Raw genomic sequence first — 57,671 nt, 5'->3', positions numbered from 1 at the left:
CACGTTCATTCCAACTATGAAATCGACCTGTTCACCAATCTGTTGAGTGCATCGGCTGCGGCCATTGGCTGCGCCAATGAAGGCCAGTCTTCGCTCAAGGTCGTATCGGACCACATCCGCTCCTGCGGTTTCCTGATTGCCGACGGGGTGCTGCCGTCCAACGAAGGCCGTGGCTATGTGCTGCGCCGGATTATCCGTCGCGCCTGCCGTCACGGTAACAAACTGGGCGCTACCGGCAGCTTCTTCTACAAGATCGTGGCTGCCCTGGTGGCCGAGATGGGCGATGCCTTCCCGGAACTGAAGCAGCAACAAGCCAATATCGAGCGGGTGCTCAAGGCTGAGGAAGAGCAGTTCTCCAAGACCCTGGAGCACGGCCTGAAAATTCTCGAGCAGGACCTGGCTGAACTCAAAGGCACCGTGGTGCCGGGCGATGTGGTGTTCAAGCTCTACGACACCTATGGCTTCCCGATGGACCTGACCGCCGACATCGCCCGTGAGCGTGAGCTGACCGTCGATGAGGCCGGTTTCGAGCGTGAGATGGAAGCCCAGCGTGTGCGTGCGCGTTCCGCCAGCTCGTTTGGCCTGGACTACAACACCCTGGTCAAGGTTGATGTGCCTACCGCGTTCATCGGCTACAAGGCTACCGCCGGCGCGGCCAAAATCGTTGCCATTTATAAAGACGGCAAGTCAGTCGATGTGCTGAACGAGGGCGATGAAGCGGTGGTGGTCCTGGACCAGACGCCGTTCTACGCGGAGTCGGGCGGGCAAATCGGTGACTGTGGTTTCCTCAGTTCGACGTCCGGTCGTTTCGACGTGCGCGACACCACCAAGACCGGTGGTGCGTTCCTGCACCATGGTGTGTTGGTACTGGGCAACCTGGTCGTCGGCGCGCCAGTCGACACGCAAGTTGATGCCGACGTAAGGCATGCAACGGCGCTGAATCACTCGGCCACTCACTTGCTGCACGCTGCGTTGCGTCAGGTGTTGGGCGAGCATGTCCAGCAAAAGGGCTCGTTGGTCAACAGCCAGCGCCTGCGTTTCGACTTCAGCCACTTCGAAGCGATCAAGCCTGATCAGATCAAGGCGCTGGAAGATATCGTCAACGCCGAAATCCGTAAGAACACCCCGGTTGAAACCGAGGAAACGGATATCGAAACCGCCAGGAACAAGGGCGCCATGGCGCTGTTTGGCGAGAAGTATGGCGATGAAGTGCGCGTACTGAGCATGGGCGGCAGTTTCTCGGTGGAACTGTGTGGCGGTATCCACGCCAACCGCACCGGTGACATTGGCCTGTTGAAAATCATCAGCGAAGGCGGTGTGGCCTCCGGTGTGCGTCGTATCGAGGCAGTCACCGGTGCCGCGGCGCTGGCCTACCTCAATGCAGCCGAAGAACAACTCAAGGAAGCGGCCGGCCTGGTCAAGGGTAGCCGCGACAATCTGATCGACAAGCTGTCCGCCGTGCTTGAGCGCAACCGTGCGCTGGAGAAACAGCTGGAGCAGTTGCAAGCCAAGGCGGCCAGTGCTGCGGGCGACGATCTGTCGGCCTCCGCGGTTGACGTCAAGGACGTAAAAGTCCTGGCGGCGCGCCTGGACGGGCAGGACGGCAAGGCGTTACTGGCCTTGGTCGATCAGTTGAAGAACAAGCTCGGCCGCGCAGTGATCCTGCTCGGCAGTGTCCATGAGGATAAGGTCGTGCTGGTTGCCGGTGTAACCAAGGACCTGACTGGCCAACTTAAAGCCGGTGATTTGATGAAGCAAGCCGCTGCGGCAGTGGGCGGCAAGGGCGGTGGTCGTCCGGACATGGCGCAAGGTGGCGGTGTAGATGCCGGCTCCCTGGACGCGGCCCTGGCCTTGACCGTGCCGTTTGTCGAGGCAGGTATTTAAGGCGCTGTTAATGAGCCCATGGTCTAGTCGTGGGCTCGCTCGGTTGCTGGAAGATTCGTTTATTGGGCGCCCCTTTACGGGCTGAGGCGGCTTAGAAATGGCTTTGATCGTACAGAAATTCGGAGGCACCTCGGTCGGTTCTGTCGAAAGAATCGAGCAGGTGGCCGACAAGGTTAAGAAGTTCCGTGATGCCGGCGACGACCTGGTGGTGGTGCTGTCGGCCATGAGCGGCGAGACCAATCGCCTGATCGACCTGGCCAAGGCCATCAGCGGTGATCAACAACCGCTCCCGCGTGAGCTGGACGTGATTGTGTCCACTGGTGAGCAGGTAACCATTGCGCTGCTGGCCATGGCCCTGAACAAGCGTGGTGTGCCAGCGGTGTCCTACACTGGGAGTCAGGTGCGCATCCTTACCGACAGCGCACATACCAAGGCGCGCATCCTGCAGATCGACGATCAGAAGATTCGTGCTGATCTGAAGGCTGGGCGCGTGGTCGTGGTAGCGGGTTTCCAGGGTGTTGACGAGCAGGGCAATATCACCACGCTTGGGCGTGGCGGTTCGGACACCACGGGCGTGGCACTGGCAGCGGCTCTCAAGGCTGACGAATGCCAGATCTATACCGATGTCGATGGCGTCTACACCACCGACCCGCGCGTCGTGTCCGTGGCCCAGCGCCTGGACAAGATCACCTTTGAAGAGATGCTGGAAATGGCCAGCCTCGGTTCCAAGGTGCTGCAGATTCGTGCGGTGGAATTCGCCGGCAAGTACAACGTTCCGCTGCGCGTATTGCACAGCTTCAAAGAGGGTCCGGGCACCCTCATTACTATTGATGAAGAGGAATCCATGGAACAGCCGATCATTTCCGGCATCGCTTTCAACCGCGATGAAGCCAAGCTGACGATCCGTGGCGTGCCAGACACCCCGGGTGTGGCCTTCAAGATCCTCGGTCCTATCAGCGGCGCGAATATCGAAGTCGACATGATCGTGCAGAACGTTTCGCACGATAACACCACCGATTTCACCTTCACCGTGCACCGCAACGAGTACGATGCGGCCGAGCGTATCCTGCAGAACACTGCAAGCGAGATCGGCGCCCGTGAAGTGATCGGCGACACCAAGATTGCCAAGGTGTCGATCGTGGGTGTGGGCATGCGCTCCCATGCCGGTGTTGCCAGTCGCATGTTCGAAGCGCTGGCCAAGGAAAGCATCAACATCCAGATGATCTCCACGTCGGAAATCAAAGTCTCGGTAGTGATTGAAGAAAAATACCTGGAACTGGCCGTGCGCGCGCTGCATACCGCTTTTGAGCTGGACGCTCCGGCCCGACAGGGCGAGTGATGCGATGCCAGGAAGGCGCGGCTTACCGCGCCTTTCATTTTTTTGTAGGGCGCATGTTCTTTTGCGTGGGCTCGACAATACTTAGGCGGTAGGGCTACGGCCTTTTGGTTGTAGGTCGAATGCCTTTTTTTTGCAGACTGTTGTTCCTGAAATGAATTGCGTGAGGTGAAAGGTATGTTGATTCTGACTCGTCGTTGCGCAGAAAGCCTGATTATCGGTGATGGCGAAATCACCGTGACCGTGCTCGGCGTCAAAGGCAATCAAGTGCGTATCGGGGTTAACGCTCCGAAAGAGGTAGCGGTCCATCGCGAGGAAATCTACCTGCGGATCAAGAAAGAGAAGGACGAAGAACCAAGCCTTTAATTTTTATCGTTTTTTATGTTTGCAAACGGGGAGGAACGTGGTTAATATACGCCCCGTGTTGCGGAGAGCTGGCCGAGTGGCCGAAGGCGCTCCCCTGCTAAGGGAGTACACCTCAAAAGGGTGTCGGGGGTTCGAATCCCCCGTTCTCCGCCATTATTTGCTTAGTACGTTGCAATCTGGTTTTTTCGGTAAGTTGTTGAAATTGATCGAAAAAATAGCTTTACATAGAGATTGAACGGCCTATAATGCGCGGCAACAAATGCACTCGTAGCTCAGCTGGATAGAGTACTCGGCTACGAACCGAGCGGTCACAGGTTCGAATCCTGTCGAGTGCACCATTTAAGAGTCAATTGCAGCAATGCAGATGGCTTGGTTTCAACCAGTTGTGATCTGGTCTAAAAAACACACTCTGCACTCGTAGCTCAGCTGGATAGAGTACTCGGCTACGAACCGAGCGGTCACAGGTTCGAATCCTGTCGAGTGCACCATACAAACAAAAAGCCCGCCTAGTGCGGGCTTTTTGCCGTCTGGGGTTTGTGTAGGCTTTATCCTGGCGTACGTCTTTTTCTGTTTCCCTTGTGTTTTCCCTTCCCGCTGCGTCGTCGCAGTTCATAGATGTAGCCAGCACTCAGCTTTGGCTTGCAAGCGCTTGTTCTTTCCAGTTTTTTTTTGACGTTAAAAGCGGCCGAGCGGTGTATCATGCGCCGGTCAGCCCCGCCGGGGCTTGTGGAATGCCTCCATGGACTTACCCAGTAGTTACTCAGTATCCCGCTTTACCAATCATGAATTGACTGATTGATCCTTCCGGCGCGCTCCGCTGCTGGGAGTGGAGTTCGCCTATGACCGAAGTAGAAGTAAAGAAAACACAAGAAAGCCTGCAGGATCGCCTGGCTCAAGTTATCGAGCTGCTGCAGCGCCAGCGCGTGGTCGAAGACCTCACGCACCGCCAGGAAGGACCGCACCACGACCGCGTCGAAAACCTGGTTCACCGGCAAAATCTCGTCGAGCTGCAACGCAAACTCGATGACCTGCACTCCGCCGACGTTGCTTATATTCTCGAAGCCTTGCCGCTGGATGATCGCCTGACGCTCTGGCAGTTGGTCAAGGCTGATCGCGACGGCGACATTCTCCTTGAAGTATCTGATTCGGTCCGTGAAACCCTGATCGCCGACATGGACGATCATGAGCTCCTGGCTGCGGCCAAGGAGATGGATGCGGACGAGCTGGCCGACCTGGCGCCTGAATTGCCGCGCGATGTTGTTCATGAGCTGATGGAGGCGTTGGACACTCAGCAGCGTGAGCGTGTGCGTTCCGCACTGTCTTATGATGAAGACCAGGTCGGCGCGCTGATGGACTTCGAGATGGTCACCATCCGCGAAGACGTCAGCCTGGAAGTGGTACTGCGCTACCTGCGCCGTCTCAAAGAGCTGCCGGGGCATACCGACAAGCTGTTTGTGGTCGACTATGAAGGCATTCTCAAGGGCGTATTGCCCATCAAGCGCCTGCTGGTAAATGATCCGGAGAAGAGAGTTGCTGACCTGATGGCCAGCGATACCGTGAGCTTTCACCCGGATGAAGATGCCTACGACGCAGCCCAGGCTTTTGAGCGTTACGACTTGATCTCTGCCCCGGTGGTGGACAAGAACGGCAAGTTGATCGGCCGTTTGACGATTGACGAAATCGTTGACCTTATTCGCGAAGAGAGTGAAACCGAAGTCCTCAACATGGCGGGTTTGCGTGAAGAGGAAGATATTTTCGCGTCAGTCTGGCGGTCGCTGCACAACCGTTGGGCTTGGTTGGCCGTTAACCTGATTACTGCATTTATCGCCTCCCGCGTGATCGGGCTGTTCGAGGGCTCCATCGAAAAGTTGGTGGCCCTGGCGGCGTTGATGCCGATTGTGGCCGGCATCGGCGGTAACTCCGGTAACCAGACCATCACCATGATCGTACGCGCCATGGCGCTGGATCAGGTCAGTACCGCCAACTCTTCGCGTCTGCTGCGCAAGGAGCTGGCCGTGGGGCTCATCAACGGCCTGGTGTGGGGAGGGGTAATCGGCGTGGTGGCTTACTTGCTATATGGCAGTTGGTCGCTGGGTGTGGTGATGACCGCTGCAATGACCCTCAATTTGCTTCTGGCTGCCCTCATGGGGGTTTTGATCCCTATGACCCTGGCGCGTCTGGGGCGCGATCCTGCCATGGGGGCCAGCGTGATGATCACGGCCATGACTGACAGTGGTGGCTTCTTCATCTTCCTGGGCTTGGCTACGATCTTCCTGCTCTGACCTTTCCTGCGGGGGCAAATCTGCCCTCGCATTGCTTTCTTGCTCAACTCCCACGCAAAAAAAAGCCAGCACATGGCTGGCTTCGGCTTTCAGCTGCAAATCAATTGGCTTCTGCGGCCGCCTCTACGTCGTGCGCGATCAGCGAGACGAGAGCATTTTGCTGGCGGTGGGAAAGCTGACGAAAACGCTGCAGCAGTTCGCGTTCGTGCAGTGACAGCTCTGGGCTGTCCAGGCGCATGCTCAACTCTTCACCCAAGGCACCTTCCTGAATAAGGCTCTGTTCCAGGCGAGCGATGATTTCGGAGTTCATGCTGCGATGATGATTGCGAGCCACCTCGGCAATGCGTTCCCGCATTCCGTCTGGCAGACGTACGACGAACTTGTCAGCCGTACGGCTGGAATAAATTGCCTGTTTCAATGGGCGCATATATTTAACCGGTTAGTTCAGGGGAGCGGTTTTTGGAATTGGCCGCAAGATGAGTGTTAAGACAAGGCTCACGACCAAAGTTCAACCCGAATTGCAAAGAGGCCGCATCATGCCTCAGATTTGACATTTCCTTGGCGTCAATTCTGTGACAAATATTGAACCGCCTAAAGGCTTTATGCCAGCACTGATTTGCATTTTTGCGGACTGGTTGGAAAAGTTTTCGCGTTGGGTCGGGTATTCCTGATCTTCGCGCAAGCCTTATCCGAAATCGGGTTGAAGAGCGCACACCCAAGCAACATGGCCTTTTGCCCTCATCTGTAAGGGTAGTGGCAGTTTGCTGATTTGCTAGCGCAAAGCGACATAAGGTCGGGCTGGAGGGGGATTAGCGCAGTATGGGGTCGAATTTTATCCGCCGCCCGAGGGCGAGCGTCAGGATCAGGAGGCATCCAAAAACAGCACTGGCGATGAACGCCAGGGTGCGAGTGTTTTGCATAGCATTACTTAAGCCCAGTAGGGGGGTTGCGAGCGTCAGGCACAAAAAAAACCATGCAGATTTGGACATGAGTAGCGCTCTCAGAAAACCCAGTGTTCGGATGTTGGGGTGGCTTGGGTGCCTTGGGTTAAGCGAATAGGGGATTGAGGGTCGGCTGTCATCACCGCCAGCTGTGGTCTTTGCTGCAGGTGGTGCGGTACGGCCTGGGTGATTTGAGCCGGGTCTTGCAATTTGGCTGGGAAGAAATGAAAAGTTACCAGCGCAGCCAGTGCCATTGCGTTGAGGGCGAGTAATAGGGCGCTGTTCATAGTCTTCTTCTCCGTATGCCTTGGCCAAATGGGTTTATGGGAGAAGTGTTGCAGGTCGCGTGCCAACTGATTTATTCAGTATAATCAATGGGTTATCTTGGTTTATGGGGAGTCGTATAGTGCAATTTGCAATGATGGCACTTTGGGGGAGTGCATTTTGCACGACGGCATAGGCCGCCCGGATTGTATTGGGCTGCGCTACCGCATGCTTGCAAGCGTTGGCTTACGATCAAAAAGCCAAGGGATGACATGACAAAAACTACCTTGCCCGTTAACATGCACGCCGTCCGTCGTTGAGCCTTTGGCTTGTCGATTGCGATTTGTCCCAGTAGCTCAATTGGATAGAGCATCCCCCTCCTAAGGGGAAGGTTGGCCGTTCGAACCGGCCCTGGGACACCATCCCTCAGTTGTTGTCTTGTTGCGTTCGTCAATATCAAATCAATCGCTTCCTTAGCTTCCTGACTGTAGCCGTGAGAAGTGCGGCGGTATTCAGTTGCTGGTCGGTGGGCAATCGAATCGCGATGGTCCCTGGGTCGTCCTTTTGTTTCCTCTATATAGAAGGGCGGTGGGATGGAAAAGAATTCTCAGGTTTTCGATTTAACTGCTTGACGCTCCTGCTTAAAGCTGTAGAATTCGCCTCCCGCTTACGAGAGATCGCAAGCGCAAGTGGTTGAAGTTGTTGAAGAATTCTTCGAAAACTTCTGAAAATAACCGCTTGACAGCAAGTGAGGCTGCTGTAGAATGCGCGCCTCGGTTGAGACGAATAGCTCTTAACCAACCGCTCTTTAACAACTGAATCAAGCAATTCGTGTGGGTGCTTGTGGAGTCAGACTGATAGTCAACAAGATTATCAGCATCACAAGTTACTCCGCGAGAAATCAAAGATGTAACCAACGATTGCTGAGCCAAGTTTAGGGTTTCTTAAAAACCCAAAGATGTTTGAACTGAAGAGTTTGATCATGGCTCAGATTGAACGCTGGCGGCAGGCCTAACACATGCAAGTCGAGCGGTAGAGAGAAGCTTGCTTCTCTTGAGAGCGGCGGACGGGTGAGTAATGCCTAGGAATCTGCCTGGTAGTGGGGGATAACGTTCGGAAACGGACGCTAATACCGCATACGTCCTACGGGAGAAAGCAGGGGACCTTCGGGCCTTGCGCTATCAGATGAGCCTAGGTCGGATTAGCTAGTTGGTGAGGTAATGGCTCACCAAGGCGACGATCCGTAACTGGTCTGAGAGGATGATCAGTCACACTGGAACTGAGACACGGTCCAGACTCCTACGGGAGGCAGCAGTGGGGAATATTGGACAATGGGCGAAAGCCTGATCCAGCCATGCCGCGTGTGTGAAGAAGGTCTTCGGATTGTAAAGCACTTTAAGTTGGGAGGAAGGGCAGTTACCTAATACGTGATTGTTTTGACGTTACCGACAGAATAAGCACCGGCTAACTCTGTGCCAGCAGCCGCGGTAATACAGAGGGTGCAAGCGTTAATCGGAATTACTGGGCGTAAAGCGCGCGTAGGTGGTTTGTTAAGTTGGATGTGAAATCCCCGGGCTCAACCTGGGAACTGCATTCAAAACTGACTGACTAGAGTGTGGTAGAGGGTGGTGGAATTTCCTGTGTAGCGGTGAAATGCGTAGATATAGGAAGGAACACCAGTGGCGAAGGCGACCACCTGGACCAACACTGACACTGAGGTGCGAAAGCGTGGGGAGCAAACAGGATTAGATACCCTGGTAGTCCACGCCGTAAACGATGTCAACTAGCCGTTGGGAGCCTTGAGCTCTTAGTGGCGCAGCTAACGCATTAAGTTGACCGCCTGGGGAGTACGGCCGCAAGGTTAAAACTCAAATGAATTGACGGGGGCCCGCACAAGCGGTGGAGCATGTGGTTTAATTCGAAGCAACGCGAAGAACCTTACCAGGCCTTGACATCCAATGAACTTTCCAGAGATGGATTGGTGCCTTCGGGAACATTGAGACAGGTGCTGCATGGCTGTCGTCAGCTCGTGTCGTGAGATGTTGGGTTAAGTCCCGTAACGAGCGCAACCCTTGTCCTTAGTTACCAGCACGTTATGGTGGGCACTCTAAGGAGACTGCCGGTGACAAACCGGAGGAAGGTGGGGATGACGTCAAGTCATCATGGCCCTTACGGCCTGGGCTACACACGTGCTACAATGGTCGGTACAGAGGGTTGCCAAGCCGCGAGGTGGAGCTAATCCCAGAAAACCGATCGTAGTCCGGATCGCAGTCTGCAACTCGACTGCGTGAAGTCGGAATCGCTAGTAATCGCGAATCAGAATGTCGCGGTGAATACGTTCCCGGGCCTTGTACACACCGCCCGTCACACCATGGGAGTGGGTTGCACCAGAAGTAGCTAGTCTAACCTTCGGGAGGACGGTTACCACGGTGTGATTCATGACTGGGGTGAAGTCGTAACAAGGTAGCCGTAGGGGAACCTGCGGCTGGATCACCTCCTTAATCGACGACATCAGCTGCTCCATAAGTTCCCACACGAATTGCTTGATTCATTGAAGAAGACGAAAAGAAGCAGCCCGAAATTGGGTCTGTAGCTCAGTTGGTTAGAGCGCACCCCTGATAAGGGTGAGGTCGGCAGTTCGAATCTGCCCAGACCCACCAATTTTGTGTGGGAAACGCCTGTAGAAATACGGGGCCATAGCTCAGCTGGGAGAGCGCCTGCCTTGCACGCAGGAGGTCAACGGTTCGATCCCGTTTGGCTCCACCACTACTGCTTCTGTTTGTAGAAAGCTTAGAAATGAGCATTCCATCGTTGTGATGGTGAATGTTGATTTCTAGTCTTTGACTAGTTCGTTCTTTAAAAATTTGGGTATGTGATAGAAAGATAGACTGGACGTTACTTTCACTGGTAACGGCTCAGGCTAAGGTAAAATTTGTGAGTCGCTCTTAATTGAGTATGATCGAATTTTCGGCGAATGTTGTCTTCACAGTATAACCAGATTGCTTGGGGTTATATGGTCAAGTGAAGAAGCGCATACGGTGGATGCCTTGGCAGTCAGAGGCGATGAAAGACGTGGTAGCCTGCGAAAAGCTTCGGGGAGTCGGCAAACAGACTTTGATCCGGAGATGTCTGAATGGGGGAACCCAGCCATCATAAGATGGTTACCTTACACTGAATACATAGGTGTATGGAGCGAACCAGGGGAACTGAAACATCTAAGTACCCTGAGGAAAAGAAATCAACCGAGATTCCCTTAGTAGTGGCGAGCGAACGGGGACTAGCCCTTAAGTGGCTTTGAGATTAGCGGAACGCTCTGGAAAGTGCGGCCATAGTGGGTGATAGCCCTGTACGCGAAAATCTCTTAGTCATGAAATCGAGTAGGACGGAGCACGAGAAACTTTGTCTGAATATGGGGGGACCATCCTCCAAGGCTAAATACTACTGACTGACCGATAGTGAACTAGTACCGTGAGGGAAAGGCGAAAAGAACCCCGGAGAGGGGAGTGAAATAGATCCTGAAACCGTATGCGTACAAGCAGTGGGAGCCCACTTTGTTGGGTGACTGCGTACCTTTTGTATAATGGGTCAGCGACTTATTTTCAGTGGCGAGCTTAACCGAATAGGGGAGGCGTAGCGAAAGCGAGTCTTAATAGGGCGTCTAGTCGCTGGGAATAGACCCGAAACCGGGCGATCTATCCATGGGCAGGTTGAAGGTTGGGTAACACTAACTGGAGGACCGAACCGACTACCGTTGAAAAGTTAGCGGATGACCTGTGGATCGGAGTGAAAGGCTAATCAAGCTCGGAGATAGCTGGTTCTCCTCGAAAGCTATTTAGGTAGCGCCTCATGTATCACTGTAGGGGGTAGAGCACTGTTTCGGCTAGGGGGTCATCCCGACTTACCAAACCGATGCAAACTCCGAATACCTACAAGTGCCGAGCATGGGAGACACACGGCGGGTGCTAACGTCCGTCGTGAAAAGGGAAACAACCCAGACCGTCAGCTAAGGTCCCCAAGTTATGGTTAAGTGGGAAACGATGTGGGAAGGCTTAGACAGCTAGGAGGTTGGCTTAGAAGCAGCCACCCTTTAAAGAAAGCGTAATAGCTCACTAGTCGAGTCGGCCTGCGCGGAAGATGTAACGGGGCTCAAACCATACACCGAAGCTACGGGTATCACGTAAGTGATGCGGTAGAGGAGCGTTCTGTAAGCCTGTGAAGGTGAGTTGAGAAGCTTGCTGGAGGTATCAGAAGTGCGAATGCTGACATGAGTAACGACAATGGGTGTGAAAAACACCCACGCCGAAAGACCAAGGTTTCCTGCGCAACGTTAATCGACGCAGGGTTAGTCGGTCCCTAAGGCGAGGCTGAAAAGCGTAGTCGATGGAAAACAGGTTAATATTCCTGTACTTCTGGTTATTGCGATGGAGGGACGGAGAAGGCTAGGCCAGCTTGGCGTTGGTTGTCCAAGTTTAAGGTGGTAGGCTGGAATCTTAGGTAAATCCGGGATTCTAAGGCCGAGAGCTGATGACGAGTTGTCTTTTAGACGACGAAGTGGTTGATGCCATGCTTCCAAGAAAAGCTTCTAAGCTTCAGGTAACCAGGAACCGTACCCCAAACCGACACAGGTGGTTGGGTAGAGAATACCAAGGCGCTTGAGAGAACTCGGGTGAAGGAACTAGGCAAAATGGCACCGTAACTTCGGGAGAAGGTGCGCCGGTGAGGGTGAAGGACTTGCTCCGTAAGCTCATGCCGGTCGAAGATACCAGGCCGCTGCGACTGTTTATTAAAAACACAGCACTCTGCAAACACGAAAGTGGACGTATAGGGTGTGACGCCTGCCCGGTGCCGGAAGGTTAATTGATGGGGTTAGCTAACGCGAAGCTCTTGATCGAAGCCCCGGTAAACGGCGGCCGTAACTATAACGGTCCTAAGGTAGCGAAATTCCTTGTCGGGTAAGTTCCGACCTGCACGAATGGCGTAACGATGGCGGCGCTGTCTCCACCCGAGACTCAGTGAAATTGAAATCGCTGTGAAGATGCAGTGTATCCGCGGCTAGACGGAAAGACCCCGTGAACCTTTACTATAGCTTTGCACTGGACTTTGAATTTGCTTGTGTAGGATAGGTGGGAGGCTTTGAAGCGTGGACGCCAGTTCGCGTGGAGCCAACCTTGAAATACCACCCTGGCAACTTTGAGGTTCTAACTCAGGTCCGTTATCCGGATCGAGGACAGTGTATGGTGGGTAGTTTGACTGGGGCGGTCTCCTCCTAAAGAGTAACGGAGGAGTACGAAGGTGCGCTCAGACCGGTCGGAAATCGGTCGTAGAGTATAAAGGCAAAAGCGCGCTTGACTGCGAGACAGACACGTCGAGCAGGTACGAAAGTAGGTCTTAGTGATCCGGTGGTTCTGTATGGAAGGGCCATCGCTCAACGGATAAAAGGTACTCCGGGGATAACAGGCTGATACCGCCCAAGAGTTCATATCGACGGCGGTGTTTGGCACCTCGATGTCGGCTCATCACATCCTGGGGCTGAAGCCGGTCCCAAGGGTATGGCTGTTCGCCATTTAAAGTGGTACGCGAGCTGGGTTTAGAACGTCGTGAGACAGTTCGGTCCCTATCTGCCGTGGACGTTTGAGATTTGAGAGGGGCTGCTCCTAGTACGAGAGGACCGGAGTGGACGAACCTCTGGTGTTCCGGTTGTCACGCCAGTGGCATTGCCGGGTAGCTATGTTCGGAATAGATAACCGCTGAAAGCATCTAAGCGGGAAACTAGCCTCAAGATGAGATCTCACTGGGACCTTGAGTCCCCTGAAGGGCCGTCGAAGACTACGACGTTGATAGGTTGGGTGTGTAAGCGCTGTGAGGCGTTGAGCTAACCAATACTAATTGCCCGTGAGGCTTGACCATATAACACCCAAGCAATTTGTTGCTCCTAGTTGAAAGACGAAAGAGGCCAGATTGCGGTGTGTGAAGACGCAATGAACCGAAAGTTCGATGCTCACAAAACACTGACTTCTATCCCATACCCAATTTGCTGAAGCGAGGCCACATGGTCACGACTCAGTACCCGAATTTCTTGACGACCATAGAGCATTGGAACCACCTGATCCCATCCCGAACTCAGTAGTGAAACGATGCATCGCCGATGGTAGTGTGGGGTTTCCCCATGTGAGAGTAGGTCATCGTCAAGATTAAATTCCGAAACCCCATTTGCGAAAGCAGATGGGGTTTTGTTTTTGGCGGTCAAAACCCTCACACCTCTTGCAAACGCCAGCCTGCTCGCGAGATCGCCGACGCCAATGCGAACGTACCGGTAAGGCTCTATATCCTATAGAGCGCTCTATTCTGGCCTTTTATGGCAGATACCCAAAGACCAGTCGAACCTTGGCTATGATCAAGGTTCACAGATGGTGCGTTGTATATTTATCTCCACTTCATGTACCTCGCAGACACGCATACAGCGTCTGAACGGTTAAGCAAAATAATCCCGGAAACGGCTCATGCCGCCTGTCCGGACCCGACCACTGCGGACTATCATGCCGATAGCCCTGTCCCCTCACTGCAAGGAGCCGCTCGGAACGCCGATGCGCCAAATCTGGAAATCTTTTCGAGCCCTTTATTTCGCCTCCTTGATGATGCTGATCGGCTCCGGCCTGCTCAGTACTTATCTGGCCTTGCGTTTGGCGGCGGATAACGTCGATAGCCTGTGGGTCGGTGCGCTGATGGCGGCCAACTACTTTGGCCTGGTGCTGGGCGGCAAGATCGGACACCGTTTGATTGCGCGTGTCGGGCATATACGCGCCTACGCGACCTGCGCCGGTATCGTCGGCGCGGCCGTGCTGGGTCATGGCTTGATCGATTGGCTACCGGCGTGGATCGTACTGCGGGTGATTGTGGGCCTGGGAATGATGTGCCAGTACATGGTCATCGAAAGCTGGCTCAACGAGCAGGCCGATGCCAAGCAGCGCGGCGTAGTGTTCAGCGGCTACATGATCGCCTCCTACCTCGGTCTGGTGCTGGGCCAACTGATCCTAGTCATGCATCCCCACCTGGGTCTTGAACTGCTGATGCTGGTGGCGCTGTGCTTCGCCCTGTGCCTGGTGCCGGTGGCCATGACCCGCCGCATTCACCCGGCACCATTGCACCCGGCGCCGATGGAGCCGCGTTTCTTTATCAAGCGTGTGCCCCAGTCGCTCAGCACAGTGCTGGGGGCAGGGCTGATCGTCGGCTCTTTCTATGGCTTGGCACCGCTCTATGCCTCCCAGCAGGGGTTGACGACCGAACAGGTCGGTTTGTTCATGGGCTCCTGTATTTTCGCGGGACTGCTCGTGCAGTGGCCGCTGGGCTGGTTGTCGGACCGCTATGACCGCGCACTGCTGATTCGCTGCTTTGCCTTGTGTTTGGCGGTGGCGGCGTTGCCTCTGGCGATCATGACCCAGGTCCCTCTGGAAATGCTGTTCGTGGCGGGCTTCCTATGTTCACTCGTGCAGTTTTGTCTTTACCCGTTGGCAGTGGCGTTTTCCAACGACCATGTGGAAGGTGATCGCAGGGTGTCGCTGACCGCTATGTTGCTGGTGACTTACGGCATTGGGGCCAGTATCGGGCCGCTTCTGGCGGGCGTGCTGATGAAGCTGTTCGGCAGCCAGATGCTGTACGCCTTCTTCAGTTTGTGTGCGTTGATCCTGGTATGGCGTATTCGGCCGAAGGCGGTGACTAACCTGCACCAGGTAGACGATGCGCCGCTGCATCACGTGGCGATGCCTGACAGCATGTCCAGTTCGCCGTTGGTGGCCGCTCTTGACCCACGGGTAGATGAGCAGGTGGTACAGGAGCAGATGCAGGCCACTGTTCCTGAGCCAGAGCCCGAACCCACGGTGGACGAGCCGGCTGCGCAGACGCCACCGGAGCCAACGGACCCGGACGATCATCCCCATGATTTGAGCAGGGCACGCCCCTGAACGAAAAAACGGGCAGATCCCATCAGGATCTGCCCGTTTTTTTACAGCTGCGTCCAAGGCTTAAAAATCGTCATCCTTGTCGAAGCGTCGAGCTTCGCGCTGCAGTTGATACACAAAACGCTCCACCTGGCGCTGCACCAGGCCGCTCATGTTATGGAAGCGCACACCCGCGAAGGTGGTATTGATCTTGTCTTCGAAATGCAGGTAACGCAGCTCGACAGCGGTGGTCATGTTGCCGAACGGCAGCGCGGCGACAAAACGGTCATAGACTTGGCCCAGCTGCAAGCGGTCGGAAATGTCGCCTTCAAAGCGCAATTTGCATCCGGTGGCCGAGATATCCAGCAGCTTGCCGTTGAACGGTGCCTTGAGCTTCTCGCCGCCCAGTTCGATGTTCACCAATTGCGCCAGCTTCAATGCAGCGCGAAATGCGTTACGACGTTGATGGTAAACCACCTCGCCGGGCATGCTGCCAGTGTAGATACGGTGGCCGTCTTTTTCGCTGATGCTCAGCGTGCCGTTACTCTCCCAGGCGACCCGCACGCCATCATGGAAACCCTCGATGCGGAAGGGCTCGCCATTTTCCAGGTAACGTTCACCATCGCGCGGGATCATTTCGTCCAGTGCCAGCGTCTTGTTATCCCGATCGATATCCACCAGATAGCTTTGGAAGCGTTGGCTGCGTTCGTGGAAAGTGATGATCAATGGATCATGGCTTTCCTGGAGCATTCGCAAAGTGCTGGCGATTTCCAGAGGCGTGGTGAGGACCTTCGGTGGCTGCGGTGCATCTTCCGCATTAAGGGCGTTGAACACAGTTGTTCCATCTCCAGGCAAAATACGACTACACGCAAGAACCGGCATTTTGCCAGTATGTAGCGCACCTTGGATAGCTCGCGCTGTAAACCGGCGTCAGGCTTGGCTGCGGGTGCTTGGCTTGACCAGGCGTGAAGTGGAACCTTGGGCGTTATACAGGGCCGGTGGCTCGCCGCCGTGAAGGATGCGTAACTGGTTGGCGGTGGTGGCTTGCTGAAGCTGGATCGACTGGCCGTTGAGCAGATTGGCTTCCTGGCACTGGGCGAGCAACTGATTGAGTTCTTTGCTTTGCGCCAGCAATTGATCGCCGACCGAAGAATGACTCGCCAGCTGTGCCAGGCCGTCGTGATCGGCGGGCAGGCCCAGGCTGGTGAGGATTTCGCTGCGCTTCTTGCCGTGCTGTTCGAGCAGCACAATCAGCGACTGTTTGCGCGCCAGTATTTCTTCGAGCAAAGGCATATCCCGGCCATACAGGGCCAGGGATTCCTCTTTGAGCAGCTCGAGCAATTGCTGCGTCGGCGCCAGATCATCAATGATCAGTTGAAGCAAATGTTCGTCGTGGTGCATGGCTGGCCTTGGGTTTTAAGCGTCCAGAAGCCCAGCGCAGGCCTTTGCCTAGCGCTCGGCTTCGAAGTTAAGCAGCTTGCTGGCTACACGGTTGCTGTCGACCGTATAAGTGCCATCGGCGATTGCCTGTTTCAACTCGGCCACACGGGCTTTATTGACAATCGGTTGATCGCGCAGCGAGTCAGTGACCTTCTGCAACTGTTGAGCCTCATTGCTCAGGTGTACCGATTCCCCACTCTGGCTCGCGCTTGCTTGCTCTGCCTTGGCGGGCAAGGGCTGGGACTTGGCTTCTACGCTGTCCTTGGTACCGTTGGTGCGCGTGTTGCCTGGTAAGGGCTGAGTGCTGTTCAAACGATTGAAATCAATGACCATGATAAAAAAACCTCTGGGTAGTGGACGCTTGCCATGTTTTCGGCCATACCCAAACAAACTTTAGGCTTTAGTGACAATAAACCTGTACGGCGCGGCATCCAACCCACAGTGTAGGAAAAGCGGGCAATTGATTCCAGTCATCTATAGCGCCACCTCGACTTGGCCGGGGGCCGTCACCCGTGCCTTGATCACACGGTTGGAGTTGAGGTTCTTGACCCGGATCTGTTCGCTCATACCACCATTGGACAGCGCTTCCCCCGGCATTCTTACGTTCAACCCGCCGCTGCTGGCGGAAATCACCACTTGGTCACCCTTGCGAATCACCTCCGCCTGCTCCAGATGCACCAGCGTGATCACCTGATCGGTGACCATTGGTCGGGTGAGTCGCTGCCCGATAGCCTGGTCCAGGGAGGTCAGGTAACCCTGGTTGATCAGGCTGATATCCCGCTCACGCAGCACAACATCGTCATAGCCAATAATGCCGGTGCGCTTCAAAGGGCGCGCCACCACGACTACGTCGCGGAACAATTTGACCTGGGCCGGCACAAACACCGTCCAGGGGGAGGCGCTCTCACAGCGGACTTTAACGGTTACCCGACCGATGGGCTGGGCGGGGCTTTCCAGGGTGGCTGTCAATTCCTTGTCACACATTGGCAGGCGCAGGCGCGGGTCCAATGGGTTGACCTGGATTTCATAGCGCCCCGGTGTCTGGGTGGTTGCCAGATAATCTTCTACAGTGAATTCAAGAAAGCCCTGGGTGACGCCGATAAGTAGATCAGGCAGGGTGACGTTGTCGGCACGAGCCGTAACGCCCACGCCCCAGACAAGCAGCGCCATCGCGGCGCAGAGCAGTCTGCGGTACTTTGGGCGGCTTGGACGTCGGGAAACTGTCATTTTAATATCCATAGCCAAGCAAATTGCAAAGCTCGTGCCGTTTAGTGTTGGGTACGCATCGTACCTCTGGGATTTAGGAGTCTGGGCATGGCAGGAGTAATGGATTCAGTAAACCAGCGCACACAGCTGGTAGGGCAGAATCGCCTGGAGTTGTTGCTATTTCGCCTGGACGGCAAGCAGCTGTACGGCATTAACGTGTTCAAAGTGCGGGAAGTGTTGCAGTGCCCCAAGCTAACGATCATGCCTAAATCCAGTCCGGTGGTATGCGGCGTAGCCAATATCCGTGGCGCAACCATTCCGATTCTTGATTTGGCAATGGCCACCGGCTCCGCTGGTTTGCAGGACCGTCAGAGCCCGTTCGTCATCATTACCGAATACAACACCAAGACCCAGGGGTTCCTGGTGCGCTCGGTGGAACGTATCGTCAATATGAACTGGGAAGAGATCCATCCGCCGCCCAAGGGCACCGGACGCGATCATTACCTGACGGCCGTGACGCGGGTTGATAACCAGTTGGTGGAAATCATCGACGTAGAGAAAATCCTCGCCGAAGTGGCGCCCACGTCGGAGACCATCTCGGTCGGTGTGGTGGATGCCGAGACAGCGCACAAGGCGGTGTCCCTGCGCGTGTTGACCGTGGACGACTCCTCTGTCGCCCGCAAGCAGGTCACGCGCTGCCTGCAAACCATCGGCGTCGATGTGGTGGCCCTCAATGACGGACGCCAAGCCTTGGATTACCTGCGCAAGTTGGTCGATGAGGGCAAGAAGCCGGAAGAAGAATTTCTGATGATGATCTCCGACATTGAAATGCCGGAAATGGACGGCTATACCCTTACAGCTGAAATACGCAACGATCCACGCATGCAAAAATTACATATCATCCTGCATACTTCGTTGTCGGGGGTATTCAATCAGGCAATGGTCAAGAAGGTCGGCGCAGATGACTTCCTGGCTAAATTCCGGCCTGATGACCTCGCATCCCGGGTAGTCGACCGGATCAAGGCAGCAGATCACGGCTAGGGGGATTTCCCCTGGCGATCACACGATTTAAGAGGCGGTATCATTGTCTACGGGTAATTTGGATTTCGAACAGTTCCGGGTCTTCCTGGAAAAAGCCTGTGGCATATTGCTCGGTGAAAACAAGCAGTACCTGGTATCCAGCCGTCTCAACAAACTGATGGAACAGCAGGGCATCAAGTCCCTGGGTGAGTTGGTCCAGCGGATCCAGGGGCAGCCGCGCAGCGGGCTCAAGGAGATGGTGGTCGATGCCATGACCACTAACGAAACCCTGTGGTTTCGCGATACCTACCCGTTTGAGGTGCTCAAGAACAAAGTGCTGCCGGCGGCCATCAAGGCCAGCCCGGGCCAGCGCCTGCGTATCTGGTCGGCGGCGTGCTCTTCCGGGCAGGAACCGTATTCGATCTCGATGTCCATCGACGAGTTCGAACGGACCAACATGGGACAGTTGAAGGCCGGCGCGCAAATCGTCGCGACCGACTTGTCCGGCACCATGCTCACCAACTGCAAGACGGGTGAATACGATAGCCTGGCCCTTGGCCGGGGTTTGTCCCCGGAGCGTCTGCAGCGCTACTTTGATCCGAAAGGGGCAGGGCGCTGGGCGATCAAGGCGCCGATCAAGAATCGCGTGGAGTTCCGCTCGTTCAACCTGCTCGACAGCTACGCCAGCCTGGGCAAGTTCGACATGGTGTTCTGCCGCAACGTGCTGATTTATTTCTCGGCCGAAGTGAAGAAGGACATCCTGTTGCGCATCCATGGCACGCTCAAGCGTGGCGGGTATCTGTTCCTCGGCGCTTCGGAAGCCTTGAACGGATTGCCGGATCACTACCAGATGGTGCAGTGCAGTCCGGGAATCATCTACCAGGCCAAATAAGCAGTAAGCAGTCAAAATGTGGGAGGGGGCTTGCCCCCGATGGCGGTGGTTCAGTTGATATCTTTATCACTGATACACCGCCATCGGGAGCAAGCCCCCTCCCACATTTGTTTTGCCACCATCCCACCGGAAGCGGCAAGTCGTATTGCCGCTTTACTGACGCCACGCGGAAAGTACTTGCCGCTTTTCTGGCATTGCCACCGGCAACCTCCCCGCCAGCCCTTGATATACGGGGCCCCCGCAGATTGGCATGCACCTTGCTATAGCCCTGTTAACGAATAGCAGGTCAGCCTAAAGGTTTCCGCCATGAGCATCAGCTTCGATAAAGCGCTCGGTATCCACGAACAAGCCCTGGGCTTCCGCGCCCAGCGTGCCGAAGTCCTGGCCAACAACATTGCCAACGCCGATACCCCGAACTACAAGGCTCGGGATCTGGACTTCTCCGCCGTGCTCGCCGCGCAGCAGGACAAGACCAAGAACGGCACCTTCGCCTTGAACATGACCAACAGCCGTCATATCGAAGCGCAAGGCCTGAGCAGTGGTGACGAGTCGCTGCTGTATCGCACGCCCATGCAGCCATCGATCGACCAGAACACCGTCGATGCCCAGCTGGAACAATCGAACTATGCCGAAAATTCGGTGAATTTCCAGGCCAGCTTTACCCTGCTCAACAGCAAATTCAAAGGGCTGATGTCAGCCCTGCGTGGAGAATAAGCCATGTCCCTGTCCAGTGTTTTCAATATTGCCGGCAGTGGCATGAGCGCGCAGACCACGCGTTTGAACACCGTCGCCAGTAACATCGCCAACGCCGAGACCGTGTCTTCGAGCATTGACCAGACTTACCGCGCCCGGCATCCAGTGTTCGCCACCATGTTCCAGGGCGGCCAGAGCGGCGGCAGTGATTCGTTGTTCCAGAACCAGGATGCCGCCGGTCAAGGCGTACAGGTGCTGGGCGTGGTCGAAGACCAGAGCAACCTCGAGGCGCGTTACGAGCCCAACCATCCGGCGGCGAACGAAAAGGGTTACGTCTACTACCCCAACGTCAACGTGGTCGAGGAAATGGCCGACATGATTTCCGCCAGTCGCTCGTTCCAGACCAACGCGGAAATGATGAACACCGCCAAAACCATGATGCAGAAGGTCCTGACCCTGGGTCAGTGATAAGGGGCGCCAAATAATGGCCATCGTTGATACGTCGAACAATACGGCAGTCCAGGACCTCTTCAATTCCAAGGTCAAGGACGCTTCAAACAATGTAGCGAATGTTTCCAAGGCCGCCACCGGCGACCAGGCCCTCGGCAAGGATGCATTCCTGCAACTGCTGGTGACCCAGCTGAAAAACCAGAACCCCTTGTCGCCGCAGGATAACGGTGCGTTCGTGGCCCAGCTGGCGCAGTTCAGCAGCCTGGAAGGCATCAATACCCTGAATGACTCGGTGAATAACATCTCGAGCAACTTCAGTTCTTCCCAGGCGCTGCAGGCTTCGTCGCTGGTAGGACGCTCGATCATCACCCAGACCGACAAGGCGCTGGTCGATACCAGCAAGAGCATGACCGGTTCGGTGGCGGTGACAGCGGCGACGGGCAATGTCTCGGTCAAGATCACCGATAAAGACGGCAACGTGGTGCGCACCCTCGATCTGGGCGCTCAGAGCGCAGGGACTTCGGACTTTATCTGGGATGGCAAGAACGAAGCGGGTGAGGTGGCCCCAGCCGGTACTTACACCTTCGCGGCCTCCACCAAGAATGACAAGGGCGACGCGGTTGCCCTGGCCACTTCGCTGCCGGCAACCGTCACCAGCGTGACGCTGAGCAAGACCGGCGGCGAGATGCTGCTGAACCTGGCAGGCGGCATGGGCAGCGTCAAGCTGTCGCAAATTCAGACTATCGGTACATAGAGCCGGCTAAATACGGCAGAGGGAGAGAAACATGTCTTTTAATATCGGCCTTAGCGGCCTCTATGCGGCCAACAAACAACTGGACGTGACCGGCAACAACATCGCCAACGTCGCCACCACGGGTTTCAAGTCGTCTCGTGCAGAGTTCGCGGATATCTACGCGGCGTCCAAACTGGGCACCGGTCAGAACAGCATCGGCAATGGTGTGAACCTGGCCGCGGTGTCCCAGCAATTCACCCAGGGTGACGTTAACGGCAGCGGCGGTATCCTGGACATGGCGATCCAGGGCGGTGGCTTCTTCGTACAGAAGGGCAGCGACGGTTCGCTGGAGTACACCCGCAGCGGTGCCTTCCGTGCCGACAAAGACGGCTTCATCACCAACAACACGGGTACCTCGCGCCTGCAGGGTTACGCAGCGGATGATGACGGCAAGATCATCAAGGGCGGGCTCACCGACCTGCAACTGAACCTGACGAACCTGCCGCCCAAGGCGTCCACCAAGGTGGACTCCACCAGTAACCTGAATTCCTCGGAGCCTGTGATCGACCAAACGGCCAAACCGTTCGACCCCACCAAGACCGATACCTTCACCACTCAATACAGCACCACTTTGTACGACTCCCAGGGCAACGCGCACCCAATGGTGCAGTACCTGGTGAAAACCGACGGCAACAAGTGGAATGCCTATACCCTGATCGACGGTCGCAATCCTGATGGTTCGGCACCGACGGGCACTCCATCGACCCCGCCTGTGGCGTCGACATTGACCTTCGATGGCGCGGGCAAACTCACCAGCGTGGTGACCGGTGGTGTGTCCGATAAGACGCTCACCGTTGCAGGCTGGGTGCCGGGCACAGTGACTAATGGTGTGTGGAAGGCTAACGGCGCGAACGCCAACCCGGGCGGGATTGCCGTCAACATGGCCAACATTACCCAATACAATTCGGCCACCTACCGTAACCCTCCGGTCACCGATGGCTATGCCACCGGCCAGATCACCGGCCTGAAGATCGACGGTAACGGCGTAATGTTCGCCACCTTCAGCAATCAGCAGAGCAAGGCCATCGGCCAGATCTCGCTGGCCAGCTTCAATAACGAACAAGGCCTGCAACCTGCCGGCAGCACCACCTGGAAAGAGACCTTCGCTTCGGGCCAGCCTGGGTACGACACCCCACAAGCCGGCACCTTGGGTTCGATCGTGGCCAACTCCCTGGAGAACTCCAACGTCAACCTGACCAACGAGCTGGTGGACCTGATCAAGGCCCAGAGCAACTACCAGGCGAACGCCAAGACCATCTCCACCCAGAGCACCATCATGCAGACCATCATTCAGATGACGTGATGGGGTAGCGCTCGACAAGAAGCCCCTCTTAGGAGGGGCTTTTTTGTGGGCGTAAGAAAATAGCCTGCGGCACATCGGGTAACGCCCGGAAATGCTTGAGAAGGAACGCTTCAATCCTGGCGCACCACTGATCAGGCAACGGCCCTGGGGGGCTCAAGAATCAGTGAGGAGGGCTTGGTATGTGGAGCTCAGGAATATCTGCGCCAGGTGCTGGACGCATAAATCATGTACCGGTCATTGCGCGTAGGGAGTCAGCTCCCCCCGAACCTGCTGGTGAAGTGTCCGCGGTCAAGACATTACTCAACCAGTTGTTCGATGCCGAACAAGGCTCCAAGACCCAGACGGCTCAGGATTTGCGCGACAAGTTGAATGAGCTGCGCCAGAAACTGGGTGATGAGAAATTCAAGGAAGTGCTTAACAAGCTGATCCAGGAAGCGGATGACAAATTCCTTGAGTTCCTCAAACGGATGCTGGAGGAATGGTTTCCCAATGATGATGTAGCACCGCCTGCCCCGCCGCCGCCGGGAGGTCGCGGTGGTGGAGGAGGTGGCGGCGGTAGAGTGAGCCCGGAGGGATTTGGTCCTGTCGAGTCCATGAGCAACAAGCCGATTACCGAAGGCTCAAAGCATTTCAATTACAAGCCTGATAACAGTAATCCGGGGAAAAAGCCGGACAATATCTGGAGTGGCTTCAGCCAGGGGCCTGATGGCAATTGCGTTACCGTTTCTGCAATAAAGGCCGCCATGATGCATTTCGGCCAGAAACCGACAGACATTTACAAAAGTGTGAAAGAGACCGCCAATGGTTACGAGGTGGTCATGAGGGACAGCGACAAGGTCTACAAGTTAACCAAGGACGAATTGCAACAAGCGGCAACCTATGCACGATTTAAGGGTGATGATCCACAAATGATGACGGATGCCAACTTCATGTTTGCGATGAGTGCCAAGCGGGCACAAATGGAGAACAACGATGGCACGGCTGGGAAGGGTTTTATTGAAGCGATGAAAAGTGTGAACGATGGTGAGTACTCTCGTGAAGGGTTAGACCGTTTGGGGCTCAGGAATCATTACAGGCAGGCTACGGATGCCGACTTGCGAAGCAGCAAGGTGGGTACAGTCGCGTACGGGGGGCATTCCATGGCGGTGATCAACGGGCGGGTTGAGTTGTGGGGCCGTCGAGGCGGTGTGCCTCAGGCGGGTATCGCAACCGTATTGTTTTAGCCGCGCACGAACGTTTCACCAGGCAAAAGAAAGCCCCCGATACACCAGAGGCCTATCGGGGGCTTTTCAGCCTTGGGGTCAAACCCAGGGCGTGCTCAGCTTATTGGCAAGCCTCACAATCCGGCTCATCAATCGCACAAGCCTTCGGCACTGGTGCCGGGCCGGCTGGCGCAGCGAGTACCGAATCGTCGCCGTGGTTGCCGCTGGAAACAGCGTTCAGCTTACCGGTGTTGATGGTCGACTTCTCGGTGCTGGTCGCGGCCAGGGCACGGAGGTAGTAGGTGGTTTTCAGGCCACGGTACCAAGCCATGCGGTAGGTCACATCCAGCTTCTTGCCTGAAGCGCCGGCGATGTAGAGGTTCAGGGACTGCGCCTGGTCGATCCACTTCTGACGACGGCTGGCGGCGTCAACGATCCACTTGGTGTCCACTTCGAACGCAGTGGCGTAGAGCTCTTTGAGCTCTTGCGGGATGCGCTCGATCTGCTGCACCGAACCGTCGTAGTACTTCAGGTCGTTGATCATCACCGAGTCCCACAGGCCGCGGGCTTTCAGGTCGCGGACCAGGTACGGGTTGATCACGGTGAACTCGCCCGACAGGTTCGATTTCACATACAGGTTCTGGTAGGTCGGTTCGATCGACTGCGACACGCCAGTGATGTTGGCGATGGTCGCGGTCGGTGCGATGGCCATGATGTTGGAGTTACGAATACCTTTCTGCACACGGGCACGTACTGGCGCCCAGTCCAGGGATTCTTCCAGGTCAACGTCAATGTACTTCTGGCCACGTTGCTCGATCAGGATCTGTTGCGAATCCAGCGGAAGGATGCCCTTGGACCACAGCGAACCCTGGAACGTCTCGTAGGCGCCGCGCTCGTCGGCCAGGTCGCAGGACGCCTGGATCGCGTAGTAGCTGACCGCTTCCATGGACTTGTCGGCGAACTCGACGGCAGCATCCGAACCGTAAGGAATGTGCTGCAGATACAAAGCGTCCTGGAAGCCCATGATGCCGAGGCCCACTGGACGGTGCTTGAAGTTGGAGTTCTGCGCCTGTGGCACCGAGTAGTAGTTGATGTCGATCACGTTATCGAGCATGCGTACGGCGGTGTTGACGGTGCGCGCAAGCTTTACGGTGTCCAGCTTGCCGTTGACGATGTGGTTCGGCAGGTTGATCGAGCCCAGGTTGCAAACGGCGATCTCGTCCTTGTTGGTGTTCAAGGTGATCTCGGTGCACAGGTTCGAGCTGTGGACCACGCCGACGTGCTGCTGCGGGCTGCGCAGGTTGCACGGGTCTTTGAAGGTCAGCCATGGGTGGCCGGTTTCGAACAGCATGGACAGCATTTTGCGCCACAGGTCTTTGGCCTGGATGGTCTTGAACAGCTTGACCTTGCCTGGGTACTCGGTGAGGGCTTCGTAGTACTCATAGCGCTCTTCGAAGGCCTTGCCGGTCAGGTCGTGCAGGTCCGGAACTTCGGATGGCGAGAACAGGGTCCACTTGCCGTCATCGAAGACACGCTTCATGAACAGGTCAGGGATCCAGTTGGCGGTGTTCATGTCGTGGGTACGACGACGATCATCACCGGTGTTCTTGCGCAGCTCGATGAACTCTTCAATGTCCATGTGCCAGGTTTCCAGGTAGGCACACACAGCGCCTTTGCGCTTGCCACCCTGGTTCACGGCAACGGCGGTATCGTTCACTACTTTGAGGAACGGCACGACGCCCTGGGATTTACCATTGGTGCCCTTGATGTACGAACCCAGTGCACGCACCGGCGTCCAGTCGTTACCCAGGCCACCGGCGAATTTGGACAGCATGGCGTTGTCGTGGATCGCGTGGTAGATGCCCGACAGGTCATCCGGCACGGTGGTCAGGTAGCAGCTCGACAGCTGTGGACGCAGGGTGCCGGCGTTGAACAGGGTCGGCGTGGACGACATGTAGTCGAAGGACGACAACAGGTTGTAGAACTCGATCGCACGGTCTTCTTTGTGCTTCTCTTCGATCGCCAGACCCATGGCCACGCGCATGAAGAACACTTGCGGCAGTTCGAAGCGGATCCCGTCCTTGTGGATGAAGTAACGGTCGTACAGGGTTTGCAGGCCCAGGTAGGTGAACTGCTGGTCGCGCTCGTGGTTGATCGCCTTGCCGAGTTTTTCCAGGTCGAAGGTGGCCAGGATCGGGTTCAGCAATTCGAATTCAATACCCTTGGCGATGTAGGCGGGCAGCGCCTTGGCGTACAGGTCAGCCATCTCGTGGTGGGTGGCGCTGTCGGCCACGCCCAGGAAACCCAGGCCTTCGGCGCGCAGGGTGTCCATCAGCAGGCGCGCGGTGACGAACGAGTAGTTCGGCTCACGCTCGACCAGGGTACGGGCAGTCATCACCAGGGCGGTGTTGACGTCGGTCAGGGCCACGCCGTCGTACAGGTTCTTCAGGGTTTCGCGCTGGATCAGGTCGCCGTCGACTTCTTCCAGGCCTTCGCAGGCTTCGGTGATGATGGTGTTGAGGCGGCCCAGGTCCAGCGGCGCAAAGCTGCCATCGGCCAGGGTGATGCGGATCGAAGGATGCGCCTGGACGGATTCGGCGGCCGGCGCGTGCACGGCACGTTCCTTGGCGCGGGAGTCACGGTAGATCACGTAGTCACGGGCAACTTTCTGCTCGCCGGCACGCATCAGGGCCAGTTCGACCTGGTCCTGGATTTCTTCGATGTGGATAGTGCCGCCCGATGGCATGCGGCGCTTGAAGGTCGCGGTCACTTGTTCGGTCAGGCGTGCAACAGTGTCGTGGATGCGCGACGAGGCGGCAGCGGTGCCGCCTTCAACTGCAAGAAACGCTTTGGTGATGGCGACGGTGATTTTGTCATCGGTGTAAGGAACGACAGTGCCGTTACGCTTGATCACGCGCAATTGGCCAGGTGCAGTGGCGGCCAGATCCATATTCGAATCAGCGGCCTGCGGCACGGAGCCCTGCGGGTTCTCGCGAGTTGTGTCGGTTTGCATGGGGGGTTGTCTCCACGTTCTATATTTGATTGCGAGTGCCAGGCTTTCCTGCAACACCCGTACCGTTTTCCATGACTTGGATGAAAAACAGCTGCCATCCGCGTGAGCGGTTTGGTCTACTGATAATCGGTTGGTTCCACGCTGTGCCAGCAATAAAGCGCTTGAATTTCGAGCTGCTTATGTGGTTGGGCGCTTATTTCCAAAACCCTACATGTAGGGTCTCTGGAAGTGCCGAGGTACAAGATAATGCGTTTTCGGGGGCTTAGCAACGCACTACCTGTGGATAACGCTGTGGGTAAAATGTGTATGAATCATGGAACGCCCGTGTAGGCCGCAGTACTGCTGGATTACGCCGCCTGTCACTGAATATTTCCAGGCAAAAACTGTCGGTTGGATTTTTGAGGGCGCGAACCCTATCACAAAAAAACGCCATGACCGAATGGATTTCCAGGCTTGTGTTCAGGGGTTGGCCCGTGGCTACAATCGACCCTCGTTATGCCCTCAATACATGACAACCAGGGTATGCCTCGACCGTGTCGACCATCAGCATTTCTTATAACAATGAGGACACCGCGTGGAGCAAGAACCCTGGCAGATATTGATTGTCGAGGACGACGAGCGGCTGGCCGAGCTGACTCGCGAATACCTGGACAGCAACGGCCTGCGGGTGTCGGTGGAGAACGACGGCGCCCAGGCCGCAGCGCGCATCGTCGCCGAACAGCCGGACCTGGTGATCCTCGACCTGATGCTGCCGGGCGAAGACGGCCTGAGCATCTGCCGCAAGGTGCGCGAGCGCTATGAGGGCGTGATCCTGATGCTGACGGCGCGTACCGATGAGATGGACCAGGTGCTCGGCCTGGACCTGGGCGCCGACGACTACGTGTGCAAACCTGTGCGCCCGCGCTTGTTGCTGGCACGCATCCAGGCCCTGCTGCGGCGCAGCGAGCCGGCGTTACCGGTTGTGGTGGAAAACCAGCGCCGCCTGCAATTCGGCCCGCTGGTGGTGGACAACGCCTTGCGCGAGGCCTGGTTGCACCAAAAGGGTATCGAACTGACCAGTGCCGAGTTCGATCTGCTGTGGCTGTTGGTGGCGAATGCCGGGCGCATTCTCTCGCGCGAAGAAATCTTCATTGCCCTGCGTGGCGTTGGCTACGACGGCCAGGATCGCTCGATTGATGTGCGCATCTCACGTATTCGCCCGAAGATCGGCGATGACCCGATCCACCCGCGCCTGATCAAGACCATCCGCAGCAAAGGCTACCTGTTCGTGCCTGAAGCCGCCGCCGATATGCCCCTGTGAACTCGATCTTCCTGCGCATCTACGGCGGCATGTGCGCCGCGCTGATCCTGGTCGCGTTGCTGGGCGTACTGGCGCTGCACTTGCTCAACGATGTGCGCAGCGACCAATACCGCGAGCGCCTGGCCCACGGCACCTTTGCGCTGATGGGCGACAACCTGCAGCCCATGAGCGCCCTCGAGCGCCAGCGCGCGTTGGCGGTGTGGGAACGATTGCTGGGCATCCCGCTGCAGTTGCGCACCTTCGCTGATGCACAGCTCGACCTGAGCCAGCGCAAGCGCCTGCAACGTGGCCAGGTCCTGGTGGAACAGACCGGTCCTCATGCCGCGCGCGTAGTGCGCCTGGTCAGCGAACCGGAGCAATTGGTGCTCACCGGCGAAGTGCAGCAGATCAGCGAGCAACTGGCCCGCGCCACGATCTACCTGCTGGCCGACGAACTGGTGCGGTTCCCGGTGGCCGAGCAGCCGCAACGTTTGGCTGATCTCAAGCAGGCCAAGGGTTTTGGTTTCGAGATGCACCTGATGGCCCTCGACCAGGCCGATATGGACGACGACCAGCGCCGTCGCGTGGCGGAGGGCGATACGGTGATGGCTCTCGGCAAGGGCGGCGACTCGATCCGCGTGTTCGCCGGCATGGTCGGCACGCCGTGGGTGCTGGAGATCGGCCCGCTGTATCAAATGAACCCGTACCCCGCGCAATGGCTGGTCCTGATCGCCCTGATCGGCCTGACCCTGATCGGTTTGATCGTCTACCTGTTGGTGCGCCAGCTCGAGCGCCGGCTCAAGGGGTTGGAGGCGGCGGCCACGCGTATCGCCAAGGGCAATCTGGAAGTTCGCGTACCGGCCCGTGGCGCCGATTCGGTGGGGCGGCTCGCGGCCGCGTTCAATGGCATGGCCGAGCACCTGCAACAATTGCTGGCGATTCAGCGTGAACTGGTGCGTGCGGTGTCCCACGAGCTGCGCACGCCGGTAGCGCGCCTGCGCTTCGGCTTGGAGATGCTGGGCGATGCCACCACGGCCGAGGCACGGCGCAAATACCTGGAGGGCATGGACGGGGATATCCAGGACCTCGATGGCCTGGTGGATGAAATGCTCACTTATGCGCGCCTGGAGCAGGGCGCGCCGGCGTTGAACTTCCAGCGCGTCGACCTCGATGCATTGCTCGATCAGGTGATCGGCGAATTGTCGCCACTGCGCCCGCAGGTCAGCGTCAGCCGGGGTAACTGCCTGTCATCGGCGCATTGGCAGGATGCCTGGGTCGATGCCGAGCCCCGCTACCTGCATCGCGCGCTGCAGAACCTGGTGAGTAACGCCATGCGCCACGCCAAGGGCCAGGTGCTGATCAGTTATCAGGTGGGGCAGGTGCGTTGCCGTATCGACGTGGAAGACGATGGCCCCGGCGTGCCGGAAAGCGCCTGGGAACGCATCTTCACACCCTTCCTGCGCCTGGACGACAGCCGCACCCGCGCCTCGGGCGGGCATGGCCTGGGCCTGTCGATTGTGCGGCGGATTATCCATTGGCATGGCGGGCGGGCGCTGATCAGCAAGAGCAATAACCTGGGCGGCGCGTGTTTCAGTCTGAGCTGGCCCAGGGATCAGGAGAAACCCTGATATTGCCATGCATTCCAAATGTGAGAGGGGGCTTGCCCCCGATGACTGTCTATCAAGCGCCGACAGCCACCAGGCTCAACAACTGCTCCCCCTCCACCGCAAACTGCCCAACCAGCTCCTTGCCATGACACCACTCACTGGACAGGTCCGTCAGCAACCGCAGCCGCACCTGCCCCGCCAGTGACCATTCCACCACCTCGGCATGCTCAAAATAGAAGCGCTTCTGCACGATCGGGTAGAGCGCCTTGAACAGACTTTCCTTGGCCGAAAACGTGAGTGTCACCAGCAAGGCGATTTGCTCACGGGGCAGGGCCGCCATGCGCTGCAGTTCATCCACGGTGAGAATTTCCCCCGCCAGGCGTTCCGCCCGTTCCAGCGCCAGCAGGTTCTCCAGGTCCATCCCCAGCCCGCGCCATTGCGCCTTATGCCCGACAATTGCTGCGGCGTGCCCGGTGCTGTGGGTAATGGAGCCACTGATATGCCCTGGCCAGATCGGCGCGCGGTCCTCACCGATGGCCGGGATGCAGTCGAGATTATCCAGTCGTTGCAACGCTTCACGGGCGCACAGGCGGCCGGCGAGGAATTCCGCCTGGCGCTTGGCCACCGAGCGCTGGATGCTCGCCGGTGGCGGCACGGCGCTGCGCTGAAAATCCTCAGGGTTCAATAAGGCCGGGTCGAAACGCGTGCTCAAGAATACGGTGCCAGGCAAGGGCGCAGGCAGCGGCCAATGGGCATCGAGTGGGGTACAACAGGCGGGTAGGGGCATCATGCGCGACATTTTGCCGAGTTGGCGCGCCAGTGCATAGCCCGTTGCGGTCAAGGCCAGGTTCAAAGCCTGTTCAGGGGGAGTTCAGGGGCGCTTGCGTAGTCTGGACGTCACAGCCTGAATGCGTACGAGGTAACGACCATGACTGCGATCAAGAAGCTGATGTTGGCGTTGACCATGCTCAGTGCCACCGCCGGCGTGCAAGCCAGCGATAGCAGCTTTGCCGGCTTTGGCCGCGAGAAGAACAGGAAATCCAGCAACCTGATCCAGCGGGTCAGCTTCGAAGAGGTGAGCATCCAGGCCGCCCCGTGGGGCCAGTCGCTGAGCGCTGGCGTCCCAAAACCGGGCTACCGCACCGGCTACGCGCTTGAGTCGGGCCACTACAATGGCATTAAACTGCGCCCGCAAGACGTGCAGGGCCGCTATGATATCCCTCGGTCGGACTGTTGAATTGCCTTGGAGAGCCTTATGAAATTGCTGGTGGTGGAAGATGAGGCGCTGTTGCGTCATCACCTGTTTACCCGCCTGACCGACAGCGGCCACGTCGTCGAGGCTGTGGCCAATGCCGAGGAAGCCCTATACCAGACCGGCCAATTCAACCATGACCTGGCGATCATCGACCTGGGCCTGCCCGGCATGGGCGGCCTGGACCTGATCCGGCAACTGCGTACCCAGGCCAAGACCTTTCCGATCCTCATTCTTACCGCCCGTGGCAACTGGCAGGACAAAGTCGAAGGCCTGGCTGCCGGTGCCGACGACTATGTGGTCAAACCGTTCCAGTTCGAAGAGCTGGAGGCGCGGATGAACGCCTTGCTGCGCCGCTCCAGCGGCTTTACCCAATCCACCATCGTTGCCGGCCCACTGCTGCTGGACCTCAATCGCAAGCAAGCCTCGCTGGATGAGCAGCCGCTGGCGCTGACCGCCTATGAGTACCGGATCCTCGAGTACCTGATGCGCCATCATCAACAAGTGGTGGCCAAGGACCGCTTGATGGAGCAGCTGTATCCCGATGACGACGAGCGCGACCCGAACGTCATCGAAGTACTGGTCGGTCGCCTGCGCCGCAAGCTGGAAGGGCCGGCCGGGTTCAAGCCGATCGACACCGTGCGGGGCCTGGGCTACCTGTTCAATGAGCGCTGCCGTTGATTCGCTCGCTACGCGTGCGCCTGATGCTGGCCGCCGCCACCCTGGCGGTGCTGTTCATGCTGGGCTTGCTGCCCGCCATGCAAGGCGCGTTCAGCCTGGCGTTGCAGGATTCTATCGAGCAACGCCTGGCGTCAGATGTAACCACCTTGATCTCTGCGGCACGCGTGGAAAATAACCGGCTGCTGATGCCGGCGCAGCTGCCCGATGAGCGCTTCAACCTGACCGATAGCCGCCTGCTCGGTTATATCTACGACCGTGAAGGCCACCTGGTATGGCGCTCGCGGGCGACCCAGGAAGAAAACATCAACTACAAGCCGCGCTACGATGGGCGCGGCAATGAATTTGCGCGGATTCGCGAGGCCAACGGCCAGGAATTTTTCGTCTACGACGTCGAGGTCCGGTTGCTGGGCGGCAAAAGTGCGGCCTTCAGCATCGTCGCCCTGCAACCGGTGCGCGAGTACCAATTGACCCTCGAAGGCCTGCGCGAGAATCTCTACCTGGGGTTCGGCGCGGCGTTGCTGGTGCTGCTGACGTTGCTGTGGCTTGGCCTGACCTGGGGCCTGCAGGCCTTGCGGCGGTTGAGCCAGGAACTGGACCAGATCGAAGGCGGCACCCGCGAAAGCCTCAGCGAAGAACATCCCCGGGAACTGCTGCGCCTCACCGGTTCCCTCAACCGTTTGCTGCACAGCGAACGCGAGCAGCGTGCGCGCTATCGCGACTCTCTGGATGACCTGGCCCATAGCCTGAAAACCCCGCTGGCGGTACTGCAGGGGGTCAGCGAAGACATGGCCCAGCGCCCCGAAGAACGCAGCCAGGCCTGGGTGCTGCAATCGCAGATCGAGCGCATGAGCCAGCAGATCGGCTATCAATTGCAGCGCGCCAGCCTGCGCAAGAGCGGCCTGGTACGCCACCAGGTCCGCCTGGAACCGGTGCTGCAAAGCCTGTGCGACACGTTGGACAAGGTTTACCGGGACAAACGCGTCACCGTCTCCCTCGAGCTGCCCGATGAGTGCGACGTGCCCATCGAGAAAGGCGCCCTGCTCGAAATGCTCGGCAACCTGCTGGAAAATGCCTATCGCCTATGCCTGAGCGAAGTGCGCATCAGTCTGGTGGAAAACCTTGAAGGTATTGAGTTGTGCATCGAAGACGACGGCCCCGGCGTACCACCGGATCAGCGCGCGCGGATTCTGCAGCGGGGCGAGCGGCTCGACCGTCAGCATCCAGGGCAGGGGATCGGGCTGGCGGTGGTCAAGGACATCATTGAAAGCTATCACGCACGACTGACCCTGGGTGATTCGGCGCTGGGGGGCGCGGCGTTCAGGATCCATTTTCCGGCCGTGTGATCGGTAGTGACTGGGCAAGCCCTAATGCCAGTCAGTTAAGCGTACACCACCGTCAGTAGGAGCGAGCTTGCTCGCGAAAAACGTCAACGATAACGCGTGCTTTCTGAATGAACGCGGTGCCTGTGAGTTTTTCGCGAGCAAGGGCTAGCCGCCCGCCTCGTTCCTACAAAAAGCCTTAACTGACTGGCATTAGGGCAAGCCCCCGATGAGGCCCTCTGCCACAACACTCTTCTAACTCTCCTGCGCCCGATAGGCCCCCGGCGTCAGCCCCGTCCACTTCTTGAACGCCCGATGAAACGCCGACGGCTCGGAGAAGCCCAGTTGTTCGGCGATCTCTTGTAATGACAAATCCGCTCGCCCCAAATGGTAGATGGCGATGTCCCGCCGCAGCTCATCCTTGAGTGCCTGAAAACTGCTGCCTTCTTCGCGCAAATGCCGACGCAGGGTCTGTGGGCTGATATGCAAGTGCTGGGCAACGGCTTCCAGGTCTGGCCAGGGCGTGCGGTCGCGGCTCAACAGGCGGCGCAACTGGCTGCTCAAGCTGTCGCCTTCATCCGGGCGTGACAGCAGGTCGGCGGGGGAGCGCTCGAGAAAGTGCTTGAGGGTGCGCTCGTCCTGCAACAGCGGCAGGCTCAAGTAGCGGGCGGGGAACACCAGGCTGCTGTTCGGTGCACCGAATACCAGGGGGCAGGGGAACAACAGGTCATATTCATTGGCGTGTGGCGGCATCGGGTAGCTGAACGTGGTCTGGTGCAACCGGATGCGCTGGCCGATCAGCCAACTGCCCAGGCGATGCCAGATCACCAGCAGGCATTCGCTGAGAAAGTGGTCCGGGTCCCAGAGTTGCGAGTCGTCCAGGCTCAAGCAGGCCATGTCGCCTTCCCGTGTCAGCTGCCAGCGCGGGCCGTGTGGGAATAGGCTATAAAACAATAAGCCGCGTTCCAGCGCTTTTTCCAGCGTGCGGCAATGAATCAGCGCATGGCACATCATGGCAAAGGTGCCGCGCTTGCTTGGCCCGTCGGCGAAACCCAGGTATTCGTCATCCAGCGCCAGCCAGAGCATTTGCAGCAACCGGGTAAATTGCTCCGGAGCGATACGCGCACGGGGTTCGCTCAGCAGTTCGGGGGTGATGCCCGCCTGCTGCAACAGGCCCGAGTAGTCGTAACCGCCCCGACGCGCGCCCTCCAGGGCGGCGCGGGCGAAGTGACTGGCGATGGTGCGTTCACGCATGACAGGGCCTCGTCCATGGGAGTGGCGATGGTAGTCATCACCCGCCGAGGCGACAAGGCGGATATCCGCCAAATTGTAGGACGCGATTGGGCAGCTAGGCGGAAATCCGCCACCTGGTTCGTGTCCAGAGCAGGCCCCGGTAAACCTTCGGGCCTGATGCCTAAAGGCCTTCAGGGTGTTTAGCGTAAAGTGGCGCGCCGTTTGCAGTAAGGATGACAGCGCAGGCTTGTTCCTACAGGTCTCGCAAACAACAAATCCCTCCAGTGCAGGAGGGTTCGCAATTCAAGTGTCGTGGGCAATGGCGGATATTTGCCACACGGGACGATTGAGGAACTTTGCAATGACGACTCGTCAGCCAATCTACAAATCCCTGTATTTCCAGGTGATCGTTGCAATCGTTATCGGTATTTTGCTTGGTCACTTCTACCCGCAGACCGGCGTGGCCCTCAAGCCACTGGGTGACGGCTTTATCAAGCTGATCAAAATGGTCATCGCCCCGATCATCTTCTGCACCGTGGTCAGCGGCATCGCTGGCATGCAAAGCATGAAATCGGTCGGCAAGACCGGCGGCTATGCGTTGCTGTACTTCGAAGTGGTTTCCACCATCGCGTTGCTGATCGGCCTGATCGTGGTCAACGTCGTGCAACCGGGCGCCGGCATGCACATCGACGTGGCAACCCTGGACGCTTCCAAAGTCGCCGCCTACGTGACGGCCGGTAAAGACCAGAGCATCGTCGGCTTTATCCTCAATGTGATCCCTAACACCATCGTCGGCGCCTTCGCCAACGGCGACATCCTGCAAGTGCTGATGTTCTCGGTGATCTTCGGTTTCGCCCTGCACCGCCTGGGTGCCTACGGCAAGCCGGTGCTGGACTTCATCGATCGCTTCGCCCACGTGATGTTCAACATCATCAACATGATCATGAAGCTCGCGCCAATCGGTGCCCTGGGCGCGATGGCATTCACCATCGGCGCTTACGGTGTGGGTTCCCTGGTGCAGTTGGGCCAGTTGATGATCTGCTTCTACATCACCTGCCTGCTGTTCGTGCTGGTGGTGCTCGGCGCTATCTGCCGCGCCCACGGTTTCAGCGTGATCAAGCTGATCCGCTACATCCGTGAAGAGCTGCTGATCGTGCTGGGCACGTCGTCTTCCGAATCCGCACTGCCACGCATGCTGATCAAGATGGAGCGTCTGGGCGCGAAGAAATCCGTGGTCGGCCTGGTGATCCCAACCGGCTACTCGTTCAACCTTGACGGTACCTCGATCTACCTGACCATGGCCGCCGTGTTCATCGCCCAGGCGACCGACACGCACATGGACATCACTCACCAGATCACCCTGCTGCTGGTGCTGCTGCTGTCCTCCAAGGGCGCTGCGGGTGTGACGGGCAGTGGTTTCATCGTACTGGCTGCCACCCTGTCGGCCGTCGGCCACTTGCCGGTTGCCGGCCTGGCGCTGATCCTGGGTATCGACCGCTTCATGTCCGAAGCCCGTGCGCTGACCAACCTGGTGGGTAACGCAGTGGCCACCCTCGTTGTGGCCAAGTGGGTCAAGGAACTGGACACCGACAAGCTGCAAAGCGAACTGGCGTCCGGCGGTACCGGTATCTCCGACACTCGCCAGGAAGACGACCTGGGCGTGGCCGAAGGCCCTGCACCTGTCATCAAGTAAGCCACTGATGGCGTGAACCTGCGCCGCTCGGTTATCCGCAAACGCCCCGACCTGTTCGGGGCGTTTGCGTTTGTGCGCGGTGACTTTCGAGCTTTTGGTTTACATTACGTGGATGCTCCACCAAAGGCCCGGTGAAGACCTGTCTTCACAAGAGAGCCTCCTCAGCCTGAGCCAATCTGTGCGCACCGAACCGCGTGACCTCTTGCAACAGATTGCTCGCCCCTAACCATGCAATGAACAGGCGGGCGTGCCCATGATTACCCTGAAACTCAACGGCCAAGACCATCAACTGGACGTCACCGAGGATATGCCGCTGTTGTGGGCGATTCGCGATGTGGCGGGCTACAACGGCACCAAGTTCGGTTGCGGCATGGGCCTGTGCGGCGCCTGCACCATTCACATCGACGGTTCGCCCGCGCGCAGTTGCATCACCCCGATCGGCGCGGTCAAAGGCCAGGCCATCAGCACCATCGACAACCTGCACACCGATCCTGTCGGCCAGGTGGTGCAGCAAGCCTGGCTCGACACCGCCGTGGCCCAATGCGGCTATTGCCAGGGCGGGCAGATCATGTCGGCTACCGCGTTGCTGAAAACCCACCCCAACCCCAGTGATGAACAGATCGAAGAGGCCATGGTCGGCAACATCTGCCGCTGCGGCACCTACAATCGCATCAAGACCGCGATCCGTCAGGCGGCCACGCACCTGGGGGCCAAGGCATGAGCCGGTTACCCGCTGATCTCGTGCTGAATAACCTCAGTCGTCGCGGCTTTCTCAAAGGCGCGGGCGCCACCGGTGCGCTGGTGATTGCCGCCAGCTGGGGCTTGCCTGACGCTTTCGCAGCTGATGCGGTCAAGCCATATGGCGGCGATGCAATGCCCCATGGGCTGATCGACGACCCCAAGGTCTACGTCAGCATCGCCACCGACGGCACGGTGACCGTGGTCTGCAACCGTTCCGAAATGGGCCAGGGCGTACGCACCAGCCTCAGCCTGGTGGTGGCCGATGAGCTGGAGGCCGATTGGGCCAAGGTGAAGGTCCAGCAAGCGCCGGGTGATGAGGTGCGTTATGGCAACCAGGACACCGACGGCTCGCGCAGCATGCGCCATTGGTACGAGCCGATGCGGCGTTGCGGCGCCAGTGTGCGGGCGATGCTGGAGCAGGCCGCTGCCGAGCAGTGGAAGGTCCCGGTCAGCGAGTGCCGTGCGCAATTGCACAAGGTGATCCACCAACCGAGCGGTCGTGAGCTGGGCTATGGCGAGTTGGCCACTGCGGCCGGTGCGCTGGCCGTTCCCGCACGCGACAGCCTGCGCCTCAAGCAGCCGACGGAATTTCGCTATATCGGCAAAGAAGGCGTCAAGGCCATCGATGGCGTCGACATCGTCAACGGCAGCGCCGTCTACGGTGCCGACGTGCATTTCGACGGCATGCTCTACGCCATCATCGCACGGCCGAAGGTATATGGCGGCAAGGTCAAATCCTTCGATGCCAGTGCCGCGATGAAAGTCCCTGGCGTGATCAAGGTGCTGGAAATCGAAAGCCGGCCGATCCCCTCCGAATTCCAGCCCCTCGGTGGCGTGGCCGTGGTGGCCAGCAATACCTGGGCGGCGATCAAGGGCCGTGACGCGCTGAACATCGTGTGGGACGACGGCGTCAACGCCGGCTACAACTCCGTCGATTACCGCAAGGAGCTGGAGGCCGCCGCCCGCCAGCCCGGCAAAGTGGTGCGCAACACCGGCACCCTCGACCAGGCCATGGGCGATGCCGACAGCACCTTGGAGGCCGCCTACTACCTGCCGCACCTGGCGCAGTCGCCGATGGAGCCGATGGTCGCCGTCGCCCGTTTCGACAAGGGCCAGTGCGAAGCCTGGGCGCCGAGCCAGGCACCGCAAGTCACTCGCGAGCGCATCGCTGAGCGCCTGGGCGTGCCCTTCGATAACGTCACGGTGCACGTGACCTTGCTGGGCGGTGGCTTCGGGCGCAAATCCAAGCCGGACTTCATCATCGAAGCCGCCGTGCTGGCCAAACAGTTTCCGGGCAAAGCCGTGCGCGTACAGTGGACCCGTGAAGACGATATCCACAATTCCTACTTTCATACCGTGTCCGCCGAATACCTCAAAGCCGGCCTGAATAAAGACGGCCTGCCTGCCGCCTGGCTGCACCGCACGGTAGCGCCGAGCATTACCGCGCTGTTCGCGCCGGGCATGAACCACGAAGCGGCATTCGAACTGGGCATGGGCTTTACCAATATGGCTTACGCCATTCCCAACGTGCGCCTGGAAAACCCTGAAGCGGCGGCGCATACCCGTGTGGGTTGGTACCGTTCGGTGTCAAACATTCCCCACGGTTTTGCTATCCAGAGTTTTGTCGATGAGTTGGCGCACAAGGCCGGCCAGGACCCGTTGCAGTACCAGCTCAAGTTGCTCGGCCCGGACCGCCGGATCGATCCGAAAACCTTGAGCGACGAGTGGAACTACGGCGAATCCCCCGAGCGTTACCCGATCGACACCGCGCGCCTGCGTGGCGTACTGGAAACTGCCGCCAAGGCCGCCGGCTGGGGGCGCAAGCTGCCCAAGGGGCGTGGTCTGGGGCTGGCGGTGCACTACAGTTTCGTCACCTATGTGGCAGCGGTGATCGAGGTGGAAGTCAAAGACGACGGCACGCTGATTGTGCACAAGGCCGATATCGCCGTGGACTGCGGCCCGCAGATCAACCCGGAACGCATCCGCTCGCAGTTCGAGGGCGCGTGTGTGATGGGCCTGGGCAACGCGGTGCTGGGCGAGATCAGCTTCAAGGACGGTAAGGTCCAGCAGGACAATTTTCATATGTACGAAGTGGCGCGCATGTCCCTGGCGCCCAAGCAGATCGCCGTGCACCTGGTGACTCCGACCGGCGAGGTGCCGTTGGGCGGTGTCGGCGAGCCCGGCGTACCGCCGATTGCGCCGGCGTTGTGCAACGCGATCTTCGCAGCGACCGGCCAGCGCATCCGTAACCTGCCGGTACGCTATCAATTGCAGGGTTGGCAGGAGGCGAAGGCCTGATGGACAGTGTGGATCTGAATGTCTTGCGCAGCGTGCTGCAATGGCGCCGCGCCGGGCAACGCGTGGTGTTGTACAGCGTGGTGCAGACGTGGGGCAGTGCGCCGCGCCCACCGGGGGCGATGTTGGCCTTGCGCGGCGACGGGGTGGTGATCGGTTCGGTGTCCGGCGGCTGCATCGAGGACGACTTGATCGCACGCCTGCAGGATGGCCGTTTACCCGCCGACGGCCCGCCCGTGCAGCTGGTGACCTACGGCGTTACTCGCGATGAGGCGGCGCGTTTTGGCCTGCCCTGCGGCGGCACCCTGCGCCTGACCGAAGAACGGGTGGAAGAGTGGGCCTGGGTGGAGCAATTGCTGGCGCGCTGCGAGGATCATCAGATTGTCGCGCGGGAGCTGAACCTGGCCACCGGCAAAGTGACCCTCAGCCCTGCGAGCAAGACCGATGTGGTGACCTTTGACGGCCAGTGCCTGCGCGCCATCTATGGGCCGCGCTGGCGCCTGCTGCTGATCGGCGCTGGGCAACTGTCGCGCTACGTCGCGGAAATGGCGCGCCTGCTCGACTTCGAAGTGCTGATCTGCGACCCGCGCGAAGAGTTTGTCTACGGTTGGGAGGAACAACACGGCCGCTTCGTGCCGGGCATGCCCGATGAAGCGGTGTTGAATATCCAGACCGACGAACGCACGGCGGTTGTCTGCCTGACCCACGATCCGCGCCTGGACGATATGGCTTTGCTCACGGCGTTGAATTCCAGCGCGTTCTACATTGGCGCCCTGGGCTCGCGGGTCAATACGCTGAAACGTCGGGAAAACCTGGCGGCGCTGGGCTTGTCGGCGGACGCAATCGCGCGCTTGCATGGGCCCATCGGTTTGCACATCGGCAGCCATACGCCGGCGGAAATCGCACTGTCGCTCATGGCGGAAATCGTCGCGATCAAGAACGGCGTGGCGCCCTTGCAGAAAAAGCCGCTGCCGGTGGCTGCACAGTGACAGTGACGGCAATAGTGCTGGCGGCGGGGCAGGGCAGTCGCTTCCGCGCTGAGGCCGGTGCCGACCGGGATAAATTGCTGGCCGATTGCGTCGGCCTGGACGGCGTGACACGAGCGGTTATCGAGCAGGTGTTGGTGAACCTGCCGGCGACGCTTGTTGAGCGTTGGGTGGTGACTTCACCGGAACGCCTTGAGGTGATTCGGTTGGCAGAGGCACATGATTGTAAGGTCCTGCTGCTGGAATCGGCCGGTATGGGCGATAGCATTGCCGCCGCTGTCACGGCCAGTGCTTCGGCAGAGGGCTGGCTAGTGGTACTGGGGGATATGCCGTTTATTCGTTCCGCGACGATCGAGCGTGTGCTGGCCGATCCGGGAAGCATCACTGTGCCGGTGCATGCCGGACAGTATGGGCATCCAGTCGCTTTCGGCCGTGTATTTGGGCCTGCATTGATGGCATTGGCCGGCGACCGTGGCGCGAAGGCTTTGTTTGCACTGGCACAGGTGCGAGGCGTGCCGGTGGATGATCCGGGCGTGCTATGGGATGTGGATGTGCCGCAACAGTTGAGTTTCAGCGCCGACTGATGTGGGAGGGAGCAAGCCCCCTCCCACCTTTGAACAGCCGTGTGTTTGATTTTTTTGCAAAAAAAAGCCCCGCCTGATTGCTCAGGCGGGGCTTTTTAATAGCCGATGGAATCAGACGAGGGGTTTAGGCTCGTGCTCTTCTTCCTGGGCCTTTTGCTCTAACGCTGCAGCAGCAGCGGCAGCCTCGGCTTCCTTGCGGCGGCGACGCACTTCACGTGGGTCGTTCGGTGCACGGCCGTTTTCAGTCAGGGCGCTTGCCGGTGCAGCTTCAACCACCGGAGCGGCGACTTCGGCTACCACCGGGGCTTCCACGACTGGCGCAGGCTCTACGACCGCCGTTGGCTCGATCACAGGGGACGGCTCAACCACTGGGGCAGGCTCGGCAACCACGACTTCGGCAACCGGAGTTGGCGCTTCCTCTACCACCGGCGCAGGCGCAGGCGCTTCAACCGGAGCGGCAGGTTCGGCGGTCCATTGGAAGGCGGTCTGTTCTTCGCGAACTTCACGCACCACTGGAGCAGCTTCTTCAGCAACCGGTGCTTGCTCGGGCGCTTGAACCACTGGCTCAGGCTCGACGACCGAGGCGACTTCAACGGCAACCACTTCGGTCACGGGTTGAGCGTCGCGAACCGGTGCTACTTCCACTTCCGGAACCACTGGGGTTTCGATTGGGGTAGTGGCTTCCACCACCGGTGCTTCAACCACTGGAGTCTCGGCAACGGGCGCTTCTACCGTAGCGGTCTCTTCGAAAGCAGCATTATCTTCGACAGCGGCGGTAGCGCGTTCAGCCTGCTCATGAGCCTGGGCTTCAGCCGGTGCGCTGATGACCGAGCTGGCCACAGCGGCAGTCACGGCCAGGCCGGCAGCCAGTTCGTCACCGGTCGGTTCGTGGTTGCCAGCTTCTGCGTGCTCGCCGGCTTCTTCCGAGCCTTCGATCACGTTGCCGTTGGCATCACGCTGACGCTCACGACGGTTGCTGCGACGACGCTGACCACGGGAGCGGCGGCGTGGACGATCGCCTTCGGCGTTGTCCTGGCCATCTTCCTGCAGTTGCTCTTCGCCGGTCAGCACTTCTTCTTCGCTGGCGGCAGCGGCTTGTTCGGCGCGCGGTTGACGCTCTTCACGCGGAGCACGTGGTTGGCGTTCCTCACGTGGCGCGCGTTCTTCACGCGGCTGACGAGCCGGGCGTTCTTCGGTGGTTGCGGCTGCGGCTGCGGCAACGGCAGGTGCCGCGTCCAGAGGCTCGCGCAGTTCGCGCACACGTTCTTCACGCTCGCCGCGCGGCTTGCGGTCTTCACGTGGGGCACGTGGAGTGCGCGGTGCACGCTCCTCGCGAGGTGCGCGTTCTTCACGGGCTACGGTCGGGGTTTCTTCACGGGCTTCGCGAGGTGCACGCTCTTCACGGGGCGCGCGTTCTTCACGCGGAGCACGTTCTTCGCGCGGCTTGCGCTCTTCGTCGCGGCGACCGTTGCGGTTACGGCTCTGCTGACGACCGTTGCGACGCTCTTCGTTGCGCGCAGGGCGTTCGGCGGCGGTTTTTTCAACCACAACCGGCGCGGCGGGCTCTTCCTTGGTGGCGAACAGGCTGACCAGGGATTTCACCAGGCCTTTGAACAGGCTTGGCTCAGGCAGGGCGGCCGGTGCGGCAACCGGAGCGGCGGCTTCAACCGGAACCGGTGCGTTGGCACGGGCCGGTGCGGTCTTCACCGCGGCTTCCTGGCGAACCAGGGTGCGGGTCGCGGCGGCTGGCTGGACTTCTTCCACTTCGGCAGCGGCAGCGGCGATTTCGTAGCTGGACTGGCCGCTGTGGGCTTCCGGGCTGTCATCGCGCAGGCGCTGCACTTCGAAGTGCGGCGTCTCGAGGTGATCGTTCGGCAGGATGACGATACGGGCACGGGTGCGCAGTTCGATCTTGGTGATCGAGTTGCGTTTTTCGTTGAGCAGGAAGGCGGCAACCGGAATCGGCACTTGTGCGCGAACTTCGGCGGTGCGGTCTTTCAGGGCTTCTTCTTCGATCAGGCGCAGGATCGCGAGCGACAGCGATTCAACGTCACGGATGATGCCGGTGCCATTGCAACGCGGGCAAACGATGCCGCTGCTTTCACCCAGGGATGGGCGCAGGCGCTGACGGGACATTTCCAGCAGGCCGAAGCGCGAGATGCGGCCGACCTGCACGCGGGCACGGTCAGCTTCCAGGCATTCGCGGACTTTCTCTTCCACGGCGCGCTGGTTCTTGGCCGGGGTCATGTCGATGAAGTCGATCACGATCAGGCCGCCGATATCACGCAGGCGCAGCTGGCGGGCGATTTCTTCAGCCGCTTCCAGGTTGGTCTGCAGGGCGGTTTCTTCGATGTCGCTACCCTTCGTGGCGCGTGCCGAGTTGATGTCGATGGACACCAGGGCTTCGGTCGGGTCGATCACGATGGAGCCGCCGGAAGGCAGTTCGACTACGCGCTGGAAAGCGGTCTCGATCTGGCTTTCGATCTGGAAACGGTTGAACAGCGGAACGCTGTCTTCGTACAGCTTGATCTTGCTGGCGTACTGCGGCATCACCTGGCGGATGAAGGTCAGGGCTTCGTCCTGGGCTTCAACGCTGTCGATCAGCACTTCGCCGATGTCCTGGCGCAGGTAATCGCGGATGGCGCGGATGATCACGTTGCTTTCCTGGTAGATCAGGAAGGGCGCGGAGCGATCCAGGGACGCTTCTTTGATGGCGGTCCAGAGTTGCAGCAGGTAGTCGAGGTCCCACTGCATTTCTTCGCTGCTGCGGCCCAAGCCTGCAGTGCGCACGATCAGGCCCATGTCGGCCGGAGCGATCAGGCCGTTGAGCGCTTCACGCAGTTCGTTGCGCTCTTCGCCTTCGATGCGACGGGAAATACCGCCGGCACGCGGGTTGTTCGGCATCAGCACCAGGTAACGGCCAGCCAGGCTGATGAAGGTGGTCAGGGCAGCGCCCTTGTTGCCACGTTCTTCTTTCTCGACCTGAACGATGACTTCCTGGCCTTCGCTCAGGACGTCCTTGATGTTCACCCGGCCTTCGGGGGCCTTCTTGAAGTATTCGCGGGAGATTTCTTTGAGGGGCAGGAAGCCGTGGCGCTCGGAGCCGAAATCGACAAAGGCAGCCTCAAGGCTAGGTTCGATGCGAGTAATACGGCCTTTATAGATGTTGGCCTTCTTTTGCTCGCGGGCACCGGATTCGATATCCAGGTCGTAGAGGCGTTGGCCATCTACCAGTGCAACACGCAACTCTTCGGGTTGGGTTGCGTTAATCAGCATTCTTTTCATGTTGTACCGTCGGTTTCCGGGCTGCCGGAAACGGCGTTCGGCACACACGACTTCTCACGGTCGGTGTCAGGTGCGTCAAGAGTGGTTGGCCACTCCAGTGTCCAGCAAAACCTGCCAATTGGGCGGGTATCGCGACGGACGCGTCCTGCTTGTTAGCGGTGGTGACAAAGGCACCACTTCAACAAAAGCTAAGGTCAGGAGGAGGAATCAACCGGCGACTGTGGACGAGATGAAGCGTCTAAATATAAGCCTAGTGCTACACGGTCCGACGGTTGTGCATCTCCACCCTACACGTATCCCTGATAATTCGGGTGCTGCCGCGCGCAGAATCCGCAGCGGGTTGGCATTTACCGTGTTCTCCAATGGGGAGTCCACGCTCATGGCTAAACAAGACTAGGTGTGGGCGACTGCGCTCGCACTCAGCTCTTAACAGGCGTTGTTTCCGAAGCATTCGCCATGGTCTGGCCCGAGACTGACTGCACTTTGTGAACTGGCCGTAAATATCGGCGCGCAAGGCGAGTATTCACTCTGCTTTGCGCACTCGCTTCAGGCCTCATGTCACCTGCGCTTGTTACAATCTCAAGCCTTCCAAGGTGGCGAACGCCCCGTAGGACGGCCTCGCGTCCTGATGAATTGCGATGGTCAGGGCCGGCAGTTTGCCGCAAGTCCTCTGTCCAGGCCGCTTTTGGCGGCGTTCGCGACTATAGCAGCAATGATTAAGTGCTTCAATTCCATAAAAAATTGTTATCATCGCCGCCATGACGACTACCGCCCCCCAGACCCCCAGCGTCCAGCTGCTCGAGGTCTCGCCGGAATATGCCGGCCAACGCATCGATAATTTTCTCCTGGCCAGGCTCAAGGGCGTGCCCAAGACCTTGATTTACCGCATCTTGCGCAAAGGCGAGGTGCGCGTGAACAAAGGTCGGATCAAGCCCGAATACAAGTTGCAGGCGGGCGATATCGTCCGCGTGCCGCCAGTGCGTGTGCCCGAGCGCGACGAGCCGGTGCCGCTGGCCCAGGGCCTGCTGCAGCGCCTGGAAGCCTCGATCGTGTTCGAAGATAACAAACTCATCGTGATCAACAAGCCCTGCGGCATTGCCGTTCACGGCGGCAGCGGTCTGACGTTCGGCGTGATCGAAGCCTTTCGTCAGTTGCGCCCGGATGCCAAGGAGCTGGAATTGGTCCACCGACTGGACCGCGACACCTCCGGCCTGTTGATGATCGCCAAGAAGCGCAGCATGTTGCGTCACCTGCACACCGCCCTGCGTGGCGATGGCGTGGACAAGCGCTACATGGCGCTGGTGCGAGGTAACTGGGCCAGCTCGATCAAGAGCGTGCGAGCGCCGTTGCAGAAAAGCAACCTGCGCTCCGGTGAACGTATGGTGGAAGTGGACGAGGAGGGCAAAGAGGCCCTGACCCTGTTCAAGGTGCTGCGCCGCTTCGGCGACTTCGCCACCCTGGTCGAGGCCAAGCCGGTCACCGGGCGTACCCACCAGATTCGCGTGCACACCCTGCACGCTGGCCATTGCATTGCCGGTGATACCAAATACGGTGACGAGGATTTCTCCAAAGAAATTCGCGACCTCGGCGGCAAGCGTCTGTTCCTGCACGCCTATATGCTGACCGTGCCGCTGCCCGATGGCGGTGAGTTGAAGTTGCAGGCGCCAGTCGATGAGATGTGGGCCAAGACCGTGGAGCGTTTGAGTGTCGCGCCTTGATTACAAGCTGCTGATCTTCGACTGGGATGGAACGCTGGCCAACTCCATAGGGCGGATTGTCGAGTCGATGCACATGGCCTCGACCCGTTCCGGCTTCGAGCCGTGCAGCGACCTGGCGGTCAAGGGCATCATCGGCCTGGGCTTGCCCGAGGCCATCCGCACCCTGTACCCACTGATCGACGACTCGCAGCTGATCGCGTTTCGACAGCACTACGCGGATCACTACATCGCCCTGGAAGCCGAGCCTTCCCCGCTGTTCGACGGTGTGAGGCAGTTCCTGGAGGCGTTCCGTGCCCAGGGCTATTACCTCGCCGTGGCCACCGGCAAGGCCCGGCGCGGGCTTGACCGCGTGCTCAAGGCACATGGCTGGGACGATTATTTCGACATCACCCGTGCCGCGGATGAAACCGCCAGCAAACCCCACCCTCTGATGCTGGAGCAGATCCTGGCTCACTGCGGTGTAGCGCCGCGCCAGGCACTGATGGTGGGGGACGCGTCCTTCGACCTGATAATGGCGCGCAATGCCGGCATGGACAGCGTGGCGGTCAGCTACGGCGCCCAGGCGGCCGAAGCCTTGCAGCAATATGAGCCCAGGCTGACGATCGATCATTTTTCTGAACTGCAGGCCTGGCTCGGTCGGGCTCAATAAGTCTTTGCTGGGGTTAATGGCATGAGTGACGAGTGGAAAGCGCCTGAAAAGGCCGTTGGCAGCGACGACAAAAGCTGGAAGTTGCTGGAAAAGACCTTGTTGGCCAGCGTGCAGGAGCAGCGTCGTTCACGGCGTTGGGGGATTTTCTTCAAGCTGCTGACCTTCGTGTATCTGCTGGGCATGCTGGCGTTGTTCAGCCCGCTGATGGACATGGAAAAAAGCGCCACCCGTAGCAGCCACTACACCGCCTTGATCGAAGTGCGCGGGGTGATCGCCGACAAGGAGCCCGCCAGCGCCGACAATATCGTCAGCAGCCTGCGCGCCGCGTTCGAAGACCCCAAGGTCAAAGGCGTGGTCCTGCGCATCAATAGCCCCGGTGGCAGCCCGGTGCAGTCGGGTTATGTGTATGACGAGATCCGCCGTCTGCGCGCCCTGCATCCAGATACCAGGCTTTATGCGGTGATCTCGGACCTGGGGGCTTCGGGTGCCTATTACATCGCCAGCGCTGCCGACCAGATCTATGCGGACAAGGCCAGCCTGGTCGGCTCCATTGGCGTGACGGCGGCCGGCTACGGTTTTGTCGGTACCATGGAGAAGCTGGGCGTGGAGCGTCGCACCTACACGTCGGGGGAGCACAAGGCGTTCCTCGACCCGTTCCAGCCGCAAAAGGCCGATGAAACCCAGTTCTGGCAGGGCGTGCTCGATACCACCCATCGTCAGTTCATTGCCAGCGTCAAGCAAGGGCGTGGCGATCGGCTGAAGGACAAGGACCATCCAGAGCTGTTCTCCGGCCTCGTGTGGTCGGGTGAGCAAGCGCTGCCGCTAGGCTTGATCGACGGTCTGGGCAGTGCCAGTTCGGTAGCACGGGATGTGATTGGCGAGAAGGAACTGGTGGATTTTACGGTTGAGGAATCGCCGTTTGACCGCTTCTCCAAAAAGCTCGGCGCCAGTGTGGCTGAGAAGCTGGCCCTGTACATGGGCTTCCAGGGCCCGACCCTGCGCTGATAGCTCAAAGTAGACGCAGGACAAAATGTGGGAGGGGGCTTGCCCCCGATAGCGGTGGATCAGCCAGCTTATCTGTGGCTGACACACTGCCATCGGGAGCAAGCCCCCTCCCACATTTGGATTTGTGGTGTATCTAGGGGATTTGCACACCTTCCGCCAGCAGCATATCTACCAGGCGAATCAGCGGCAGGCCCACAAGGCTGGTCGCATCCGGCCCTTCGGTGCTCTGGAACAGGCTCACGCCCAGGCCTTCGGCCTTGAAGCTGCCCGCGCAGTCATACGGCTGCTCGACCCGCAGGTAGCGTTCGATGCGTTCAACGCTCAGTTCGCGCATGTGCACCGTAAAAGGGATGCAGTCGACCTGGCAGTGCCCGGTATCGCTATTGAGCAGCGCCAGTCCGGTGAGGAAGCTCACACGCTTGCCGCTGGCTGCCAGCAATTGCTCGCGGGCGTTTTCGAAGGTGTGCGGCTTGCCGATAATCCGTCCTTCAAGCGCAGCCACTTGATCCGAGCCGATGATCAGGTGTCCTAGATGACTGGCGGCGAGGGCGCGCGCTTTCTCTTCGGCCAGGCGCTTGACCAGCGCAATGGCGGATTCATCCGGGCGATGGCTTTCATCGATATCCGGTGCGCCGCAGGTGAACGGCAAGTGCAGGCGGCTCAGTAATTCCCGGCGATAAACCGAGCTGGACGCAAGTAATAAAGGCAGCATGGACGTCTCCTCAAGGCAGCCGCAGATTCTAGCGGCGTGACCGGCTGACGCACAGGGCTGAATTTCCTTTGACATGGCTGGGGGCATCCCTATAATGCTGCGCCTATGTTGAATGACCCGATTCCACCTCACGTTGACCCGCGCAAATTGGCTGATCGTGGCACTTCCCTTCAAGGTGAATTGCCGCTGGCCGATTTGGAGAGACTCTGCGACTCGCTTTCCGACACTGTCGGTGCGGTCCAGGCCAAATTCGTTTTTGAACGAGATGAACGTAAGTCTGTGGTAATCCACAGTTTTATCGACACCGAAGTCAAGATGGTTTGCCAGCGTTGTCTTGAGCTGGTCACCCTGCCGATCCACAGCGAATGCAGTTATGCCGTGGTGAAGGAGGGTGCGAATACCCAGTCGTTGCCGAAAGGTTATGACGTGCTGGAACTGGGCGAAGATCCTTTGGATCTGCATGCACTGATCGAGGAGGAGCTTTTGCTCGCCTTGCCCATTGTGCCTGCTCATCATCCGGAAGAATGCCAGCAGCCGGCGGGTCTCGATGACGAGCCCGAACCGAGCGAGGACGAGGTAACGCGGTCCAACCCGTTCAGTGTATTGGCGCAGTTAAAGCGTGACCCAAACGTTTAGGAGTTAATCAATTATGGCTGTTCAGCAGAACAAAAAATCCCGCTCTGCCCGTGACATGCGTCGTTCGCACGATGCCCTGACGGCAAGCACTCTGTCTGTAGAAAAAACCACCGGTGAAATTCACCTGCGTCACCACGTTTCGCCAGAAGGCGTTTACCGTGGCCGTAAAGTGATCGACAAGGGCGCTGACGAGTAATCACTTGTCTGCTCAAGTCATCGCGATTGACGCAATGGGCGGGGACTTCGGTCCCCGCAGCATTGTTCAGGCCTGCATTGCCAGCCTGTCTGCAACGCCCTCGCTGCACCTGACCCTCGTCGGTCAACCCTCCCTTCTTGAAGAACTGATTGCCAGCCATCCGGCGGTGGATCGTGCGCGCCTGACGGTTACAGCGGCCAGCGAAGCCATCACCATGGACGAAAAACCGGCAGCGGCCCTGCGCGGCAAGCCCGACTCGTCCATGCGTGTGGCGTTGCAATTGCTGCGCGACGGCAAGGTGCAAGCCTGTGTCAGTGCCGGCAATACGGGCGCGCTGATGGCTCTGTCGCGGCATGTGCTCAAGACGCTGCCGGGCATCGACCGGCCGGCGATGGTGGCGGCGATTCCGACGCAGAAAGGTTATTGCCAGTTGCTGGACCTGGGGGCGAACGTCGACTGCAGTGCCGAGCACCTGTTCCAGTTCGCCGTGATGGGCTCGGTGGCGGCCGAAGCGCTGGGCGTGGTACGGCCACGCGTGGCCTTGCTGAACATCGGCACCGAAGACATCAAGGGCAACCAGCAGGTCAAGCTCGCCGCTGCATTGCTGCAGGGCGCGCGAGGCTTGAACTACGTCGGCTTTGTCGAGGGTGACGGTTTGTACCGTGGTGAGGCGGATGTGGTGGTGTGCGACGGGTTCGTCGGCAATATCCTGCTCAAATCCAGCGAGGGCCTGGCGACCATGATCGCCACGCGCATCGAAGCGCTGTTCAAACAGAACCTGGTGTCGCGTGCTGTTGGCGCCCTGGCGCTGCCATTGATGCGCCGTCTGCAGGCCGACCTGGCCCCGGCCAGGCACAACGGCGCGAGTTTTCTGGGTTTGCAGGGCATTGTGGTGAAAAGCCACGGTTCGGCCGGTGTGGAAGGCTTTCAAAGTGCCATTGCGCGGGCCGTGATCGAGATTCAGGAAAACCTGCCGCAACGTTTGCACGGCCGTCTCGAGGATCTGTTGCCTTAGGCGAATTGGCCCGGGAGTGCTTAAATGTGACCGGCCAGTTCAATTGACCATCCAATCTGTCAGTTTCGTGCGCCCCCACCGTAGGGGCGCCTCTTTCCGACGACAAGATCATTAGGGGCTTGTTACATGTCTACATCCCTCGCATTCGTCTTTCCAGGGCAGGGTTCGCAGTCCCTCGGCATGTTGGCCGAGCTGGGCGCGCAATACCCGCTGATCCTGGACACCTTCAAGGAAGCTTCCGACGCACTGGGTTACGACCTGTGGGCGTTGACCCAGCAGGGGCCGGAAGAGCAACTCAATCAAACCGATAAGACCCAGCCGGCCATCCTGACCGCTTCGATCGCCCTGTGGCGCTTGTGGCTGGCCGAAGGCGGCGCGCGCCCGGCATTCGTTGCCGGCCACAGCCTGGGCGAATACAGCGCGCTGGTCGCGGCGGGCAGCCTGACCCTCGCTGAAGCGGTCAAACTGGTCGAGCGTCGTGGTCAATTGATGCAGGAAGCCGTTCCGGCCGGGCAGGGCGGCATGGCCGCTATCCTGGGCCTGGACGACGCCGTGGTGATCGAAGCCTGTGCCGAAGCGGCCCAGGGCGAAGTGGTCAGCGCGGTCAACTTCAACTCCCCTGGTCAAGTGGTCATCGCCGGTGCCAAGGCGGCGGTCGAACGCGCCATCGAAGGCTGCAAGGCCCGTGGCGCCAAGCGTGCGCTGCCGTTGCCGGTCAGCGTGCCGTCGCACTGCGAACTGATGCGCCCGGCCGCCGAGCGTTTTGCCGAGTCTATCGCTGCCATCAACTGGCAGGCGCCGCAGATCCCGCTGGTGCAGAACGTCAGCGCGGCGGTTGCCCCTGACCTGGACACCCTCAAGCGCGACCTGCTGGAGCAGCTCTACAAGCCGGTACGCTGGGTGGAATCGGTGCAGACCCTGGCCGCCAACGGCGCCACCGAGCTGGTCGAGTGCGGTCCGGGCAAAGTCCTGGCCGGCCTGAACAAGCGCTGCGCCGACGGTGTGTCGACTGCCAACCTCAATACCCCTGAAGCCTTCGCTGCCGCTCGCGGCACTGGCCTGAACGCTTAATCCCGATTTTGTACTTAGGAGAAGCCTGCATGAGTCTGCAAGGTAAAGTTGCACTGGTTACCGGCGCAAGCCGTGGCATCGGCCAGGCCATCGCCCTGGAGCTGGGCCGTCAGGGCGCCGTTGTGATCGGCACCGCCACTTCCGCTTCGGGCGCCGAGCGTATCGCCGCGACCCTCAAGGAAAACGGCGTGCAGGGCACCGGCCTTGAGCTGAATGTGACCAGTGATGCGTCCGTGGCGGCAGTGCTGGCTGAGATCACCGCTCAGTTCGGTGCGCCGGCGATTCTGGTGAACAATGCCGGTATCACCCGCGATAACCTGATGATGCGCATGAAAGACGACGAATGGTACGACGTGGTCGATACCAACCTGAACAGTCTGTTCCGCCTGTCCAAGGGCGTTTTGCGCGGCATGACCAAGGCGCGTTGGGGCCGAATTATCAATATTGGCTCCGTAGTGGGTGCCATGGGCAACGCCGGCCAAGTAAACTACGCCTCCGCCAAGGCCGGTCTGGAAGGTTTCAGCCGTGCACTGGCGCGTGAAGTCGGTTCGCGGTCGATTACGGTCAACTCGGTGGCTCCAGGGTTCATCGACACCGATATGACCCGCGAACTGCCGGAAGCACAGCGTGAAGCCTTGCTGACGCAGATTCCGCTGGGCCGTCTGGGCCAGGCTCAAGAGATCGCGAATGTGGTCACTTTCCTGGCATCTGACGGTGCGGCATACGTGACTGGGGCTACAATTCCAGTGAACGGCGGGATGTACATGAGTTAAATTGTGACGGATCGCTTCAAAAATATGTCATACGAGCTGTCTAAAATCCGTTATAAAGCTGCAACTTAATTTATAGGCAGGTGGCAGAGCGGGTACAGGGTGAAGCTTTCAGTTGAAAAGCTGAAATGGCTTTCTATACACTTACCCACTGGCCAGCTGCCTGAATTTGTCCATTAGGAGTTAAACAAGGTATGAGCACCATCGAAGAGCGCGTCAAGAAAATCGTTGCCGAGCAACTGGGCGTCAAAGAAGAAGAAGTGACCAACACTGCTTCCTTCGTAGAAGACCTGGGTGCCGATTCCCTTGACACCGTTGAGCTGGTGATGGCTCTGGAAGAGGAATTCGAGACCGAAATCCCGGACGAAGAAGCTGAAAAAATCACTACTGTTCAAGCTGCTATCGACTACGTTACTGCCCACCAGGCGTAATAGTTTGTAGTCGTCGCTTGCTGTCAGGGAAAAACCGCACTGCTGTAACGGCGTGCGGTTTTTTCTTTAAGCGGTGACGAAAAGTACGCTGCGAAGCAAAGTGTCGTCATTAGAAAAAGGAGAGTGCTGTGTCGCGTAGACGCGTCGTAGTCACCGGTATGGGTATGTTGTCGCCACTGGGCACGGATGTGCCAAGCAGTTGGCAGGGCATTCTGGCTGGCCACAGTGGTATCGGTCTGATCGAACACACGGACCTTTCTGCCTATTCCACCCGTTTTGGCGGCTCGGTAAAGGGTTTCAATGTCGAGGAATACCTCTCGATCAAGGAATCCCGCAAGCTCGACCTGTTCATTCAGTACGGCCTGGCAGCCGGTTTTCAGGCGGTGCGCAATGCCGGCCTGGAGGTCACCGACGCCAACCGTGAGCGCATCGGCGTGGCCATGGGTTCGGGTATTGGTGGCCTGACCAATATCGAAGAAACCAGCCGCACGCTGCACGATTCCGGCCCCCGTCGAATTTCACCGTTCTTCGTGCCGGGCTCGATCATCAATATGATTTCCGGTTTCCTGTCGATCCACCTGGGCGCACAGGGGCCTAACTACGCCATCGCAACGGCGTGCACCACGGGCACTCACTGCATCGGCATGGCGGCGCGCAATATCGCCTACGATGAAGCCGACGTGATGATCGCCGGCGGCGCCGAGATGGCCGCCTGCGGCCTGGGCATGGGCGGCTTCGGCGCGTCCCGTGCGCTGTCGACCCGCAACGACGAACCGACCCGTGCCAGCCGTCCGTGGGACAAAGGCCGCGACGGTTTCGTACTGTCCGACGGTGCCGGCGCCCTGGTGCTGGAAGAGTTGGAGCATGCCAAGGCGCGCGGTGCCACCATCTATGCCGAGCTGATCGGCTTTGGCATGAGCGGCGACGCCTACCACATGACCTCGCCACCGGCCGACGGTGCCGGTGCCGCGCGTTGCATCACCAACGCCTTGCGCGATGCGAAGGTCAACGCCGACCAGGTGCAGTACATCAATGCCCATGGCACTTCGACGCCAACCGGCGATCTGGCGGAAGCCGAGGCCATCAAGTCGGTGTTCGGCGAGCATGCCTATAAGCTGGCCGTCAGCTCCACCAAGTCCATGACCGGCCATCTGCTGGGCGCGGCGGGCGCGGTCGAGGCGATCTTCAGTGTCATGGCCATCAAGGACCAGGTCGCTCCGCCGACCATCAACCTCGATGAGCCGGACGAAGGTTGCGACCTGAACTTCGTGCCTCACGAAGCGCAACCGATGCCGATCGACGTGGTGATCTCCAACTCGTTTGGTTTTGGTGGCACTAACGGCTCGCTGGTGTTCCGCCGGTTCGCCGAGTGATGCACAGCTGGGTCGACGGTCAGCCAGCGGACAGCGTGCCCCTGAAAGATCGCGGCCTGGCGTATGGCGATGGGGTGTTTGAAACCATCGCGGTCAAGGCCGGGCAGCCGGTGCTGCTTGACCGTCATCTGCAGCGCCTCCATGAGGGCTGCAGGCGCCTTGGGTTAGCCGCAGATCACGGGCTGGTCCGTAGCGAGGTGCTGGCCTATGCCACAGCCCTTGGCGATGGCGTGCTCAAGTTGATCCTGACCCGTGGCGACAGCCAGCGCGGTTATGGCATCGACCCCGAGGCCGCTGCGCGCCGTATCCTGCAGGGCAGTCCGCCTGCCGCTTATCCCGAAACCCATGGAACCGACGGCATCCGCCTGTTTGCGTGTGTCACCCGCTTGGCCGAACAACCGCTGCTGGCCGGGCTCAAACACCTCAACCGCCTTGAGCAGGTGATCGCCCGCGCCGAATGGCGGGATGCCGAGCATGCCGAAGGCTTGATGCTGGATACGTCCGGTCGTGTCATTGAAGGCGTGTTCAGCAACCTGTTCCTGGTGCGCAATGGCTTGTTACTAACCGCTGATCTGAAGCGTTGCGGCGTTGCCGGCGTTATGCGCGCCGAGATCCTGGCCCAGGCGCAAGTGCTGGGCGTCCCGGTGGCTGTGGCCGACATCAGCCTCGAACAGTTGCAGCAGGCCGACGAAGTCTTTGTGTGCAACAGCGTTTATGGCATCTGGCCGGTACGCGAGTGCGCTGGGATGAGCTGGTCGGTTGGCCCGCTCACCCGTAAACTGCAAGGCATTGTTCGCGCGCTATTGGATATTTGAGTGATACGAAAACTGGTTGTGCTGCTGCTGATCGGTGTGTGCTCGGCGGCTTTGCTGGCGGGCTTTTGCGCCTGGAAATACAACGCTGCCTTGAAACAGCCGTTGCATTTGACCCAGGAGCAATTGCTCGATGTGCCGGCAGGGGCGACGCCCACTGGCACCTTCAATCGTCTGGAAGCCGATGGCGTGCTCGACGGTGCCTTCTGGCTGCGTCTTTATTGGCGTTTCAACCTCGAGGGCCAGCCGCTGCACAGCGGCGAATACCGGATGACCCCAGGCATGACCGCCGAAGGCCTGATCGGCCTGTGGCAGCGTGGGGAAGTGGTGCAATACAGCCTGACCCTGGTGGAGGGGTGGAACTTTCGCCAGGTACGCTCGGCCCTGGCCAAGCATGACAAGATCGTGCAGAGCCTCTCGGGCCTCAGTGACAGCGAAGTGATGGACAAGCTCGGCCATCCTGGCGTATTCCCTGAAGGCCGCTTCTTCCCCGACACCTACCGTTTCGTGCGCGGCATGACCGATGTCGAATTCCTGAAGAAAGCCTACAACCGCCTCGATGATGTACTGGCCCAGGAGTGGAGCAGGCGCGCCGCGGATGCGCCTTACACAGAACCTTATCAAGCCCTGATCATGGCCTCCCTGGTGGAAAAGGAAACCGGCGTGCCCGAAGAGCGCGGGCAAATTGCCGGTGTGTTCGTGCGTCGCCTGAAGATGGGCATGATGTTGCAGACCGATCCCACGGTGATCTACGGCCTGGGTGAGCGCTACAACGGCAAGTTGACCCGCGCCCATCTCAAGGAAGCCAACCCCTATAACACCTACATGATCGCCGGCCTGCCGCCGACACCCATCGCCATGGTCGGCCGCGAGGCGATTCATGCCGCACTGAACCCGGTGCCGGGCAGCAGCCTGTATTTCGTCGCCCGTGGCGATGGCAGCCATATTTTCTCGGATGACCTGGATGCGCATAATGCCGCCGTGCGTGAATTTCAGCTCAAGCGCCGCACCGATTACCGTTCCAGCCCGGCACCGACGGCCAAGCCGCTGGACGACGCGGTGCCACCGGTTGACGTACCGGCAGAGCCTGCGCCGGACACCAGCGCCCCCCAAAGCCCGCAATGACTCTGACTAAGGACTGCCTGTGACTGGCTTGTTTATAACCCTCGAAGGCCCGGAAGGCGCCGGCAAAAGCACCAACCGCGACTACCTGGCCGAGCGCCTGCGTGCTGCGGGCATCGAAGTGGTGTTGACCCGTGAGCCCGGCGGTACCCCGCTGGCCGAGCGCATCCGTGAAGTATTGCTGGCGCCGGGTGATGAACCGATGAATCCGGACACCGAGCTGCTGCTGGTGTTCGCCGCCCGTGCCCAGCATCTGGCCGAGGTCATCCGACCGGCGCTGGCACGCGGCGCCGTGGTGATCTGCGACCGTTTCACTGACTCCACCTACGCCTACCAGGGCGGTGGTCGTGGGTTGTGCCTGGAGCGTATCGCTACCCTGGAAACCTTCGTGCAGGGCGCTCTGCGTCCAGACCTGACCCTGCTGTTCGACCTGCCGGTGGAAGTGGGGATGGCCCGCGCCAGTGCACGCGGCCGCCTGGATCGTTTCGAGCTGGAAGGCCAGGGGTTTTTCGACGCTGTGCGCGCTGCGTTCCTCGCGCGTGCCAAGGCGGAGCCTGCGCGTTACCACCTGCTCGATGCGGCTCAGCCGCTGGCGCAGGTGCAGCACGCCATCGATGCGCTGTTGCCCACCCTGCTGGAGCGCGCCCGTGGCTGATGCCTATCCGTGGCAGGACGGCCTCTGGCAACAATTGGCCGGCCGTGCCCAGCACGCCCACGCCTATTTGCTGCACGGCCCGACAGGCATCGGCAAGCGCGCCCTTGCCGAACGCTTGATGGCCAGCTTGTTGTGCCAGCGCCCGGTCGGCCTGGAAGCCTGCGGCGCATGCAAATCCTGCCTGCTGCTGAAGGCGGGTAGCCATCCTGACAACTATGTGCTGGAACCTGAGGAAGCGGACAAAGCGATCAAGGTCGACCAGGTCCGTGACCTCGTCAGTTTCGTGGTGCAGACCGCGCAGATGGGCGGGCGCAAGGTGGTGCTGATCGAGCCGGTGGAGGCGATGAACATCAACGCCGCCAACGCCTTGCTCAAAAGCCTTGAAGAACCGTCCGGCGACACCGTGCTATTGCTGGTGAGCCATCAGTCCAGCCGCTTGTTGCCGACTATCCGCAGCCGTTGCGTGCAGCAGGCGTGCCCGTTGCCGAGCGAGGCCATGAGCCTGCAATGGCTGGCGCAGGCGCTGCCGGACTGCTCGGCGCAAGAACGGGTTGAATTGCTGACCCTGGCCGCCGGTTCCCCTTTGGCTGCGGTGAAGCTGCAAGCCCAGGGCGTGCGCGAGCAACGTGCACTGGTCGTGGACGGGGTGAAGAAGCTGATCAAACAGGAACTGTCCGCCACGCAATTGGCCGAAACTGCGTGGAAGGACATTCCCCTGTTGCTGCTGTTCGACTGGTTCTGCGACTGGTCCAGCCTGATCCTGCGCTACCAGCTGACCCAGGACGAAAACGGCCTGGGCCTGCCGGACATGCGCAAGGTGGTGCAATACCTGGCGCAGAAAAGTGCCCAGGACAAGGTGCTGAGCATTCAGGACTGGATCCTCGCCCAGCGCCAGAAGGTGCTCGGCAAGGCCAACCTCAACCGCGTGCTCTTGCTCGAAGCGCTGCTGGTGCAGTGGGTCGGTCTGCTCGGCCGGCGTTAATTTCCGTGGCCAGCGGGTGTATCGTTGGCCAGACACGTTCCGTCACTCAAGTTGTAGAGACCCATGCTCGTAGATTCCCACTGTCACCTTGATCGACTCGACCTCGCTCAGCACGGCGGCTCCCTTGACGCCGCCCTTGAGGCTGCGCGCCAGCGCGGGGTAGGGCACTTCCTGTGCATCGGCGTCAGTGCCGAAAACGCCGCCGACGTCAAAGCCCTCGCCGATCGCTACGCCGACGTGGATTGTTCGGTGGGTATCCACCCGCTGGATCTCAAACCCGGCGAAGCACCGGCCCTGGACTGGCTGTTGGGCGAGCTCAATCACCCGCGCGTCGTCGCCATTGGCGAAACCGGTCTGGATTACCACTACGAACCCGAAGCCGCCGACCTGCAGCAGGCCTCGTTCCGCCTGCACCTGCAGGCCGCGCAACAGACCGGCAAACCGGTGATCGTCCACACCCGTGGGGCTCGCGCCGATACCCTGGCGCTGTTGCGTGAAGCCGCGCTGCCCCAGGCAGGTGTATTGCATTGCTTTACCGAGGATTGGGAGA

The 57,671-nt window shown here is 59.2% G+C and carries 49 protein-coding genes, 6 tRNA genes and 3 rRNA genes (2 of these 58 running past the window's edge); 46 read left to right on the top strand and 12 right to left on the bottom strand.

Going from position 1 to position 57,671, the window contains the following annotated elements; translation table 11 throughout:
- The 7 genes from alaS to mgtE form a co-directional block, all read left to right on the top strand.
- Window positions 1-1,884, top strand: partial view of an alanine--tRNA ligase gene (gene alaS / locus C4J87_RS19380; RefSeq protein ID WP_124368055.1) — the 3' portion only. It extends 735 nt beyond the left edge of the window; the window shows 1,884 of its 2,619 coding nt (coding positions 736-2,619); its start codon lies off the left edge, out of view; its stop codon occupies window positions 1,882-1,884.
- Between the two features lie 97 nt (window positions 1,885-1,981).
- Entirely contained in the window at window positions 1,982-3,223 is a 1,242-nt protein-coding gene (locus C4J87_RS19375; RefSeq protein ID WP_124368054.1) for an aspartate kinase, read from the top strand.
- Window positions 3,224-3,397: 174 nt separating this feature from the next.
- Window positions 3,398-3,586: a carbon storage regulator CsrA gene (gene csrA / locus C4J87_RS19370; protein ID WP_003175645.1), complete on the top strand. Its 189-nt coding sequence runs from the start codon at window positions 3,398-3,400 to the stop codon at window positions 3,584-3,586.
- 62 nt (window positions 3,587-3,648) lie between these two features.
- Window positions 3,649-3,739, top strand: a tRNA-Ser gene (locus tag C4J87_RS19365).
- A gap of 108 nt (window positions 3,740-3,847) precedes the next feature.
- Window positions 3,848-3,924: transfer RNA gene (locus C4J87_RS19360), tRNA-Arg, on the top strand.
- Window positions 3,925-3,997: 73 nt separating this feature from the next.
- Window positions 3,998-4,074: transfer RNA gene (locus C4J87_RS19355), tRNA-Arg, on the top strand.
- Window positions 4,075-4,425: 351 nt separating this feature from the next.
- Window positions 4,426-5,868, top strand: coding sequence for a magnesium transporter (gene mgtE, locus C4J87_RS19350; protein ID WP_065892684.1), 1,443 nt, complete (start codon window positions 4,426-4,428; stop codon window positions 5,866-5,868).
- 100 nt (window positions 5,869-5,968) lie between these two features.
- Here mgtE and C4J87_RS19345 read toward each other — a convergent pair whose 3' ends face one another.
- The 3 genes from C4J87_RS19345 to C4J87_RS19335 form a co-directional block, all read right to left on the bottom strand.
- Window positions 5,969-6,295, bottom strand: coding sequence for an Arc family DNA-binding protein (locus C4J87_RS19345; protein WP_003193592.1), 327 nt, complete (start codon window positions 6,293-6,295; stop codon window positions 5,969-5,971).
- Window positions 6,296-6,677: 382 nt separating this feature from the next.
- Entirely contained in the window at window positions 6,678-6,857 is a 180-nt protein-coding gene (locus tag C4J87_RS26475) for a PA3371 family protein (RefSeq protein ID WP_124368053.1), read from the bottom strand.
- Between the two features lie 11 nt (window positions 6,858-6,868).
- Complete coding sequence (locus tag C4J87_RS19335; RefSeq protein WP_124368052.1) at window positions 6,869-7,096, bottom strand: hypothetical protein; 228 nt, start codon at window positions 7,094-7,096, stop codon at window positions 6,869-6,871.
- 322 nt (window positions 7,097-7,418) lie between these two features.
- Between C4J87_RS19335 and C4J87_RS19330 the strand changes: the two genes are divergently transcribed.
- From C4J87_RS19330 to C4J87_RS19295, 7 genes are all read left to right on the top strand, one after another.
- Window positions 7,419-7,495: transfer RNA gene (locus C4J87_RS19330), tRNA-Arg, on the top strand.
- A 542-nt stretch (window positions 7,496-8,037) separates the two neighbouring features.
- Window positions 8,038-9,574, top strand: a 16S ribosomal RNA gene (locus tag C4J87_RS19320).
- Between the two features lie 82 nt (window positions 9,575-9,656).
- Window positions 9,657-9,733 (top strand) — tRNA-Ile (locus tag C4J87_RS19315).
- Window positions 9,734-9,763: 30 nt separating this feature from the next.
- Window positions 9,764-9,839, top strand: a tRNA-Ala gene (locus C4J87_RS19310).
- Window positions 9,840-10,088: 249 nt separating this feature from the next.
- Window positions 10,089-12,980 (top strand): 23S ribosomal RNA (locus C4J87_RS19305).
- 168 nt (window positions 12,981-13,148) lie between these two features.
- Window positions 13,149-13,264, top strand: a 5S ribosomal RNA gene (gene rrf / locus C4J87_RS19300).
- The 16S, 23S and 5S rRNA genes sit together here with 2 tRNA genes alongside, the layout of an rRNA operon.
- Before the next feature lie 393 nt (window positions 13,265-13,657).
- Entirely contained in the window at window positions 13,658-15,031 is a 1,374-nt protein-coding gene (locus C4J87_RS19295; protein ID WP_124368051.1) for an MFS transporter, read from the top strand.
- Between the two features lie 60 nt (window positions 15,032-15,091).
- On the opposite strand, the gene C4J87_RS19290 is transcribed toward C4J87_RS19295, so the two are convergent.
- The 4 genes from C4J87_RS19290 to flgA form a co-directional block, all read right to left on the bottom strand.
- Window positions 15,092-15,841 carry a flagellar brake protein gene (locus C4J87_RS19290; RefSeq protein ID WP_124368050.1) on the bottom strand — a complete coding sequence of 250 codons (750 nt, stop codon included), beginning with the start codon at window positions 15,839-15,841 and terminating at the stop codon, window positions 15,092-15,094.
- 96 nt (window positions 15,842-15,937) lie between these two features.
- Window positions 15,938-16,408, bottom strand: coding sequence for a flagella synthesis protein FlgN (locus C4J87_RS19285; protein ID WP_124368049.1), 471 nt, complete (start codon window positions 16,406-16,408; stop codon window positions 15,938-15,940).
- 48 nt (window positions 16,409-16,456) lie between these two features.
- Complete coding sequence (gene flgM, locus C4J87_RS19280) at window positions 16,457-16,780, bottom strand: flagellar biosynthesis anti-sigma factor FlgM (RefSeq protein ID WP_124368048.1); 324 nt, start codon at window positions 16,778-16,780, stop codon at window positions 16,457-16,459.
- A gap of 141 nt (window positions 16,781-16,921) precedes the next feature.
- Complete coding sequence (gene flgA / locus C4J87_RS19275; RefSeq protein ID WP_124368047.1) at window positions 16,922-17,686, bottom strand: flagellar basal body P-ring formation chaperone FlgA; 765 nt, start codon at window positions 17,684-17,686, stop codon at window positions 16,922-16,924.
- A 75-nt stretch (window positions 17,687-17,761) separates the two neighbouring features.
- On the opposite strand from flgA, the gene C4J87_RS19270 reads away from it, so the two are divergent.
- The 7 genes from C4J87_RS19270 to C4J87_RS19240 all read left to right on the top strand — a co-directional run bounded on the left by C4J87_RS19270 (window position 17,762) and on the right by C4J87_RS19240 (window position 24,027).
- Window positions 17,762-18,694: a chemotaxis protein CheV gene (locus tag C4J87_RS19270; RefSeq protein WP_124368046.1), complete on the top strand. Its 933-nt coding sequence runs from the start codon at window positions 17,762-17,764 to the stop codon at window positions 18,692-18,694.
- Between the two features lie 43 nt (window positions 18,695-18,737).
- Entirely contained in the window at window positions 18,738-19,565 is an 828-nt protein-coding gene (gene cheR, locus C4J87_RS19265; RefSeq protein ID WP_124364034.1) for a protein-glutamate O-methyltransferase CheR, read from the top strand.
- Window positions 19,566-19,871: 306 nt separating this feature from the next.
- Entirely contained in the window at window positions 19,872-20,279 is a 408-nt protein-coding gene (gene flgB / locus C4J87_RS19260; RefSeq protein WP_057726450.1) for a flagellar basal body rod protein FlgB, read from the top strand.
- A 3-nt stretch (window positions 20,280-20,282) separates the two neighbouring features.
- Window positions 20,283-20,726: a flagellar basal body rod protein FlgC gene (flgC, locus tag C4J87_RS19255; RefSeq protein WP_024076985.1), complete on the top strand. Its 444-nt coding sequence runs from the start codon at window positions 20,283-20,285 to the stop codon at window positions 20,724-20,726.
- Between the two features lie 16 nt (window positions 20,727-20,742).
- Window positions 20,743-21,462 carry a flagellar hook assembly protein FlgD gene (gene flgD / locus C4J87_RS19250; RefSeq protein ID WP_124368045.1) on the top strand — a complete coding sequence of 240 codons (720 nt, stop codon included), beginning with the start codon at window positions 20,743-20,745 and terminating at the stop codon, window positions 21,460-21,462.
- Between the two features lie 31 nt (window positions 21,463-21,493).
- Window positions 21,494-22,804 (top strand): flagellar hook protein FlgE, encoded by a 1,311-nt coding sequence (gene flgE / locus C4J87_RS19245; RefSeq protein ID WP_124368044.1) that lies wholly within the window; start codon window positions 21,494-21,496, stop codon window positions 22,802-22,804.
- Window positions 22,805-22,983: 179 nt separating this feature from the next.
- Window positions 22,984-24,027 carry a hypothetical protein gene (locus C4J87_RS19240; protein WP_124368043.1) on the top strand — a complete coding sequence of 348 codons (1,044 nt, stop codon included), beginning with the start codon at window positions 22,984-22,986 and terminating at the stop codon, window positions 24,025-24,027.
- Window positions 24,028-24,127: 100 nt separating this feature from the next.
- Here the strand turns inward: C4J87_RS19240 and C4J87_RS19235 are convergent, their stop codons facing one another.
- Window positions 24,128-27,019 carry a ribonucleoside-diphosphate reductase subunit alpha gene (locus tag C4J87_RS19235; protein ID WP_124368042.1) on the bottom strand — a complete coding sequence of 964 codons (2,892 nt, stop codon included), beginning with the start codon at window positions 27,017-27,019 and terminating at the stop codon, window positions 24,128-24,130.
- Between the two features lie 574 nt (window positions 27,020-27,593).
- On the opposite strand from C4J87_RS19235, the gene C4J87_RS19230 reads away from it, so the two are divergent.
- On the top strand, window positions 27,594-28,319 hold the full coding sequence (locus C4J87_RS19230) for a response regulator (protein ID WP_124368041.1): 726 nt from the start codon (window positions 27,594-27,596) through the stop codon (window positions 28,317-28,319).
- Window positions 28,316-29,926, top strand: a complete 1,611-nt coding sequence (locus tag C4J87_RS19225) for an ATP-binding protein (RefSeq protein ID WP_124368040.1) — start codon at window positions 28,316-28,318, stop codon at window positions 29,924-29,926. The genes C4J87_RS19230 and C4J87_RS19225 overlap by 4 nt, the downstream gene beginning before the upstream one ends.
- A 52-nt stretch (window positions 29,927-29,978) precedes the next feature.
- On the opposite strand, the gene C4J87_RS19220 is transcribed toward C4J87_RS19225, so the two are convergent.
- Entirely contained in the window at window positions 29,979-30,695 is a 717-nt protein-coding gene (locus C4J87_RS19220) for a 4'-phosphopantetheinyl transferase (protein WP_124369011.1), read from the bottom strand.
- A 138-nt stretch (window positions 30,696-30,833) separates the two neighbouring features.
- Here C4J87_RS19220 and C4J87_RS19215 point away from each other — a divergent pair, with 138 nt between their 5' ends.
- Genes C4J87_RS19215 through C4J87_RS19205 form a run of 3 tightly spaced genes read left to right on the top strand, consistent with a single transcriptional unit; the run spans window position 30,834 to window position 33,181 of the window.
- Window positions 30,834-31,142 (top strand): hypothetical protein, encoded by a 309-nt coding sequence (locus C4J87_RS19215; protein WP_124368039.1) that lies wholly within the window; start codon window positions 30,834-30,836, stop codon window positions 31,140-31,142.
- Window positions 31,143-31,160: 18 nt separating this feature from the next.
- Window positions 31,161-31,838, top strand: a complete 678-nt coding sequence (locus C4J87_RS19210) for a response regulator (RefSeq protein WP_010208358.1) — start codon at window positions 31,161-31,163, stop codon at window positions 31,836-31,838.
- Window positions 31,835-33,181, top strand: coding sequence for an ATP-binding protein (locus C4J87_RS19205; RefSeq protein ID WP_124368038.1), 1,347 nt, complete (start codon window positions 31,835-31,837; stop codon window positions 33,179-33,181). Before C4J87_RS19210 ends, C4J87_RS19205 begins: the two co-directional genes overlap by 4 nt.
- A gap of 231 nt (window positions 33,182-33,412) precedes the next feature.
- Here C4J87_RS19205 and C4J87_RS19200 read toward each other — a convergent pair whose 3' ends face one another.
- Window positions 33,413-34,411: an AraC family transcriptional regulator gene (locus C4J87_RS19200; RefSeq protein ID WP_124368037.1), complete on the bottom strand. Its 999-nt coding sequence runs from the start codon at window positions 34,409-34,411 to the stop codon at window positions 33,413-33,415.
- Window positions 34,412-34,751: 340 nt separating this feature from the next.
- On the opposite strand from C4J87_RS19200, the gene C4J87_RS19195 reads away from it, so the two are divergent.
- The 5 genes from C4J87_RS19195 (at window position 34,752) to C4J87_RS19175 (ending at window position 40,689) form a co-directional block, all read left to right on the top strand.
- A complete protein-coding gene (locus C4J87_RS19195) occupies window positions 34,752-36,083 on the top strand; it encodes a dicarboxylate/amino acid:cation symporter (protein ID WP_124364023.1) in 1,332 nt (443 codons plus the stop codon).
- 253 nt (window positions 36,084-36,336) lie between these two features.
- The gene (locus C4J87_RS19190) at window positions 36,337-36,804 is read left to right on the top strand and encodes a (2Fe-2S)-binding protein (protein ID WP_124368036.1); all 468 of its coding nucleotides are present in this window, start codon (window positions 36,337-36,339) and stop codon (window positions 36,802-36,804) included.
- Window positions 36,801-39,122, top strand: a complete 2,322-nt coding sequence (locus C4J87_RS19185; protein ID WP_124368035.1) for a xanthine dehydrogenase family protein molybdopterin-binding subunit — start codon at window positions 36,801-36,803, stop codon at window positions 39,120-39,122. Before C4J87_RS19190 ends, C4J87_RS19185 begins: the two co-directional genes overlap by 4 nt.
- Window positions 39,122-40,108, top strand: a complete 987-nt coding sequence (locus tag C4J87_RS19180; RefSeq protein WP_124368034.1) for an XdhC family protein — start codon at window positions 39,122-39,124, stop codon at window positions 40,106-40,108. Before C4J87_RS19185 ends, C4J87_RS19180 begins: the two co-directional genes overlap by 1 nt.
- Window positions 40,105-40,689, top strand: coding sequence for an NTP transferase domain-containing protein (locus tag C4J87_RS19175; RefSeq protein WP_124368033.1), 585 nt, complete (start codon window positions 40,105-40,107; stop codon window positions 40,687-40,689). Before C4J87_RS19180 ends, C4J87_RS19175 begins: the two co-directional genes overlap by 4 nt.
- A 111-nt stretch (window positions 40,690-40,800) precedes the next feature.
- On the opposite strand, the gene rne is transcribed toward C4J87_RS19175, so the two are convergent.
- Complete coding sequence (rne, locus tag C4J87_RS19170; protein ID WP_218566963.1) at window positions 40,801-43,974, bottom strand: ribonuclease E; 3,174 nt, start codon at window positions 43,972-43,974, stop codon at window positions 40,801-40,803.
- A gap of 758 nt (window positions 43,975-44,732) precedes the next feature.
- Here rne and rluC point away from each other — a divergent pair.
- From rluC to C4J87_RS19155, 3 genes are read left to right on the top strand one after another with little or no spacing between them, the layout of a single operon-like run.
- Window positions 44,733-45,692 (top strand): 23S rRNA pseudouridine(955/2504/2580) synthase RluC, encoded by a 960-nt coding sequence (gene rluC / locus C4J87_RS19165; RefSeq protein ID WP_032886795.1) that lies wholly within the window; start codon window positions 44,733-44,735, stop codon window positions 45,690-45,692.
- Window positions 45,679-46,341 (top strand): HAD-IA family hydrolase, encoded by a 663-nt coding sequence (locus C4J87_RS19160; RefSeq protein ID WP_124368031.1) that lies wholly within the window; start codon window positions 45,679-45,681, stop codon window positions 46,339-46,341. The genes rluC and C4J87_RS19160 overlap by 14 nt, the downstream gene beginning before the upstream one ends.
- Window positions 46,342-46,362: 21 nt before the next feature.
- The gene (locus tag C4J87_RS19155) at window positions 46,363-47,346 is read left to right on the top strand and encodes a S49 family peptidase (RefSeq protein WP_124368030.1); all 984 of its coding nucleotides are present in this window, start codon (window positions 46,363-46,365) and stop codon (window positions 47,344-47,346) included.
- Window positions 47,347-47,479: 133 nt separating this feature from the next.
- Here C4J87_RS19155 and C4J87_RS19150 read toward each other — a convergent pair whose 3' ends face one another.
- Window positions 47,480-48,058 carry a nucleoside triphosphate pyrophosphatase gene (locus C4J87_RS19150; protein WP_124368029.1) on the bottom strand — a complete coding sequence of 193 codons (579 nt, stop codon included), beginning with the start codon at window positions 48,056-48,058 and terminating at the stop codon, window positions 47,480-47,482.
- 105 nt (window positions 48,059-48,163) lie between these two features.
- On the opposite strand from C4J87_RS19150, the gene C4J87_RS19145 reads away from it, so the two are divergent.
- The 12 genes from C4J87_RS19145 to C4J87_RS19090 form a co-directional block, all read left to right on the top strand.
- On the top strand, window positions 48,164-48,694 hold the full coding sequence (locus C4J87_RS19145; protein WP_124364014.1) for a YceD family protein: 531 nt from the start codon (window positions 48,164-48,166) through the stop codon (window positions 48,692-48,694).
- A gap of 13 nt (window positions 48,695-48,707) precedes the next feature.
- Window positions 48,708-48,890, top strand: coding sequence for a 50S ribosomal protein L32 (gene rpmF / locus C4J87_RS19140; RefSeq protein ID WP_008152339.1), 183 nt, complete (start codon window positions 48,708-48,710; stop codon window positions 48,888-48,890).
- Window positions 48,891-48,894: 4 nt separating this feature from the next.
- Window positions 48,895-49,905 (top strand): phosphate acyltransferase PlsX, encoded by a 1,011-nt coding sequence (gene plsX / locus C4J87_RS19135; protein WP_124368028.1) that lies wholly within the window; start codon window positions 48,895-48,897, stop codon window positions 49,903-49,905.
- Between the two features lie 126 nt (window positions 49,906-50,031).
- On the top strand, window positions 50,032-50,976 hold the full coding sequence (fabD, locus tag C4J87_RS19130; RefSeq protein WP_124368027.1) for an ACP S-malonyltransferase: 945 nt from the start codon (window positions 50,032-50,034) through the stop codon (window positions 50,974-50,976).
- A 29-nt stretch (window positions 50,977-51,005) separates the two neighbouring features.
- Window positions 51,006-51,749 (top strand): 3-oxoacyl-ACP reductase FabG, encoded by a 744-nt coding sequence (gene fabG, locus C4J87_RS19125; RefSeq protein WP_124368026.1) that lies wholly within the window; start codon window positions 51,006-51,008, stop codon window positions 51,747-51,749.
- Window positions 51,750-51,940: 191 nt separating this feature from the next.
- Entirely contained in the window at window positions 51,941-52,177 is a 237-nt protein-coding gene (gene acpP / locus C4J87_RS19120) for an acyl carrier protein (protein ID WP_010566559.1), read from the top strand.
- Between the two features lie 128 nt (window positions 52,178-52,305).
- Window positions 52,306-53,550: a beta-ketoacyl-ACP synthase II gene (fabF, locus tag C4J87_RS19115; RefSeq protein WP_124364010.1), complete on the top strand. Its 1,245-nt coding sequence runs from the start codon at window positions 52,306-52,308 to the stop codon at window positions 53,548-53,550.
- On the top strand, window positions 53,550-54,365 hold the full coding sequence (gene pabC / locus C4J87_RS19110; RefSeq protein ID WP_124368025.1) for an aminodeoxychorismate lyase: 816 nt from the start codon (window positions 53,550-53,552) through the stop codon (window positions 54,363-54,365). The genes fabF and pabC overlap by 1 nt, the downstream gene beginning before the upstream one ends.
- Window positions 54,366-55,487: an endolytic transglycosylase MltG gene (gene mltG, locus C4J87_RS19105; protein ID WP_124368024.1), complete on the top strand. Its 1,122-nt coding sequence runs from the start codon at window positions 54,366-54,368 to the stop codon at window positions 55,485-55,487.
- A gap of 19 nt (window positions 55,488-55,506) precedes the next feature.
- Complete coding sequence (gene tmk, locus C4J87_RS19100) at window positions 55,507-56,139, top strand: dTMP kinase (protein ID WP_124368023.1); 633 nt, start codon at window positions 55,507-55,509, stop codon at window positions 56,137-56,139.
- On the top strand, window positions 56,132-57,121 hold the full coding sequence (locus C4J87_RS19095) for a DNA polymerase III subunit delta' (RefSeq protein WP_124368022.1): 990 nt from the start codon (window positions 56,132-56,134) through the stop codon (window positions 57,119-57,121). Before tmk ends, C4J87_RS19095 begins: the two co-directional genes overlap by 8 nt.
- Window positions 57,122-57,184: 63 nt before the next feature.
- A protein-coding gene (locus tag C4J87_RS19090) for a TatD family hydrolase (RefSeq protein WP_124364005.1) crosses the window boundary here: on the top strand, window positions 57,185-57,671 show its 5' portion. Its footprint extends 299 nt past the window's final position; the window shows 487 of its 786 coding nt (coding positions 1-487); its start codon is at window positions 57,185-57,187; its stop codon lies beyond the right edge, outside the window.

This window comes from Pseudomonas sp. R1-43-08 (assembly GCF_003852255.1).
Classification (GTDB): Bacteria; Pseudomonadota; Gammaproteobacteria; order Pseudomonadales; family Pseudomonadaceae; genus Aquipseudomonas.
This window is presented reverse-complemented; position numbering and strand designations above follow the sequence as displayed.

Coding starts and splice junctions, on each gene's coding strand:
- C4J87_RS19210 (WP_010208358.1), top strand. CDS start 31,161: ATGAAATTGCTGGTGGTGGAAGATGAGGCGCTGTTGCGTCATCACCTG.
- rpmF (WP_008152339.1), top strand. CDS start 48,708: ATGGCTGTTCAGCAGAACAAAAAATCCCGCTCTGCCCGTGACATGCGT.
- C4J87_RS19150 (WP_124368029.1), bottom strand. CDS start 48,058: ATGCTGCCTTTATTACTTGCGTCCAGCTCGGTTTATCGCCGGGAATTA.
- flgE (WP_124368044.1), top strand. CDS start 21,494: ATGTCTTTTAATATCGGCCTTAGCGGCCTCTATGCGGCCAACAAACAA.
- C4J87_RS19155 (WP_124368030.1), top strand. CDS start 46,363: ATGAGTGACGAGTGGAAAGCGCCTGAAAAGGCCGTTGGCAGCGACGAC.
- fabG (WP_124368026.1), top strand. CDS start 51,006: ATGAGTCTGCAAGGTAAAGTTGCACTGGTTACCGGCGCAAGCCGTGGC.
- C4J87_RS26475 (WP_124368053.1), bottom strand. CDS start 6,857: ATGTCCAAATCTGCATGGTTTTTTTTGTGCCTGACGCTCGCAACCCCC.
- mgtE (WP_065892684.1), top strand. CDS start 4,426: ATGACCGAAGTAGAAGTAAAGAAAACACAAGAAAGCCTGCAGGATCGC.
- C4J87_RS19195 (WP_124364023.1), top strand. CDS start 34,752: ATGACGACTCGTCAGCCAATCTACAAATCCCTGTATTTCCAGGTGATC.
- csrA (WP_003175645.1), top strand. CDS start 3,398: ATGTTGATTCTGACTCGTCGTTGCGCAGAAAGCCTGATTATCGGTGAT.
- pabC (WP_124368025.1), top strand. CDS start 53,550: ATGCACAGCTGGGTCGACGGTCAGCCAGCGGACAGCGTGCCCCTGAAA.
- C4J87_RS19345 (WP_003193592.1), bottom strand. CDS start 6,295: ATGCGCCCATTGAAACAGGCAATTTATTCCAGCCGTACGGCTGACAAG.
- flgD (WP_124368045.1), top strand. CDS start 20,743: ATGGCCATCGTTGATACGTCGAACAATACGGCAGTCCAGGACCTCTTC.
- C4J87_RS19335 (WP_124368052.1), bottom strand. CDS start 7,096: ATGAACAGCGCCCTATTACTCGCCCTCAACGCAATGGCACTGGCTGCG.
- C4J87_RS19215 (WP_124368039.1), top strand. CDS start 30,834: ATGACTGCGATCAAGAAGCTGATGTTGGCGTTGACCATGCTCAGTGCC.
- C4J87_RS19200 (WP_124368037.1), bottom strand. CDS start 34,411: ATGCGTGAACGCACCATCGCCAGTCACTTCGCCCGCGCCGCCCTGGAG.
- C4J87_RS19180 (WP_124368034.1), top strand. CDS start 39,122: ATGGACAGTGTGGATCTGAATGTCTTGCGCAGCGTGCTGCAATGGCGC.
- C4J87_RS19285 (WP_124368049.1), bottom strand. CDS start 16,408: ATGCACCACGACGAACATTTGCTTCAACTGATCATTGATGATCTGGCG.
- C4J87_RS19190 (WP_124368036.1), top strand. CDS start 36,337: ATGATTACCCTGAAACTCAACGGCCAAGACCATCAACTGGACGTCACC.
- C4J87_RS19220 (WP_124369011.1), bottom strand. CDS start 30,695: ATGATGCCCCTACCCGCCTGTTGTACCCCACTCGATGCCCATTGGCCG.
- acpP (WP_010566559.1), top strand. CDS start 51,941: ATGAGCACCATCGAAGAGCGCGTCAAGAAAATCGTTGCCGAGCAACTG.
- flgM (WP_124368048.1), bottom strand. CDS start 16,780: ATGGTCATTGATTTCAATCGTTTGAACAGCACTCAGCCCTTACCAGGC.
- rne (WP_218566963.1), bottom strand. CDS start 43,974: ATGAAAAGAATGCTGATTAACGCAACCCAACCCGAAGAGTTGCGTGTT.
- C4J87_RS19185 (WP_124368035.1), top strand. CDS start 36,801: ATGAGCCGGTTACCCGCTGATCTCGTGCTGAATAACCTCAGTCGTCGC.
- C4J87_RS19240 (WP_124368043.1), top strand. CDS start 22,984: ATGTGGAGCTCAGGAATATCTGCGCCAGGTGCTGGACGCATAAATCAT.
- C4J87_RS19145 (WP_124364014.1), top strand. CDS start 48,164: ATGTTGAATGACCCGATTCCACCTCACGTTGACCCGCGCAAATTGGCT.
- fabD (WP_124368027.1), top strand. CDS start 50,032: ATGTCTACATCCCTCGCATTCGTCTTTCCAGGGCAGGGTTCGCAGTCC.
- flgA (WP_124368047.1), bottom strand. CDS start 17,686: ATGGATATTAAAATGACAGTTTCCCGACGTCCAAGCCGCCCAAAGTAC.
- flgC (WP_024076985.1), top strand. CDS start 20,283: ATGTCCCTGTCCAGTGTTTTCAATATTGCCGGCAGTGGCATGAGCGCG.
- rluC (WP_032886795.1), top strand. CDS start 44,733: ATGACGACTACCGCCCCCCAGACCCCCAGCGTCCAGCTGCTCGAGGTC.
- flgB (WP_057726450.1), top strand. CDS start 19,872: ATGAGCATCAGCTTCGATAAAGCGCTCGGTATCCACGAACAAGCCCTG.
- C4J87_RS19270 (WP_124368046.1), top strand. CDS start 17,762: ATGGCAGGAGTAATGGATTCAGTAAACCAGCGCACACAGCTGGTAGGG.
- C4J87_RS19295 (WP_124368051.1), top strand. CDS start 13,658: ATGCGCCAAATCTGGAAATCTTTTCGAGCCCTTTATTTCGCCTCCTTG.
- C4J87_RS19235 (WP_124368042.1), bottom strand. CDS start 27,019: ATGCAAACCGACACAACTCGCGAGAACCCGCAGGGCTCCGTGCCGCAG.
- C4J87_RS19375 (WP_124368054.1), top strand. CDS start 1,982: ATGGCTTTGATCGTACAGAAATTCGGAGGCACCTCGGTCGGTTCTGTC.